Annotated in this window: 62 protein-coding genes and 3 tRNA genes (1 of these 65 cut by a window edge); 60 read left to right on the top strand and 5 right to left on the bottom strand. The window is 68.4% G+C overall.

From position 1 onward, the window contains the following. Positions 1-46: 46 nt before the first annotated feature. A complete protein-coding gene (locus HUT19_RS17315; RefSeq protein ID WP_254885622.1) occupies positions 47-502 on the top strand; it encodes a DUF3574 domain-containing protein in 456 nt (151 codons plus the stop codon). A gap of 31 nt (positions 503-533) precedes the next feature. Here HUT19_RS17315 and HUT19_RS17310 read toward each other — a convergent pair whose 3' ends face one another. Further along, positions 534-1199, bottom strand: a complete 666-nt coding sequence (locus HUT19_RS17310; protein WP_176181349.1) for an NAD(P)H-binding protein — start codon at positions 1197-1199, stop codon at positions 534-536. A 168-nt stretch (positions 1200-1367) separates the two neighbouring features. Continuing rightward, on the bottom strand, positions 1368-2678 hold the full coding sequence (locus tag HUT19_RS17305; protein ID WP_176181348.1) for a hydrolase: 1311 nt from the start codon (positions 2676-2678) through the stop codon (positions 1368-1370). A 216-nt stretch (positions 2679-2894) separates the two neighbouring features. Between HUT19_RS17305 and HUT19_RS17300 the strand changes: the two genes are divergently transcribed. The 6 genes from HUT19_RS17300 to HUT19_RS17275 all read left to right on the top strand — a co-directional run bounded on the left by HUT19_RS17300 (position 2895) and on the right by HUT19_RS17275 (position 5520). Continuing rightward, a tRNA-Thr gene (locus HUT19_RS17300) sits at positions 2895-2967 on the top strand. A 55-nt stretch (positions 2968-3022) separates the two neighbouring features. Continuing rightward, positions 3023-3095: transfer RNA gene (locus tag HUT19_RS17295), tRNA-Met, on the top strand. An 83-nt stretch (positions 3096-3178) separates the two neighbouring features. After that, positions 3179-3343 (top strand): 50S ribosomal protein L33, encoded by a 165-nt coding sequence (gene rpmG, locus HUT19_RS17290; RefSeq protein WP_009715907.1) that lies wholly within the window; start codon positions 3179-3181, stop codon positions 3341-3343. Between the two features lie 85 nt (positions 3344-3428). Next, positions 3429-3893: a MaoC family dehydratase N-terminal domain-containing protein gene (locus HUT19_RS17285; RefSeq protein ID WP_176181347.1), complete on the top strand. Its 465-nt coding sequence runs from the start codon at positions 3429-3431 to the stop codon at positions 3891-3893. Continuing rightward, positions 3890-4324, top strand: a complete 435-nt coding sequence (locus tag HUT19_RS17280; RefSeq protein ID WP_176181346.1) for a MaoC family dehydratase — start codon at positions 3890-3892, stop codon at positions 4322-4324. The genes HUT19_RS17285 and HUT19_RS17280 overlap by 4 nt, the downstream gene beginning before the upstream one ends. A gap of 140 nt (positions 4325-4464) precedes the next feature. Further along, positions 4465-5520 (top strand): UDP-N-acetylmuramate dehydrogenase, encoded by a 1056-nt coding sequence (locus HUT19_RS17275; protein ID WP_176181345.1) that lies wholly within the window; start codon positions 4465-4467, stop codon positions 5518-5520. Positions 5521-6104: 584 nt separating this feature from the next. On the opposite strand, the gene HUT19_RS17270 is transcribed toward HUT19_RS17275, so the two are convergent. Together HUT19_RS17270 and HUT19_RS17265 are read right to left on the bottom strand one after the other, a co-directional pair. Continuing rightward, positions 6105-7118 carry an adenosine deaminase gene (locus tag HUT19_RS17270; protein ID WP_176181344.1) on the bottom strand — a complete coding sequence of 338 codons (1014 nt, stop codon included), beginning with the start codon at positions 7116-7118 and terminating at the stop codon, positions 6105-6107. A gap of 214 nt (positions 7119-7332) precedes the next feature. After that, positions 7333-8571 (bottom strand): pyridoxal phosphate-dependent aminotransferase, encoded by a 1239-nt coding sequence (locus HUT19_RS17265; RefSeq protein WP_176181343.1) that lies wholly within the window; start codon positions 8569-8571, stop codon positions 7333-7335. Between the two features lie 237 nt (positions 8572-8808). Between HUT19_RS17265 and HUT19_RS17260 the strand changes: the two genes are divergently transcribed. The 17 genes from HUT19_RS17260 (at position 8809) to HUT19_RS17180 (ending at position 30537) form a co-directional block, all read left to right on the top strand. Further along, positions 8809-8881, top strand: a tRNA-Trp gene (locus HUT19_RS17260). A gap of 109 nt (positions 8882-8990) precedes the next feature. Next, positions 8991-9281, top strand: coding sequence for a preprotein translocase subunit SecE (secE, locus tag HUT19_RS17255; RefSeq protein WP_176181342.1), 291 nt, complete (start codon positions 8991-8993; stop codon positions 9279-9281). A gap of 79 nt (positions 9282-9360) precedes the next feature. Further along, entirely contained in the window at positions 9361-10203 is an 843-nt protein-coding gene (gene nusG, locus HUT19_RS17250; protein ID WP_176181341.1) for a transcription termination/antitermination protein NusG, read from the top strand. Positions 10204-10378: 175 nt separating this feature from the next. Continuing rightward, positions 10379-10813, top strand: a complete 435-nt coding sequence (gene rplK / locus HUT19_RS17245) for a 50S ribosomal protein L11 (RefSeq protein ID WP_009715899.1) — start codon at positions 10379-10381, stop codon at positions 10811-10813. A 78-nt stretch (positions 10814-10891) separates the two neighbouring features. After that, entirely contained in the window at positions 10892-11611 is a 720-nt protein-coding gene (gene rplA / locus HUT19_RS17240) for a 50S ribosomal protein L1 (RefSeq protein WP_176181340.1), read from the top strand. Between the two features lie 189 nt (positions 11612-11800). Beyond that, on the top strand, positions 11801-12625 hold the full coding sequence (locus HUT19_RS17235; protein ID WP_176181339.1) for a hypothetical protein: 825 nt from the start codon (positions 11801-11803) through the stop codon (positions 12623-12625). Positions 12626-12915: 290 nt separating this feature from the next. Next, positions 12916-13479 (top strand): 50S ribosomal protein L10, encoded by a 564-nt coding sequence (gene rplJ, locus HUT19_RS17230; RefSeq protein ID WP_176181338.1) that lies wholly within the window; start codon positions 12916-12918, stop codon positions 13477-13479. A gap of 78 nt (positions 13480-13557) precedes the next feature. Then, a complete protein-coding gene (gene rplL / locus HUT19_RS17225; protein WP_176186981.1) occupies positions 13558-13950 on the top strand; it encodes a 50S ribosomal protein L7/L12 in 393 nt (130 codons plus the stop codon). Positions 13951-14532: 582 nt separating this feature from the next. Then, complete coding sequence (gene rpoB / locus HUT19_RS17220) at positions 14533-18015, top strand: DNA-directed RNA polymerase subunit beta (RefSeq protein ID WP_176181337.1); 3483 nt, start codon at positions 14533-14535, stop codon at positions 18013-18015. Positions 18016-18114: 99 nt separating this feature from the next. Continuing rightward, entirely contained in the window at positions 18115-22029 is a 3915-nt protein-coding gene (locus HUT19_RS17215; RefSeq protein ID WP_176181336.1) for a DNA-directed RNA polymerase subunit beta', read from the top strand. A 334-nt stretch (positions 22030-22363) separates the two neighbouring features. Next, positions 22364-22735 carry a 30S ribosomal protein S12 gene (rpsL, locus tag HUT19_RS17210; RefSeq protein WP_014054153.1) on the top strand — a complete coding sequence of 124 codons (372 nt, stop codon included), beginning with the start codon at positions 22364-22366 and terminating at the stop codon, positions 22733-22735. Between the two features lie 2 nt (positions 22736-22737). Beyond that, entirely contained in the window at positions 22738-23208 is a 471-nt protein-coding gene (rpsG, locus tag HUT19_RS17205; RefSeq protein ID WP_137979061.1) for a 30S ribosomal protein S7, read from the top strand. A 38-nt stretch (positions 23209-23246) separates the two neighbouring features. Beyond that, positions 23247-25367, top strand: coding sequence for an elongation factor G (gene fusA, locus HUT19_RS17200; RefSeq protein WP_176181335.1), 2121 nt, complete (start codon positions 23247-23249; stop codon positions 25365-25367). A gap of 228 nt (positions 25368-25595) precedes the next feature. Then, on the top strand, positions 25596-26789 hold the full coding sequence (gene tuf, locus HUT19_RS17195) for an elongation factor Tu (protein WP_176181334.1): 1194 nt from the start codon (positions 25596-25598) through the stop codon (positions 26787-26789). Between the two features lie 659 nt (positions 26790-27448). Then, positions 27449-28699, top strand: coding sequence for a group II intron reverse transcriptase/maturase (gene ltrA / locus HUT19_RS17190; RefSeq protein ID WP_217712253.1), 1251 nt, complete (start codon positions 27449-27451; stop codon positions 28697-28699). Between the two features lie 145 nt (positions 28700-28844). Next, a complete protein-coding gene (locus HUT19_RS17185; RefSeq protein ID WP_176181333.1) occupies positions 28845-29435 on the top strand; it encodes a hypothetical protein in 591 nt (196 codons plus the stop codon). After that, positions 29428-30537: an SRPBCC family protein gene (locus HUT19_RS17180; protein WP_176181332.1), complete on the top strand. Its 1110-nt coding sequence runs from the start codon at positions 29428-29430 to the stop codon at positions 30535-30537. Before HUT19_RS17185 ends, HUT19_RS17180 begins: the two co-directional genes overlap by 8 nt. A gap of 75 nt (positions 30538-30612) precedes the next feature. Here the strand turns inward: HUT19_RS17180 and HUT19_RS17175 are convergent, their stop codons facing one another. Beyond that, complete coding sequence (locus HUT19_RS17175; RefSeq protein WP_254885621.1) at positions 30613-32751, bottom strand: PIG-L family deacetylase; 2139 nt, start codon at positions 32749-32751, stop codon at positions 30613-30615. A 238-nt stretch (positions 32752-32989) separates the two neighbouring features. Between HUT19_RS17175 and HUT19_RS17170 the strand changes: the two genes are divergently transcribed. The 36 genes from HUT19_RS17170 to HUT19_RS16995 all read left to right on the top strand — a co-directional run. Continuing rightward, positions 32990-33409, top strand: coding sequence for a type VII secretion target (locus HUT19_RS17170; RefSeq protein ID WP_176181331.1), 420 nt, complete (start codon positions 32990-32992; stop codon positions 33407-33409). Continuing rightward, the gene (locus tag HUT19_RS17165; protein WP_176181330.1) at positions 33406-35694 is read left to right on the top strand and encodes a hypothetical protein; all 2289 of its coding nucleotides are present in this window, start codon (positions 33406-33408) and stop codon (positions 35692-35694) included. Before HUT19_RS17170 ends, HUT19_RS17165 begins: the two co-directional genes overlap by 4 nt. Positions 35695-35728: 34 nt before the next feature. Further along, on the top strand, positions 35729-36517 hold the full coding sequence (locus tag HUT19_RS17160) for a hypothetical protein (RefSeq protein WP_176181329.1): 789 nt from the start codon (positions 35729-35731) through the stop codon (positions 36515-36517). A 347-nt stretch (positions 36518-36864) separates the two neighbouring features. After that, positions 36865-37173 (top strand): 30S ribosomal protein S10, encoded by a 309-nt coding sequence (gene rpsJ / locus HUT19_RS17155; protein WP_003948644.1) that lies wholly within the window; start codon positions 36865-36867, stop codon positions 37171-37173. A gap of 13 nt (positions 37174-37186) precedes the next feature. Further along, the gene (gene rplC, locus HUT19_RS17150) at positions 37187-37831 is read left to right on the top strand and encodes a 50S ribosomal protein L3 (protein ID WP_176181328.1); all 645 of its coding nucleotides are present in this window, start codon (positions 37187-37189) and stop codon (positions 37829-37831) included. 9 nt (positions 37832-37840) lie between these two features. After that, positions 37841-38503, top strand: coding sequence for a 50S ribosomal protein L4 (gene rplD, locus HUT19_RS17145; protein ID WP_176181327.1), 663 nt, complete (start codon positions 37841-37843; stop codon positions 38501-38503). After that, entirely contained in the window at positions 38503-38829 is a 327-nt protein-coding gene (rplW, locus tag HUT19_RS17140) for a 50S ribosomal protein L23 (protein WP_176181326.1), read from the top strand. Before rplD ends, rplW begins: the two co-directional genes overlap by 1 nt. Positions 38830-38876: 47 nt before the next feature. Next, positions 38877-39713: a 50S ribosomal protein L2 gene (gene rplB, locus HUT19_RS17135; protein WP_176181325.1), complete on the top strand. Its 837-nt coding sequence runs from the start codon at positions 38877-38879 to the stop codon at positions 39711-39713. A 12-nt stretch (positions 39714-39725) separates the two neighbouring features. Further along, a complete protein-coding gene (rpsS, locus tag HUT19_RS17130; RefSeq protein ID WP_014054167.1) occupies positions 39726-40007 on the top strand; it encodes a 30S ribosomal protein S19 in 282 nt (93 codons plus the stop codon). Positions 40008-40050: 43 nt separating this feature from the next. Next, entirely contained in the window at positions 40051-40398 is a 348-nt protein-coding gene (gene rplV / locus HUT19_RS17125; protein ID WP_014054168.1) for a 50S ribosomal protein L22, read from the top strand. Beyond that, on the top strand, positions 40398-41228 hold the full coding sequence (gene rpsC / locus HUT19_RS17120; RefSeq protein ID WP_176181324.1) for a 30S ribosomal protein S3: 831 nt from the start codon (positions 40398-40400) through the stop codon (positions 41226-41228). The genes rplV and rpsC overlap by 1 nt, the downstream gene beginning before the upstream one ends. Before the next feature lie 5 nt (positions 41229-41233). Beyond that, a complete protein-coding gene (rplP, locus tag HUT19_RS17115) occupies positions 41234-41653 on the top strand; it encodes a 50S ribosomal protein L16 (protein WP_009715875.1) in 420 nt (139 codons plus the stop codon). Then, complete coding sequence (gene rpmC / locus HUT19_RS17110) at positions 41653-41877, top strand: 50S ribosomal protein L29 (protein WP_065963002.1); 225 nt, start codon at positions 41653-41655, stop codon at positions 41875-41877. Before rplP ends, rpmC begins: the two co-directional genes overlap by 1 nt. Then, complete coding sequence (rpsQ, locus tag HUT19_RS17105; RefSeq protein WP_176181323.1) at positions 41877-42164, top strand: 30S ribosomal protein S17; 288 nt, start codon at positions 41877-41879, stop codon at positions 42162-42164. The genes rpmC and rpsQ overlap by 1 nt, the downstream gene beginning before the upstream one ends. Before the next feature lie 100 nt (positions 42165-42264). After that, positions 42265-42633: a 50S ribosomal protein L14 gene (gene rplN / locus HUT19_RS17100; RefSeq protein WP_003998823.1), complete on the top strand. Its 369-nt coding sequence runs from the start codon at positions 42265-42267 to the stop codon at positions 42631-42633. 3 nt (positions 42634-42636) lie between these two features. Further along, the gene (gene rplX, locus HUT19_RS17095; RefSeq protein ID WP_014054173.1) at positions 42637-42960 is read left to right on the top strand and encodes a 50S ribosomal protein L24; all 324 of its coding nucleotides are present in this window, start codon (positions 42637-42639) and stop codon (positions 42958-42960) included. After that, positions 42960-43520: a 50S ribosomal protein L5 gene (gene rplE, locus HUT19_RS17090; protein ID WP_176181322.1), complete on the top strand. Its 561-nt coding sequence runs from the start codon at positions 42960-42962 to the stop codon at positions 43518-43520. The genes rplX and rplE overlap by 1 nt, the downstream gene beginning before the upstream one ends. 3 nt (positions 43521-43523) lie before the next feature. Next, positions 43524-43709 carry a type Z 30S ribosomal protein S14 gene (locus HUT19_RS17085; protein WP_003948630.1) on the top strand — a complete coding sequence of 62 codons (186 nt, stop codon included), beginning with the start codon at positions 43524-43526 and terminating at the stop codon, positions 43707-43709. Positions 43710-43971: 262 nt separating this feature from the next. After that, entirely contained in the window at positions 43972-44370 is a 399-nt protein-coding gene (rpsH, locus tag HUT19_RS17080; protein ID WP_055556099.1) for a 30S ribosomal protein S8, read from the top strand. Between the two features lie 23 nt (positions 44371-44393). Continuing rightward, positions 44394-44933, top strand: coding sequence for a 50S ribosomal protein L6 (gene rplF / locus HUT19_RS17075; RefSeq protein ID WP_176181321.1), 540 nt, complete (start codon positions 44394-44396; stop codon positions 44931-44933). A 4-nt stretch (positions 44934-44937) separates the two neighbouring features. After that, positions 44938-45321: a 50S ribosomal protein L18 gene (gene rplR / locus HUT19_RS17070; RefSeq protein ID WP_176181320.1), complete on the top strand. Its 384-nt coding sequence runs from the start codon at positions 44938-44940 to the stop codon at positions 45319-45321. 43 nt (positions 45322-45364) lie between these two features. Beyond that, positions 45365-45970 carry a 30S ribosomal protein S5 gene (gene rpsE / locus HUT19_RS17065; protein ID WP_030835127.1) on the top strand — a complete coding sequence of 202 codons (606 nt, stop codon included), beginning with the start codon at positions 45365-45367 and terminating at the stop codon, positions 45968-45970. 2 nt (positions 45971-45972) lie between these two features. Further along, complete coding sequence (rpmD, locus tag HUT19_RS17060) at positions 45973-46155, top strand: 50S ribosomal protein L30 (protein WP_037952898.1); 183 nt, start codon at positions 45973-45975, stop codon at positions 46153-46155. A 1-nt stretch (position 46156) separates the two neighbouring features. Continuing rightward, positions 46157-46612, top strand: a complete 456-nt coding sequence (gene rplO / locus HUT19_RS17055; RefSeq protein WP_176181319.1) for a 50S ribosomal protein L15 — start codon at positions 46157-46159, stop codon at positions 46610-46612. A gap of 204 nt (positions 46613-46816) precedes the next feature. Continuing rightward, positions 46817-48130, top strand: coding sequence for a preprotein translocase subunit SecY (secY, locus tag HUT19_RS17050; protein ID WP_176181318.1), 1314 nt, complete (start codon positions 46817-46819; stop codon positions 48128-48130). After that, positions 48130-48786: an adenylate kinase gene (locus tag HUT19_RS17045; protein WP_176181317.1), complete on the top strand. Its 657-nt coding sequence runs from the start codon at positions 48130-48132 to the stop codon at positions 48784-48786. Before secY ends, HUT19_RS17045 begins: the two co-directional genes overlap by 1 nt. Positions 48787-48875: 89 nt before the next feature. Then, entirely contained in the window at positions 48876-49712 is an 837-nt protein-coding gene (map, locus tag HUT19_RS17040) for a type I methionyl aminopeptidase (RefSeq protein ID WP_176181316.1), read from the top strand. 178 nt (positions 49713-49890) lie between these two features. Further along, positions 49891-50112 carry a translation initiation factor IF-1 gene (gene infA, locus HUT19_RS17035; protein ID WP_003956442.1) on the top strand — a complete coding sequence of 74 codons (222 nt, stop codon included), beginning with the start codon at positions 49891-49893 and terminating at the stop codon, positions 50110-50112. A 29-nt stretch (positions 50113-50141) separates the two neighbouring features. Further along, positions 50142-50255 carry a 50S ribosomal protein L36 gene (rpmJ, locus tag HUT19_RS17030; RefSeq protein WP_003956441.1) on the top strand — a complete coding sequence of 38 codons (114 nt, stop codon included), beginning with the start codon at positions 50142-50144 and terminating at the stop codon, positions 50253-50255. A gap of 187 nt (positions 50256-50442) precedes the next feature. Further along, positions 50443-50823: a 30S ribosomal protein S13 gene (gene rpsM, locus HUT19_RS17025; protein ID WP_014054183.1), complete on the top strand. Its 381-nt coding sequence runs from the start codon at positions 50443-50445 to the stop codon at positions 50821-50823. Positions 50824-50889: 66 nt separating this feature from the next. Further along, entirely contained in the window at positions 50890-51294 is a 405-nt protein-coding gene (gene rpsK / locus HUT19_RS17020; RefSeq protein WP_009715860.1) for a 30S ribosomal protein S11, read from the top strand. A gap of 27 nt (positions 51295-51321) precedes the next feature. Beyond that, positions 51322-51948, top strand: a complete 627-nt coding sequence (rpsD, locus tag HUT19_RS17015; RefSeq protein ID WP_176181315.1) for a 30S ribosomal protein S4 — start codon at positions 51322-51324, stop codon at positions 51946-51948. Between the two features lie 129 nt (positions 51949-52077). Then, complete coding sequence (locus tag HUT19_RS17010) at positions 52078-53100, top strand: DNA-directed RNA polymerase subunit alpha (RefSeq protein WP_009715858.1); 1023 nt, start codon at positions 52078-52080, stop codon at positions 53098-53100. A 130-nt stretch (positions 53101-53230) separates the two neighbouring features. Next, positions 53231-53749 carry a 50S ribosomal protein L17 gene (gene rplQ / locus HUT19_RS17005; protein ID WP_176181314.1) on the top strand — a complete coding sequence of 173 codons (519 nt, stop codon included), beginning with the start codon at positions 53231-53233 and terminating at the stop codon, positions 53747-53749. A gap of 89 nt (positions 53750-53838) precedes the next feature. Then, positions 53839-54714, top strand: coding sequence for a tRNA pseudouridine(38-40) synthase TruA (gene truA / locus HUT19_RS17000; RefSeq protein ID WP_176181313.1), 876 nt, complete (start codon positions 53839-53841; stop codon positions 54712-54714). A gap of 203 nt (positions 54715-54917) precedes the next feature. Further along, on the top strand, positions 54918-55435 hold the 5' portion of the coding sequence (locus tag HUT19_RS16995) for an STAS domain-containing protein (protein WP_176181312.1). 364 nt of this gene lie beyond the right edge of the window; only the first 518 of its 882 coding nucleotides appear in the window; the start codon lies at positions 54918-54920; its stop codon lies beyond the right edge, outside the window.

The raw sequence follows: 55435 nt of genomic DNA, 5'->3' as shown, positions 1-55435 counted from the left end.
GCGGCGGTCTTCCGGTGCGCCTCCGAGGGCCGGGAGCATGCCGGGCATGACCCCGCGCACCCGGATCGCCGCCGTCGGGGCGGCCGTCGTGTTCGCCGCCGCCACGCCCGTCGCCGCGTACGCCGCGCTCGACACCGGGCCGGAAACCGTCGCCGCCGTCCCGGCCAGGGGCGCGGCGTATGTCGAGACCCGGCTCTTCTTCGGGACCGGGCGGCCCGACGGCGGGCCGCCCGTCACCGAGAAGCAGTTCCTGGCCTTCGTGGACCGGACCATCACCCCGCGCTTCCCGGCCGGGCTGACGATCCGGGACGGCCGGGGGCAGTGGAGGGACCGGAGCGGGGCGATCGAGCGCGAGCGCTCGTACGAGGTGGTGCTGCTCTACCCGGTGTCCGAGGCCCGCGCCCACGACCCGCAGATCGAGCGCATCCGGACGGTCTACGAACGGAAGTACGCCCAGGAGTCCGTGGCCCGCGCCGACGCGGCGGCCCGGGTGGACTTCTGACACCCCATCGGCACCGCCCCGCGACCAGGGCCTAGCCCTGCTCGACGATCGCCCGCACCGCATCCGCCGCCGGTGTCGGGCCGTTGACCAGCTCCAGGGTGCGTCGCGCCGTACGGGGCTCGTCGAGGAGGGCCGCCAGGACCACGGCCACGTCGTCGCGGGTCACCTCGCTCCGCCCGGTGTGCTCGGCGAGGTTCACCAGGCCCGTCCCCGGGTCGTCCGTGAGCCGGCCCGGCCGCAGCACGGTCCAGTCCAGCCCCTCCCGGGCCCGTACGTCGTCGTCCGCCGCGCCCTTCGCGCGCAGATAGGCCGCGAAGCCCGGATCCGTACCGGGCGGGGGTTCGCGGTCCGCGCCCATCGAGGACACGATGACGTACCGCCGGACCCCGGCCCGTTCGGCCGCGTCCGCGAAGAGCGCCGCGGCCGCGTAGTCGACCGTCTGCTTCCGTTCGACGCCGCTGCCGGGGCCCGCACCGGCCGCGAAGACGGCCGCGTCCGCGCTCTCCAGATACTTCGCCACATCCTCCACGGAGGCCGACTCCAGGTCGCAGACGACCGGTTCGGCCCCCGCCGCCAGCAGGTCACCCGCCTGTTCGGGCCGGCGGATGATGCCCGCCACTTCGTCTCCGCGCGCGGTGAGCAGCCGCTCCAGCCGCATCGCGATCTGTCCGTGTCCACCAGCGATGACAATGCGCATGATCCCGACCGTACGCCGTGCGTCCCCGGGCCGCTCGCCCGGAACCGGCGCGTCCGCCATGTCGCCCGCGCCCTGCGCCGCCTGAGTCCCGGGCCGTCCGCGCCCTGCGCCGCCTGAGTCCCGGGCCGTCCGCGCCCTGCGCCGCCTGAGTCCCGGGCCGTCCGCGCCCTACGCCTGCTCGCCGCCCTGGTCCTGCGCGCGTGTCTGCCGCGGCAGGTCCAGCGCGACCGCCGCGGCCGAGTCGCAGTACTCCCGCACCGCGCTGGTCCGGGCCACCACCCGCCCCTGGTGCACCACCACCCGGCTGTACGCCAGCGAGAGCACACCCGCGAGCCCCTCCCCGCGCACCGCGAGCAGCTCGGCCGGGAACCCGGCCTCCACCCGCACCTCGGGCAGCCCCAGCGCCGCCCGGGCCCGTCCGCACACCGCCTCGTACGCCTCAGCGGGGTCCAGGCCCTCCCGGGACGCCAGCAGGAAGGCGGCCTCCAAGGGGTCGCCGCGGCCCACCGGGTTGACGGTGTCCCGGAGCGCACCGCTGCCCGCGGCCACCCGCACACCCGCCGCCCGCAGCAGCCGCACCGGCGCACAGCCGGGGGCGGACGGGCCCGCCGGGCCGGAACGGCCGGACGCGCCGCGCGCGCCCCGGTCCTCCAGCCCGCCGCAGTCGCCCTGCGGCAGACAGACCACGGTGACATCGGCCGCCGCCAGCCGGTCCGCCAGCCGCGCCGCCACCTCCCGCGGCAGCCGGGCGAGCCCCGCACACGGGCCGATGGTCACGCCCGGCCGCAGCCCACCGGCCATCGCCGCGAACCGGGCGAGCCGCGCCGGGTCGTCACCGTCGGTGTGCAGATCGACCGCGCAGCCGTGGCGCGCGGCGAGGTCGAGCACGGCCTCCGCGTGACCGGTGGGGTCGGGGTCGAGATCGGGACAGCCGCCGACGACGGCCGCGCCCATCTTCACCGCGTCCCGCAGCATCGCCAGCCCGTCCGCCCCGGCCGCGCCGGTCAGCACCCTCGGCACCGCCACCGCGCCGAGGTCGGTGAGTCCGCGCAGGGTGTGGCCCGCCTGGAGGACGGCCTCCAGGGAACGCAGCCCGTGCACCCCGCCGACCCCTACATGGGTGCGCAGCGCCGTCGCCCCGTGGCCGAGGTGCAGCAGGGCGGCCTCGGTGGTGCGCCGCCGGACGTCCTCGGGGGCGTACGGGACCGGGCCCGCGATCTCGGCGGTGAGGGCGGTGTCGCAGTGGGCGTGCGGCTCGGCGGGGGCGGGCAGCAGCAGATAGCCGGTGAGGTCCAGCCGGGGGCCGGGGACAAGACTGCCCGCCGTGCCGACCGCCTCGATACGCCCGCCGCTGAGCCGGACGTCCACCGCGCGGCCGTCGGCGAGCCGGGCACCGCCGAGCACCAGCGCGCCGCCGGGCCCGGGTACCGTGTCGTTCCTGGGGGGCTGCTGAGGCTGCTGCGGCTGGCTGTCGGGCATCGCACTCCGCGGGGCGTGTGAGGGGCGCAAAGAGGGCGCCTGACGGGCGCATGAGCAGCCAAGATCACTCGGCCTGGATCCGAGCCTAGGACGCGGTGGGGGCGGCTTCGCGGAGGAGCCGAATAGTCGTACCGGTGTGGTGCCCGAGGACCCTGCGACCGTGGGCCGATACGGATTTCACCTTCGGCGGCCGAGCGTGTAATGTCTTCATCGCTCGCCCCAATAGCTCAGTCGGCAGAGCGTCTCCATGGTAAGGAGAAGGTCTACGGTTCGATTCCGTATTGGGGCTCTGATGTGTCAGGTTCCCGTTCGATTCCCATCGGACGGGGTACCCATCACATCGCAGCGGTGTAGCTCAGTCGGTAGAGCAAGCGGCTCATAATCGCTGTGTCACCGGTTCAAGTCCGGTCACCGCTACTGACAGTAGCCGATTGTGGGCTCGGTCCTTCGATCGGCTACTCTTTCTGCGTTAATCCATCCGTTCGTCAAGGAGCACTCACGTGGCTGCCACCGACGTCCGCCCGAAGATCACGCTGGCCTGCGTGGAGTGCAAGGAGCGGAACTACATCACCAAGAAGAACCGGCGCAACGACCCGGATCGTCTTGAGATCAAGAAGCACTGCCCGCGGTGCAACGCCCACACTGCGCACCGCGAGACGCGCTGAGCAATAAGCTTTCCCGACGAGGCCGCCCCCACATGCGGGGGGCGGCCTCGTTTCGTTGGTAATCAATCGCAGGAGGTGCGAGCCGATGGCGCTCGACCAGTCCTTCGTCGGGCGGAGCTATCCGCCCACCGCACCGTACGAGGTCGGCCGGGAGAAGATCCGGGAATTCGCCGAGGCCATCGGCGACAGCAATCCGGTCTACACCGACCCCGAGGCGGCCAGGGCACTCGGCCACCCCGATGTGATCGCCCCGCCCACCTTTGTGTTCGCGATCACCTTCAAGGCGGCGGGGCACCAGGTCGTCGAGGACCCGGCGCTGGGGCTGGACTACAGCCGGGTCGTCCACGGCGACCAGCAGTTCGCGTACACCCGCCCGGTCCGGGCCGGTGACCGGCTGCGGGTCACCTCGACCATCGACTCGATCAAGTCGCTGGCGGGCAACGACGTGCTGTCCGTGCGCGGCGAAGTCCATGACGAGGCGGGCGAGCACGTCGTGACCTCGTTCACGACCCTGGTGGCCCGCGCAGCCGAGGCGGAGGAGAGCAGATGACGGCCAAGGTCCGTTACGACGACGTGGCGGTCGGCACCGAGGTGCCGCTGCGCGAGTTCCGTGTCAACCGCGCCGACCTGGTCCGGTACGCGGGGGCGTCGGGCGACTTCAACCCCATCCACTGGAACGAGAAGTTCGCCAAGGACGTCGGTCTGCCGGACGTCATCGCCCACGGCATGTTCACCATGGCCGAGGCGGCGCGCGTGGTGACCGACTGGACCGGCGACCCCGGGGCCCTCGTCGAGTACGGCGTGCGCTTCACCAAGCCGGTCGTGGTCCCCAACGACGACAAGGGTGCGCTCATCGAGATCGCCGCCAAGGTGGCCGCCAAGCTGGACGACGAGGCCCGTACGGTGCGCCTGGACATCACGGCGACCAGTGGTGGACAGAAGGTGCTGGGCCGGGCCCGCGCCGTGGTCCGGCTCGCCTGAGCCGCCGGGCACCTCGCTTTCCGGTACCGCGGCGCTGGGTCCTCGAGGCGCCGCGCCGCTGAGCCCCCGCCGGCCCCCGGTCCCCGTGCCGGGGGCGGCCGCCACGAGGCCCCCGCGGGCGCCCCCGTACTCTGGAGCGCGTGCAGGAACTCCACGACGCCCCCCTCGCCCCGCTGACCACGTTCCGCCTGGGCGGACCGGCGACCCGGCTGATCACGGCCACCACGGACGACGAGGTGATCGCCGCGGTCCGCGAGGCCGACGCGACCGGTACCCCGCTGCTGCTGATCGGCGGCGGCAGCAATCTGGTCATCTCCGACAAGGGCTTCGACGGCACCGCCCTGCGCATCGCCACCCCCGGCTTCACCCTCGACGGCACCCGCCTGGAGCTGGCCGCGGGCGAGAACTGGTCCGACGCGGTCGCCAGCACCGTCGAGGCGGGGCTGGCCGGAATCGAGTGCCTGGCCGGAATTCCTGGTTCCGCCGGTGCCACACCGATCCAGAACGTCGGGGCGTACGGCCAGGATGTCTCGGCCACCATCACCGAGGTGATCGCCTATGACCGGCGCGCCGACGAGGTGGTGACCATCCCGAACGCCGACTGCGCCTTCTCCTACCGCCACAGCCGCTTCAAGAGCGACCCCGACCGCCATGTGGTGCTGCGGGTCCGCTTCGAGCTGGAGGACGCGGACGGGCTGTCCGCGCCGGTCCGCTACGCGGAGACCGCGCGGGTGCTGGGCGTCGAGGTCGGGGACCGGGTGCCCGCCGCCATCGCCCGCGAGACCGTCCTCGGGCTGCGCGCGGGCAAGGGGATGGTGCTCGACGCCGGGGACCACGACACCTGGTCCGCCGGGTCGTTCTTCACCAACCCGGTGCTGGACGAGGCCGCCTACGCCGCCTTCCTCACCCGCGTCGCCGAACGCCTCGGCCCGGACACCGCGCCGCCGGCCTTCCCGGCGGGCGACGGCCACGTCAAGACCTCCGCCGCCTGGCTGATCGACAAGGCGGGCTTCACCAAGGGGTACGGCAGCGGCCCGGCCCGGATCTCCACCAAGCACACCCTCGCCCTCACCAACCGCGGCGACGCCACCACCGAAGACCTGCTGGCCCTCGCCCGCGAAGTGGTGACCGGAGTCGACACCGCGTTCGGCATCCGCCTGGTCAACGAGCCGGTGACGGTGGGCGTCAGCCTCTGAGCGCCCCGCGGCGGCCCGCCGGACCTCGACACCCCTGACGCGCATCGGGCCCGGCGCCCACCGACCGCGGCGGTGCCATGCCCGCCGCCCTGGGGCCGCCCGCCGGGGTGCCGGCATGTGCCGTCCCGCCTGGCCGCCGCCGGGGCCGCAGGGGCGTGACGGCTTGGCTGCGGCCGGGTGTGGCTTCGCCCGTGCCCGTGGCCTGGGCCTGGCCGGGTCGCGGCGGCTGTTGCGAGCCGGGCGTGGGGCTCGCTGGCCGCTGCGCTGCCGTGGGCCGCCCGCCGGGGGCATCGGCATGTGCCGTCCCGCCCGCCGTTGCGGGCCGCGGGGGGCCGACGGCCTGGACGCGGGTGGGCGAACGGGCCGCCGTGGTTGTGCTGCTGGGCCCGCCTGGGGTTGCCGGGCACGGGCATGTGCCGCCCGGCACCCTGAGGTCGGCCGTGCCCTGGTGCCGCCGTGTCCGACGGTGCCCGGCACCCTGCGCGGGCCGCGGGCGGGCCTGACGCCTCGAAGCGCGTGGGCCCGGCACCCGCCGGGGCTCGGCGCGTGCCTCCTCACCGTGAGGAGGCTGACCGGTGGCCGGATCAGGTCGCCAGCCAGGCGTCGATGCCCGCCAGCAGGCGGGTCCGCTCCGGCTCCGGGGCGGCGGAGCCGCGGATCGACTGGCGGGCCAGTTCGGCGAGTTCGGAGTCGGTGAAGCCGTGGCGGTCGCGGACCAGTTCGTACTGGGCCGCCAGCCGGGAGCCGAAGAGCAGGGGGTCGTCGGCGCCCAGCGCCATCGGCACACCGGCGTCGAAGAGCGTGCGCAGCGGGACGTCCTCCGGCTTCTCGTAGACCCCGAGCGCCACGTTGGACCACGGGCACACCTCGCAGGTCACATCGCGCTCGGCCAGCCGGGCCAGCAGCCGCGGGTCCTCCGCGGCGCGCACCCCGTGGCCCACCCGGCCCGCCCCGAGGTCGTCCAGGCAGTCGCGGACGCTGCCGGGGCCGGAGAGCTCACCGCCGTGCGGCGCGGCCAGCAGCCCGCCGTCCCGGGCGATGGCGAAGGCGCGGTCGAAGTCCCGGGCGAAGCCGCGCCGCTCGTCGTTGGAGAGGCCGAAGCCGACAACGCCGCGGTCGGCGTAGCGGACCGCGAGCCGGGCCAGGGTGCGGGCCTCCAGCGGATGCTTCGTACGGTTGGCGGCGACCAGCACCCGGATCCCGAGCCCGGTGTCCCGGGAGGCGGTCTCGACCGCGTCCAGGATGACCTCCAGCGCCGGGATCAGCCCGCCGAGCCGCGGGGCGTACGACGTGGGGTCGACCTGGATCTCCAGCCATCCGGCCCCGTCCCGCACATCCTCCTCGGCCGCCTCGCGCACCAGCCGTTGGATGTCCTCCGGCGTCCGCAGACAGGACCGCGCGATGTCGTACAGCCGCTGGAAGCGGAACCAGCCGCGCTCATCGGTCGCGCGCAGCTTCGGCGGCTCGCCGCCGCTCAGCGCCTCGGGCAGGTGGACGCCGTACTTGTCGGCGAGTTCCAGCAGGGTGGAGGGGCGCATGGAGCCGGTGAAGTGGAGATGCAGATGCGCCTTGGGGAGCAGATGTACATCACGTGCCATCTGGTGATCCTGCCGCACGGCGATGGCCATCGGTACCGCTTTCACCGAACGGGGAGTGACCGAACAGAGGTGTCCGACCTGCGAGCCCGCCCCCGACCGCGGCCCGCGGGGGCGGGACCGAAGCCCGCGGGCGCGGCCGCGCCCAGCACAACGGCCCCCGTCCGCCGCCGAAGCGGAGGACGGGGGCCGGCGGTGACCGAGCGGCCGGGCGGGATCAGGCCCGCGCCTCGCCCAGCAGCTTCTGGAGCCGCGAGATGCCCTCGACGAGGTCCTCGTCGCCCAGGGCGTAGGACAGCCGCAGATAGCCCGGGGTGCCGAACGCCTCACCCGGCACCACCGCGACCTCGGCCTCCTCCAGGATCAGCCCGGCCAGCTCGACGGTGTTCTGCGGCCGCTTGCCGCGGATCTCCTTGCCGACCAGCCCCTTCACCGACGGGTAGGCGTAGAACGCGCCCTCCGGCTCCGGGCACTCCACCCCGTCGATCTCGTTCAGCATCCGCACGATGGTGCGGCGACGGCGGTCGAACGCCTCGCGCATCGCGGCGACGGCGTCGAGGTCGGCCGAGACGGCGGTCAGCGCGGCGACCTGAGCGACATTGCTCACATTCGAGGTGGCGTGCGACTGGAGGTTGGTCGCGGCCTTCACCACGTCCTTGGGGCCGATGACCCAGCCCACCCGCCAGCCGGTCATCGCGTACGTCTTGGCGACACCGTTGACCACGACGCACTTGTCGCGCAGCTCGGGCACCACCACCGGCAGCGAGTGGAACTCGGCGTCGCCGTAGACCAGGTGCTCGTAGATCTCGTCGGTGAGCACCCACAGCCCGTGCTCGGCGGCCCAGCGGCCGATCTCCTCGATCTGCTCACGGCTGTAGACCGCGCCGGTCGGGTTGGACGGCGAGACGAAGAGCAGCACCTTGGTGTGCTCGGTCCGGGCCGCCTCCAGCTGCTCGACGGAGACGCGGTAGCCGGTCGTCTCGTCCGCGACGACGTCCACCGGGACACCGCCGGCCAGCCGGATCGACTCCGGGTAGGTGGTCCAGTACGGGGCGGGCACGATGACCTCGTCGCCCGGGTCCAGGATCGCGGCGAACGCCTCGTAGATCGCCTGCTTACCGCCATTGGTCACCAGGACCTGGGCCGCCTCGACCTCGTAACCGCTGTCGCGCAGCGTCTTCGCGGCGATCGCGGCCTTGAGCTCGGGCAGGCCGCCGGCCGGGGTGTAGCGGTGGTACTTGGGGTCGCGGCAGGCGGCGACGGCCGCCTCGACGATGTAGTCGGGCGTCGGGAAATCCGGCTCGCCCGCGCCGAAGCCGATCACCGGGCGCCCGGCGGCCTTGAGGGCCTTCGCCTTGGCGTCGACGGCGAGCGTGGCCGACTCGGAGATGGAGCCGACGCGGGCTGACACCCGCCGGTCGGTCGGGGACTGTACTGGGGGAGTAGCAGCGGTCATACCTGCATCGTCGCAGACCCGCGCCCGGGGCGGCACGGGGGTTTACGGGCCGTTCCGCGCGCCCCCCGTTCACGGCCCGAAGGAGGCGGCGCGCGGCCGGGACACCCCCTGGGCGGCTTCTCGTTCGACGCCCGGGCGTCAAGCACGTACACTCATGCGTCGTTGGCCGCTCAACCGCCGTTCCGCCCCGCACACTCCGTGCAGCCGGGTGGATGCGGTAGGTTGGGAGTGCCGCAAAGGGTCGTAGCTCAATTGGTAGAGCACTGGTCTCCAAAACCAGCGGTTGGGGGTTCAAGTCCCTCCGGCCCTGCTACACGCACTTCGATGACGGTGCGTGCATGCGTACGCAAGGACAAAGCACCGCTGTGCGGCCGGGCCGGACGCGGCACGGCCACGACCCGGATTCAGGTGAGGACGTAGTGACGGAAGCCCTTGGCTCCACCGCGACGCCTGAGAGCGGTCGTCCCGAGGACGAGGTGGCGACCAAGAAGGGCCGCCGCGGTGGCAAGCGCGGGAAGAAGGGGCCCCTCGGCCGCCTCGCGCTGTTCTACCGCCAGATCGTCGCTGAGCTGCGCAAGGTCGTATGGCCCACCCGCAGTCAGCTGTCGACGTACACCTCTGTGGTGATCGTCTTTGTTGTCATCATGATCGGCATCGTTACCGTGATTGACTATGGGTTCAACAACGCCATCAAGTACGTCTTCGGCTGAGACCCGCGGAAGGCGACCGCTGTCCCGGCGTCGTCTCTCCGCACGTTCCACACCTTGAAGCCAGGAAGAAGCAGCCACCGTGTCTGACCCGAACCTGAACGACGCCGCCGAGCCCGTCGAGTCCCGTGAGGACGAGCTCGACATCGTCGAGGCGGCGGATTCCGACCAGGCTGAAGCAGCCGACGCCGCGGTCGGCGAGCCGGCCGAGCAGGCAGCGCTCCACATCGAGGACGAGGCGGCGGCCGAGGCCACCGAGACCGATGAGGACGAGGCCACCGAGGGCGAGACGACCGAGGAAGAGGCGGTCGACCCGGTCGAGGCCCTGCGTGAGGAACTGCGCACCCTCCCTGGTGAGTGGTACGTGATCCACACCTACGCGGGCTACGAGAACCGCGTGAAGACCAACCTCGAGCAGCGGGCCGTCTCGCTGAACGTGGAGGACTACATCTTCCAGGCCGAGGTGCCGCAGGAAGAGGTCGTCCAGATCAAGAACGGCGACCGCCGCACCGTCCGCCAGAACAAGCTCCCCGGCTATGTGCTGGTGCGCATGGACCTGACGAACGAGTCGTGGGGCGTCGTCCGCAACACCCCGGGCGTCACCGGCTTCGTGGGCAACGCCTACGACCCGTACCCGCTGACCCTGGACGAGATCGTCAAGATGCTCGCCCCGGAGGCCGAGGAGAAGGCCGCCAAGGCCGCCGCCGAGGAGGGCGGTCTGCCGACGCCCAGCCGCAAGGTCGAGGTCCAGGTGCTGGACTTCGAGGTGGGCGACTCGGTCACGGTCACCGACGGCCCGTTCGCGACCCTCCAGGCCACGATCAACGAGATCAACGCCGACTCGAAGAAGGTCAAGGGCCTGGTCGAGATCTTCGGCCGGGAGACCCCGGTCGAGCTGAGCTTCGACCAGATCCAGAAGAACTGACACCGGCGCACACCGGCGTCACCCGCTTCCGAACAGGTCAGACGGGCCCCTGCGGCCGGTCTGACCTGCTCGGTTTTAAGGCGCACAGCTATACCCGTTATCGTTGTGCGGTATGCCTCCATCCGGATGATCCGGTTCGGAGGCGAACTACCTCTCACTAAGACCCGGAGAGAGCATGCCTCCCAAGAAGAAGAAGGTCACGGGGCTGATCAAGCTCCAGATCCAGGCCGGCGCCGCGAACCCGGCCCCGCCGGTCGGCCCCGCGCTGGGTCAGCACGGCGTCAACATCATGGAGTTCTGCAAGGCCTACAACGCCGCGACCGAGTCGCAGCGTGGCATGGTCGTGCCGGTGGAGATCACGGTCTATGAGGACCGTTCCTTCACCTTCATCACCAAGACTCCGCCGGCCGCCAAGCTGATCCTGAAGGCCGCGGGGGTGGAGAAGGGCTCCGGCGAGCCGCACAAGACCAAGGTCGCCAAGATCACCCGCGACCAGGTCCGTGACATCGCCACCACCAAGATGCCCGACCTGAACGCCAACGACCTGGACGCCGCCGAGAAGATCATCGCCGGCACCGCCCGTTCCATGGGCATCACGGTCGAGGGCTGACACACCCCGTAGCACCACCGTGGCAGGGCCAAGCGCTGGTCCGGACCACGACTCCGAACGCAGACATCAGGAGCAGCAGTGAGCAAGCGCAGCAAGACCCTCCGCGCTGCGGACGCCAAGATCGACCGGGAGCGCGCCTACGCCCCGCTCGAGGCCGTCCGTCTCGCCAAGGACACCGCCAGCACCAAGTTCGACGCGACCGTCGAGGTCGCCATGCGCCTGGGCGTCGACCCGCGCAAGGCCGACCAGATGGTCCGCGGCACCGTGAACCTGCCGCACGGCACCGGTAAGACCGCCCGGGTCCTGGTCTTCGCGACCGGTGACCGTGCCGCAGCCGCGGAGGCCGCCGGCGCCGACATCGTCGGCTCCGACGAGCTCATCGACGAGGTGTCCAAGGGGCGTCTGGACTTCGACGCCGTCGTCGCCACCCCGGACCTCATGGGCAAGGTCGGCCGCCTCGGCCGGGTGCTCGGTCCGCGTGGTCTGATGCCGAACCCGAAGACCGGCACCGTCACCCCGGACGTGGCCAAGGCCGTCACGGACATCAAGGGCGGCAAGATCGAGTTCCGCGTCGACAAGCACGCCAACCTGCACTTCATCATCGGCAAGGTGTCGTTCGGTGAGGCGCAGCTGGTGGAGAACTACGCCGCGGCGCTCGAGGAGATCAACCGTCTCAAGCCGTCCGCCGCGAAGGGCCGCTACATCAAGAAGGCGACCCTGACCACCACGATGGGCCCCGGCATCCCGCTGGACGCCAACCGCACCCGCAACCTGCTGGTCGAGGACGAGGCCGTCTGAGCCGGCACGTCCCGTGCAACCGCCGGGCCCCCGCATCACGTCACAGATGCGGGGGCCCGGCGGCATGTGGTGTCGGTTCCCTGAGCTAAAGTTCTCAGCCAGTCATAAGAGTTGGTTAAAGAGGGGGACCCTGTGCGCGGGACTCAGTTTGCTACGCGAGCCGTGATAGCTGCCGGGAGCGTCGTCCTGATGGTCGGGCTCACCGCGTGCGGGAGCGAGAAGTCCGACGAGGGCGGCAAGAAGTCGGGCGACACGGCCCGGGAGCAGGCCAGCAGCCCGCTGGCGGCGCTGAAGAAGGCTTCTCAGCGCACCGACCAGCAGCACTCGGCCAAGGTCGAGGGCACCACCAAGATGGGCGAGTCCAACTCGACCATGAACGGTGAGATGGACTGGGCCGACGGTATGCGGGCCAATATGACCATCACGCAGAACGGTGGCGCCGCGGCCTCCTCGCCGCTGGCCGGCAAGCCGATGCCCGCCCGCTACACGCCCGACGCGATGTTCATGAACCTGGGCGACCAGTTCGCCGCGCAGGCGGGCGGCGGCAAGCACTGGGTCAAGTACGACTACGACGTGCTGGCCAAGAAGGCGGGCCCGTCCGGCGCCTTCCTGAAGGACCAGATGCAGAACACCGACCCGGCGCGCTCGGTGCAGCTGCTGATCGCCACCGGCAAGGTCAAGAGCGTCGGCTCGGAGGACGTGAAGGGCACCAAGGCCACCCACTACACGGGCACGGTCAAGGTCTCCGAGCTGGCCAAGATGCAGTCCAAGGACCTCAGCGAGTCCGACCTCACGGCGCTCCAGAAGCAGCTCGAGCAGTCCGGTATGGAGACCGAGACCATCGACCTGTGGATCGACGGCGACGACCTGCTGGTCAAGAAGCGTGAGCAGGCCGACAGCAACAACGGCGGCTACGACTCCACCGTCTACTACTCGGACTACGGCACCGAGGTCACGGTCGACGAGCCGGCCTCCTCGGACACCGTGAACTTCGAGGACATCAGCGGCCAGTAAGGCCGCCGCGGAGCTGATTTGCCTGGCCGCGGCCCGTTCGCGTAGTCTGCTTCAGAAGCCAAAGACCGCTGGTTGTCGCTGTGCCTCCGCAAGGGGGACACGGTGGCTGAAGGATCCGCTAGCTGCGGACGACCTGCGCAGGTGACTGTGGTTGAAACTCCCGGACGGGCCCGCTGGGTCCGCGAGGTCGAGTCACGCCCCGAGCGCCTGCGCCGGGGCGTTTTCGTGTTGTTCAGTCTCCTTCCTTCAGACCGAAGCGGTCCTCATCACCCGGAAGGAGGCCGAAGCTCATGGCGAGTCCTGACAAGGTCGAAGCCGTTGAGGAGATGCGGGAGAAGTTCCGCAACTCCCACGCTGCCGTCGTGACCGCGTACACCGGTCTCACCGTTGCCCAGCTCAAGGAGCTGCGCCGTTCGCTCGGTGAGAACGCCCAGTACCGTGTGGTGAAGAACACGCTGACCAAGATCGCGGCCAATGAGGTCGGGATCAACCAGCTCGACGACCTGTTCGTGGGTTCGTCGGCCGTCGCCTTTGTGACCGGTGACCCGGTCGTGGCGGCGAAGGGTCTCCGTGACTTCGCCAAGGAAAACCCCGCTCTCGTCATCAAGGGCGGCGTGCTCGACGGCAAGGCGCTGTCTGCCGACGAGATCAAGAAGCTCGCGGACCTCGAGTCCCGTGAGGTGCTGCTCGCCAAGCTGGCGGGTGCGATGAAGGCCAAGCAGTCCCAGGCTGCGGCGCTCTTCCAGGCCCCGCTGTCGAAGTTCGTCCGCACCGCGGAGGCGCTCCGGCAGAAGCAGGCCGAGCAGGGCGGTGCCGACACCCCGGCTCCCGCCGAGGCCGAGGCCGCCGAGTAATCAGGCCCCGGTCGCAGCGGGCCCGTAAGCCCGCCGACATGTACATCCGGCACCTGCCGACTTAGTGGAAGGACCGCCATCATGGCGAAGCTCAGCCAGGAAGAGCTCCTCGAGCAGTTCGAGAGCCTGACCCTCATCGAGCTCTCCGAGTTCGTGAAGGCCTTCGAGGAGAAGTTCGACGTCACCGCCGCCGCCCCGGCCGCCGTGGTCGCCGCCGCCCCGGGTGCCCCGGGCGCGGGCGCCGAGGCCCCGGAGGAGAAGGACGAGTTCGACGTCATCCTCACCGGCGCCGGCGACAAGAAGATCCAGGTCATCAAGGTCGTGCGTGAGCTGACCTCGCTGGGTCTGAAGGAGGCCAAGGACCTCGTCGACGGCACCCCGAAGCCGGTCCTCGAGAAGGTCAACAAGGAGCAGGCCGACAAGGCCGCCGAGTCCCTCAAGGGCGCCGGCGCCTCCGTCGAGGTCAAGTGACCTGTCGGCCCGCCGCCACGCGTCTGTGACGCACGGCGGTGAGGCCGGGCTCCGCAAGGGCGATCACCCGTTCGGGTGGTCGCCCTTCGGCGTACCCGTGACGGCTACGTTGTCTTGTGGGTTGCGACAGGTATGGTGATCTTCGTTGCCCGTCGCCACGCCCTGTGACGATCTCGCCGGAGTGGGGGGCCTTGACGAACGGCACGCAGCGCGCAATTCTCAGGACGCGACGTCACAGCGATCCAAACTCCGAGGCATGGATCGTCGGCGAAGCGGGCAGTATCGATATGCGCTCCCGGCGGGTGGCCGCCGGCCAGGGCTGTGAAGACAACGAGGGGCGAGCCCCTCACCGGAGGGAGAGATTGGCACTGCCGGTCTCACAAACTCGGCGCTGGACATCAGTGTGCCAAGTGGCTACACTGACCCTTTGCGCTGCCTGTTAGCTGCTCCCTGCCCGTCACCAGGGGCATACCCACCTTCGAGCACAGCCGATGAATACGCCCTGACCAGGGATTTCATCCATGGGCTCTCGGTGGGACCGGTACGCGCGTAGTGAGTCCGAGCCCTCGGAAGGACCCCCTCTTGGCCGCCTCGCGCAACGCCTCGACTGCCAATACGAACAATGGCGCCAGCACCGCCCCGCTGCGCATCTCCTTTGCGAAGATCAAGGAGCCTCTCGAGGTTCCGAACCTCCTTGCACTGCAGACCGAGAGCTTCGATTGGCTGCTCGGCAATGCCGCCTGGAAGGCTCGCGTCGAGGCTGCGCTGGACAGCGGTCAGGACGTCCCCACCAAGTCCGGTCTGGAAGAGATCTTCGAGGAGATCTCCCCGATCGAGGACTTCTCCGGGTCGATGTCCCTGACCTTCCGTGATCACCGCTTCGAGCCGCCGAAGAACTCGATCGACGAGTGCAAGGAGCGCGACTTCACCTACGCCGCGCCGCTCTTCGTCACCGCCGAGTTCACCAATAACGAGACCGGTGAGATCAAGTCCCAGACGGTCTTCATGGGCGACTTCCCGCTCATGACCCCGAAGGGCACCTTCTGCATCAACGGCACCGAGCGTGTCGTTGTCTCGCAGCTGGTCCGTTCGCCCGGTGTCTACTTCGACTCCTCGATCGACAAGACATCCGACAAGGACATCTTCTCCGCCAAGATCATCCCGTCCCGGGGTGCCTGGCTGGAGATGGAGATCGACAAGCGCGACATGGTCGGTGTCCGTATCGACCGCAAGCGCAAGCAGTCCGTCACCGTCCTGCTCAAGGCGCTCGGCTGGACCACCGAGCAGATCCTCGAGGAGTTCGGCGAGTACGAGTCCATGCGCGCCACCCTGGAGAAGGACCACACCCAGGGCCAGGACGACGCGCTGCTCGACATCTACCGCAAGCTGCGTCCGGGCGAGCCCCCGACCCGTGAGGCCGCGCAGACGCTGCTGGAGAACCTCTACTTCAACCCCAAGCGCTACGACCTGGCCAAGGTCGGCCGCTACAAGGTCAACAAGAAGCTCGGCGCGGACGCCCCGCTCGACGCCGGTGTGCTGACCACCGATGACGTCATCGCGACGATCAAGTACCTGGTCAAGCTGCACGCGGGCGAGACCGAGACGGCCGGCGAGAGCGGCACCACGATCGTCGTCGAGACCGACGACATCGACCACTTCGGCAACCGCCGTCTGCGCAACGTCGGCGAGCTCATCCAGAACCAGGTCCGCACCGGTCTGGCCCGGATGGAGCGCGTCGTGCGCGAGCGCATGACCACCCAGGACGTCGAGGCGATCACGCCGCAGACCCTGATCAACATCCGGCCGGTCGTCGCCTCCATCAAGGAGTTCTTCGGCACCAGCCAGCTGTCCCAGTTCATGGACCAGACCAACCCGCTGTCGGGTCTGACCCACAAGCGCCGTCTGTCGGCGCTGGGCCCGGGTGGTCTGAGCCGTGAGCGGGCCGGCTTCGAGGTCCGTGACGTGCACCCCTCGCACTACGGCCGGATGTGCCCGATCGAGACGCCGGAAGGCCCGAACATCGGTCTGATCGGCTCGCTGGCCTCCTACGGCCGGGTCAATGCCTTCGGTTTCGTCGAGACCCCGTACCGCAAGGTCACCGACGGTGTGGTCACCGACGGCGTGGACTTCCTCACCGCCGATGAGGAAGACCGCTTCGTCATCGCCCAGGCCAACGCGCCGCTGGCCGACGACAACCGCTTCGCCGAGGCCCGGGTCCTGGTCCGCCGCCGTGGCGGTGAGGTCGACTACGTCCCCGGCTCCGAGGTCGACTACATGGACGTCTCGCCGCGCCAGATGGTGTCGGTCGCGACCGCCATGATCCCCTTCCTCGAGCACGACGACGCCAACCGCGCGCTCATGGGGTCGAACATGATGCGCCAGGCCGTGCCGCTGATCAAGGCGGAGTCCCCGCTGGTCGGCACCGGTATGGAGTACCGCTGCGCGGTCGACGCCGGTGATGTCATCAAGGCCGAGAAGGACGGTGTCGTCCAGGAGGTCTCCGCCGACTACGTCACGGTGGCCAACGACGACGGCACCTACACCACCTACCGGGTGGCCAAGTTCTCCCGCTCCAACCAGGGCACCTCCTTCAACCAGAAGGTGGTCGTGGACGAGGGCGCCCGCGTCATCACCGGTCAGGTGCTGGCCGACGGCCCGTCCACCGAGGACGGCGAGATGGCGCTGGGCAAGAACCTGCTCGTGGCGTTCATGCCGTGGGAGGGCCACAACTACGAGGACGCGATCATCCTCAGCCAGCGCCTGGTGCAGGACGACGTCCTCTCCTCGATCCACATCGAGGAGCACGAGGTCGACGCCCGTGACACCAAGCTGGGCCCCGAGGAGATCACCCGGGACATCCCGAACGTCTCCGAGGAGGTCCTGGCCGACCTCGACGAGCGCGGCATCATCCGCATCGGCGCCGAGGTCATCGCCGGGGACATCCTGGTCGGCAAGGTCACCCCGAAGGGTGAGACCGAGCTGACCCCGGAGGAGCGCCTGCTGCGCGCGATCTTCGGTGAGAAGGCCCGTGAGGTCCGTGACACCTCGCTGAAGGTGCCGCACGGCGAGACCGGCAAGGTCATCGGCGTCCGCGTCTTCGACCGCGAGGAGGGCGACGAGCTGCCCCCGGGCGTGAACCAGCTGGTCCGCGTCTACGTGGCGCAGAAGCGCAAGATCACCGACGGTGACAAGCTGGCCGGCCGGCACGGCAACAAGGGCGTCATCTCCAAGATCCTGCCGGTCGAGGACATGCCGTTCCTGGAGGACGGCACCCCGGTCGACATCATCCTCAACCCGCTGGGTGTCCCGTCCCGAATGAACCCGGGACAGGTCCTGGAGATCCACCTCGGCTGGCTGGCCTCCCGGGGCTGGAAGGTCGAGGGCTCCGAGGAGTGGATGCAGCGGCTCCAGGCGATCGGCGCGGACGAGGTCCAGCCCGGCACCAACGTCGCGACCCCGGTCTTCGACGGCGCCCGCGAGGACGAGATCGCCGGTCTCTTCGACTCGACGATCCCGAACCGCGACGGCGACCGCCTGGTCCAGTCGTCCGGTAAGGCCCGGCTCTTCGACGGCCGCTCCGGCGAGCCGTTCCCGGACCCGATCTCCGTCGGCTTCATGTACATCCTGAAGCTGCACCACCTGGTGGACGACAAGCTGCACGCCCGGTCCACCGGTCCGTACTCGATGATCACCCAGCAGCCGCTGGGCGGTAAGGCTCAGTTCGGTGGCCAGCGCTTCGGTGAGATGGAGGTGTGGGCGCTGGAGGCATACGGCGCCGCATACGCCCTCCAGGAGCTGCTGACCATCAAGTCCGACGACGTCACCGGCCGCGTGAAGGTCTACGAGGCCATCGTCAAGGGCGAGAACATTCCCGAGCCCGGCATCCCCGAGTCCTTCAAGGTGCTCATCAAGGAGATGCAGTCCCTGTGCCTCAACGTGGAGGTGCTGTCCTCGGACGGCATGTCCATCGAGATGCGCGACACCGACGAGGACGTCTTCCGCGCTGCGGAGGAGCTCGGTATCGACCTGTCCCGGCGCGAGCCGAGCAGCGTCGAAGAGGTCTGACGGGTCTGGCCGGGGCGGCTGTCCCACCTCCGCCCCGGCCTCTCCCCGGACCCCCAGTCAGACCCGAAGACACGACCCTGAAAGAGGGATTGACGACAAGTGCTCGACGTCAACTTCTTCGACGAGCTGCGGATCGGCCTCGCCACTGCTGACGACATCCGTCAGTGGTCCCACGGTGAGGTCAAGAAGCCGGAGACCATCAACTACCGCACCCTCAAGCCCGAAAAGGACGGACTCTTCTGCGAGAAGATCTTCGGTCCGACCCGGGACTGGGAGTGCTACTGCGGCAAGTACAAGCGCGTCCGCTTCAAGGGCATCATCTGTGAGCGCTGCGGTGTCGAGGTCACCCGCGCCAAGGTGCGCCGTGAGCGGATGGGCCACATCGAGCTGGCCGCTCCCGTCACCCACATCTGGTACTTCAAGGGCGTGCCCAGCCGTCTGGGCTACCTGCTCGACCTCGCCCCGAAGGACCTCGAGAAGGTCATCTACTTCGCCGCCTACATGATCACGTGGGTGGACGAGGAGCGCCGCACGCGCGACCTGCCCTCGCTGGAGGCCCACGTCTCCGTCGAGCGTCAGCAGATCGAGCAGCGCCGCGACGCCGACCTGGAGGCCCGCGCCAAGAAGCTCGAGGCGGACCTCGCCGAGCTGGAGGCCGAGGGCGCCAAGGCCGATGTGCGCCGCAAGGTGCGTGAGGGCGCCGAGCGTGAGATGAAGCAGCTGCGCGACCGTGCGCAGCGCGAGATCGACCGTCTCGACGAGGTGTGGAACCGCTTCAAGAACCTCAAGGTCCAGGACCTGGAGGGCGACGAGCTGCTCTACCGCGAGCTGCGTGACCGCTTCGGCACGTACTTCATGGGCGGTATGGGCGCCGCGGCGCTCCAGAAGCGCCTGGAGTCCTTCGACCTCGACGAGGAGGCCGAGAAGCTCCGCGAGATCATCCGGACCGGCAAGGGCCAGAAGAAGACCCGTGCGCTCAAGCGCCTCAAGGTCGTCTCCGCCTTCCTGCAGACCCGCAACAGCCCCAACGGCATGGTGCTGGACTGCATCCCGGTGATCCCGCCGGACCTGCGTCCGATGGTGCAGCTGGACGGTGGCCGTTTCGCGACCTCCGACCTGAACGACCTGTACCGCCGTGTGATCAACCGGAACAACCGCCTCAAGCGTCTCCTTGACCTCGGTGCGCCCGAGATCATCGTGAACAACGAGAAGCGGATGCTCCAGGAGGCCGTCGACGCGCTGTTCGACAACGGCCGCCGCGGCCGCCCGGTCACCGGTCCCGGTAACCGCCCGCTGAAGTCCCTCAGCGACATGCTGAAGGGCAAGCAGGGCCGGTTCCGTCAGAACCTGCTCGGTAAGCGAGTCGACTACTCGGCCCGTTCGGTCATCGTCGTCGGCCCGCAGCTCAAGCTGCACCAGTGCGGTCTGCCCAAGGCCATGGCGCTGGAGCTCTTCAAGCCGTTCGTGATGAAGCGCCTGGTGGACCTGAACCACGCGCAGAACATCAAGTCGGCCAAGCGCATGGTCGAGCGCGGCCGCACGGTCGTGTACGACGTGCTCGAAGAGGTCATCGCCGAGCACCCGGTGCTGCTGAACCGTGCGCCGACCCTGCACCGCCTCGGTATCCAGGCGTTCGAGCCGCAGCTGGTCGAGGGCAAGGCCATTCAGATCCACCCGCTCGTCTGCACCGCGTTCAACGCGGACTTCGACGGTGACCAGATGGCCGTGCACCTGCCGCTGTCCGCGGAGGCGCAGGCCGAGGCCCGCATCCTGATGCTGTCCTCGAACAACATCCTCAAGCCGGCCGACGGCCGGCCGGTGACCATGCCCACCCAGGACATGGTGCTGGGCCTGTTCTTCCTCACCACCGACGAGGAGGAGCGGGAGGTCAAGGGCGAGGGCCGGTCCTTCGGTTCGGTCGCCGAGGCGATCATGGCGTTCGACGCCCGGGAGCTCTCGCTCCAGGCGAAGATCGACATCCGCTTCCCGATCGGCACCGTACCGCCCCGCGGCTGGACCCCGCCCACCCCCGAGGAAGGGGACGACGGCGTCGGGGGAGGTGTCTGGCAGCAGGGCGACAGCTTCCGGCTGCGCACCACCCTGGGCCGCGCGCTCTTCAATGAGCTGCTGCCCGAGGACTACCCGTTCGTCGACTACTCGGTGGGCAAGAAGCAGCTCTCCGAGATCGTCAACGACCTCGCCGAGCGCTACCCCAAGGTCATCGTCGCGGCGACGCTGGACAACCTGAAGGCGGCCGGTTTCCACTGGGCCACCCGCTCCGGTGTCACCGTCGCCATCTCCGACGTGGTCGTGCCCGAGGCCAAGAAGGCCATCATCACGGGCTACGAGGCGCAGGACGAGAAGGTCCAGAAGCAGTACGAGCGCGGTCTGATCACCAAGGACGAGCGCACCCAGGAGCTGATCGCGATCTGGACCAAGGCGACCAACGAGGTTGCCGAGGCGATGAACGCGAACTTCCCGAAGACCAACCCGATCTTCATGATGGTCGACTCGGGCGCGCGCGGAAACATGATGCAGATGCGTCAGATCGCCGGTATGCGTGGTCTGGTGTCCAACGCGAAGAACGAGACCATCCCGCGGCCGATCAAGGCGTCGTTCCGTGAGGGTCTCTCCGTGCTGGAGTACTTCATCTCCACCCACGGTGCCCGTAAGGGTCTCGCGGACACCGCGCTGCGGACCGCCGACTCGGGTTACCTGACCCGTCGTCTGGTGGACGTCTCGCAGGACGTGATCATCCGCGAGGAGGACTGCGGCACCGACCGCGGTCTGAAGCTGGAGATCGCCTCCCGGGGTGCCGACGGTGTGCTGCGCAAGGCCGAGGACGTCGAGACCAGCGTGTACGCGCGCTGCCTCGCCGAGGACATCGTCGTGGACGGGAAGGTGCTGGCCCCGGCCGGTACCGACCTGGGCGATGTGCTCATCGACGAGCTGGTCCGGCACGGCGTGGAGACGGTCAAGACCCGCTCGGTGCTCACCTGCGAGTCCGCCGTCGGCACCTGCGCCATGTGCTACGGCCGCTCGCTGGCGACCGGCAAGCTGGTGGACATCGGTGAGGCGGTCGGCATCATCGCCGCCCAGTCCATCGGTGAGCCCGGCACCCAGCTGACGATGCGTACCTTCCACACCGGTGGTGTGGCCGGTGACGACATCACCCAGGGTCTGCCGCGTGTTGTCGAGCTCTTCGAGGCCCGTACGCCCAAGGGTGTGGCCCCGATCTCGGAGGCGGCCGGCCGCGTCCGGATCGAGGAGACCGAGAAGACCAAGAAGCTCGTTGTCACCCCCGACGACGGCTCCGACGAGACCGCCTACGGCGTCTCGAAGCGGTCCCGTCTGCTGGTGGGCGAGGGCGACCACGTCGACGTCGGCCAGCCGCTGACCGTCGGTGCGGTCAACCCGCACGACGTGCTGCGCATCCTCGGCCAGCGCGCCGTCCAGGTGCACCTGGTCGGCGAGGTTCAGAAGGTCTACAACTCGCAGGGTGTGTCGATCCACGACAAGCACATCGAGATCATCATCCGGCAGATGCTGCGCCGTGTGACGATCATCGAGTCCGGCGACGCTGAGCTGCTGCCGGGCGAGCTCGTGGAGCGCTCGCGCTTCGAGGGCGAGAACCGTCGTGTGGTCCAGGAAGGCGGCCACCCGGCCTCCGGCCGTCCGCAGCTGATGGGTATCACCAAGGCATCGCTGGCGACCGAGTCCTGGCTGTCGGCGGCGTCCTTCCAGGAGACGACCCGGGTGCTCACCGACGCGGCGATCAACGCCAAGTCGGACTCCCTGATCGGCCTCAAGGAGAACGTGATCATCGGTAAGCTCATCCCGGCCGGTACGGGTCTGTCCCGCTACCGCAACATCCGGGTCGAGCCGACCGAGGAGGCGAAGGCCGCGATGTACTCGGCCGTCGGTTACGACGACATCGACTACTCGCCCTTCGGCACGGGCTCCGGCCAGGCGGTCCCGCTGGAGGACTACGACTACGGTCCGTACAACCAGTAGGACCGGTCCGACGGCCGGCAAGCGTTCGCAGGGCGGTCACCCCATGGCGGGGGTGGCCGCCCTGCGGCTATGCTCCGGGTTGGTGTGTCCAGCGCGTGTGCATTTGTTTTGACCGGAGCCGATGCGGTAGGTACGCTCTGACCTTGTGCCTGGGGTGTCCCTGGGCTCCCGTGCGCGCTTCAAGACCGCTTCGGGGGCCCGAGGTGTCGACACCAACAATTCGCACTCTCCTGACATTCTCAGGGGACTGCGGTGCGCGACACACCCGACCGCGTGGGTCGGAGAAATCCCAGGTTAGCTTTACCGAGACTGGCACACAGAAACCGGAGAAACGGTGCCTACGATCCAGCAGCTGGTCCGCAAGGGCCGCCAGGACAAGGTCGAGAAGAACAAGACCCCCGCCCTCGCGGGGTCGCCGCAGCGCCGTGGTACATGCACCCGCGTGTTCACCACGACGCCGAAGAAGCCGAACTCGGCGCTCCGCAAGGTCGCGCGTGTCCGGCTGAGCAGTGGGATCGAGGTCACCGCCTACGTCCCGGGTGAGGGACACAACCTGCAGGAGCACTCCATCGTGCTCGTGCGTGGCGGTCGTGTGAAGGACCTGCCGGGTGTTCGTTACAAGATCATCCGCGGCTCCCTCGACACGCAGGGCGTCAAGAACCGCAAGCAGGCTCGCAGCCGCTACGGCGCCAAGAAGGAGAAGTAAGAATGCCTCGTAAGGGCCCCGCCCCGAAGCGCCCGGTCATCATCGACCCGGTCTACAACTCTCCTCTGGTGACCTCCCTCATCAACAAGGTGCTGCTGAACGGCAAGCGCTCCACCGCTGAGCGCATCGTCTACGGCGCCATGGAGGGCCTGCGCGACAAGACCGGCAACGACCCGGTCATCACGCTGAAGCGCGCGCTGGAGAACGTGAAGCCGACCCTCGAGGTCCGCTCCCGCCGTGTCGGTGGCGCCACCTACCAGGTTCCGGTCGAGGTCCGTCCCGGCCGTTCCTCCACCCTCGCGCTGCGCTGGCTCGTGGGCTACTCGCGCGCCCGTCGTGAGAAGACCATGACCGAGCGGCTGATGAACGAGCTGCTGGACGCCAGCAATGGTCTGGGCGCCTCCGTCAAGCGTCGCGAGGACACCCACAAGATGGCCGAGTCCAACAAGGCCTTCGCGCACTACCGCTGGTAGTCGCTACCCCATCGAGAACCGAGAGAAGACTGAGCCATATGGCCACCACTTCACTTGACCTGGCCAAGGTCCGCAATATTGGGATCATGGCCCACATCGACGCGGGCAAGACGACCACCACCGAGCGGATCCTGTTCTACACCGGCGTGAGCTACAAGATCGGTGAAGTTCACGATGGCGCTGCCACCATGGACTGGATGGAGCAGGAGCAGGAGCGCGGCATCACCATCACGTCGGCCGCGACGACCTGTCACTGGCCGCTTGAGAACGTCGATCACACCATCAACATCATCGACACCCCGGGCCACGTCGACTTCACGGTCGAGGTGGAGCGCTCGCTGCGCGTCCTCGACGGTGCCGTCACGGTGTTCGATGGTGTCGCCGGTGTGGAGCCGCAGTCCGAGACGGTGTGGCGTCAGGCGGACCGCTACGGTGTTCCGCGTATCTGCTTCGTCAACAAGCTGGACCGCACCGGTGCCGAGTTCCACCGCTGCGTCGACATGATCACGGACCGCCTGGGCGCGGTGCCGCTGGTCATGCAGCTGCCGATCGGCACCGAGGCCGACTTCAAGGGCGTGGTCGACCTCGTCCGTATGAAGGCGCTGGTCTGGTCGGCCGAGGCGACCAAGGGCGAGATGTACGACACCGTCGACATCCCGGACACCCACATCGAGGCCGCCGACGAGTGGCGCGGCAAGCTGCTCGAGGGCGTCGCCGAGAACGACGAAGAGATGATGGAGCTGTACCTCGAGGGCCAGGAGCCCACCGAGGAGCAGCTGTACGCGGCGATCCGCCGTATCACCATCGCCTCCGGCAAGGGCGGCGGCACCACCGTCACCCCGGTGTTCTGTGGCACCGCGTTCAAGAACAAGGGCGTGCAGCCCCTGCTCGACGCCGTGGTCCGGTACCTCCCGTCGCCGATCGACATCGAGGCGATCGAGGGGCACTCGGTCAAGGACCCCGATGAGGTCATCAAGCGCCGTCCGTCCGAGGAGGAGCCCCTCTCGGCCCTGGCGTTCAAGATCGCGAGCGACCCGCACCTCGGCAAGCTCACCTTCATCCGTGTGTACTCCGGCCGCATGGACGCCGGCACCCAGGTGCTGAACTCCGTGAAGGGCAAGAAGGAGCGCATCGGCAAGATCTACCGGATGCACGCGAACAAGCGTGAGGAGATCGACTCGGTGGGTGCCGGCGACATCGTCGCCGTCATGGGTCTGAAGCAGACCACCACCGGTGAGACCCTCTCCGACGCGTCGAACCCGGTGATTCTGGAGTCCATGGACTTCCCGGCCCCGGTCATCGAGGTGGCCATCGAGCCGAAGTCCAAGGGCGACCAGGAGAAGCTGGCCGTCGCGATCCAGCGGCTTGCCGAGGAGGACCCGTCCTTCCGCGTCAAGACCGACGAGGAGACCGGCCAGACGATCATCTCCGGTATGGGCGAGCTGCACCTGGACGTGCTGGTCGACCGTATGCGCCGGGAGTTCAAGGTCGAGGCCAACGTCGGTAAGCCGCAGGTGGCCTACCGCGAGACGCTGCGCAAGGCGGTCGAGCGGTACGACTACACCCACAAGAAGCAGACGGGTGGGTCCGGCCAGTTCGCGAAGGTGCAGATCGCGCTCGCGCCGCTCGAGGGCGATGGCTACGAGTTCGAGAACAAGGTCACCGGTGGCCGTATCCCGCGGGAGTACATCCCGTCCGTGGACGCGGGCTGCCAGGAGGCGATGGAGTTCGGCGTGCTCGCCGGCTACCCGCTGACCGGCGTCAAGGTCACCCTCCTCGACGGTGGGTACCACGAGGTCGACTCGTCCGAGATGGCCTTCAAGATCGCCGGCTCGATGGCCTTCAAGGAGGCCGCCCGCAAGGCCGGCCCGGCCCTGCTCGAGCCGATGATGAAGGTCGAGGTCACCACGCCCGAGGACTACATGGGCGATGTGATCGGCGACATCAACTCCCGCCGTGGACAGATCCAGTCCATGGAGGACCGGAGCGGCGCCAAGCTGGTCACCGGCCTGGTCCCGCTGTCGGAGATGTTCGGCTACGTGGGCGACCTGCGCAGCAAGACCTCTGGCCGCGCCAGCTACTCCATGCAGTTCGACTCCTACGCCGAGGTTCCGAAGAACGTCGCCGAGGAGATCATCGCGAAGGCCAAGGGCGAGTAAGGCGGGTTCATCCGCATTCCTCACCCTTTAGGCTGGAGCAAAAGGCATCGGGGCATTCCGTCATAGACCGTCCGTTCCGGGCGGTCCATGGCGGGGCCCCGGCCGCCGGCCCCCCATACGAATACGGCGAAGGGCATCCCCCTCGGGGTCCTGGCCGGTTCGGTAAGACCACCTGAACCCATCCGCAAAGTGTGGATGCGTACAGAACCACTCCACAGGAGGACCCCAGTGGCGAAGGCGAAGTTCGAGCGGACTAAGCCGCACGTCAACATCGGCACCATCGGTCACATCGACCACGGTAAGACGACCCTTACCGCGGCGATCACCAAGGTGCTGCACGACGCGTACCCGGACCTGAACGAGGCCTCGGCCTTCGACCAGATCGACAAGGCTCCTGAGGAGCGCCAGCGCGGTATCACCATCTCCATCGCGCACGTCGAGTACCAGACCGAGTCGCGTCACTACGCGCACGTTGACTGCCCCGGTCACGCGGACTACATCAAGAACATGATCACCGGTGCCGCGCAGATGGACGGCGCCATCCTCGTGGTCGCCGCCACCGACGGCCCGATGCCGCAGACCAAGGAGCACGTGCTCCTGGCCCGCCAGGTCGGCGTGCCGTACATCGTTGTCGCCCTGAACAAGGCCGACATGGTGGACGACGAGGAGATCCTGGAGCTCGTCGAGCTCGAGGTCCGTGAGCTGCTCTCCGAGTACGAGTTCCCGGGCGACGAGGTTCCGGTCGTCAAGGTCTCGGCGCTCAAGGCGCTCGAGGGCGACGCCGAGTGGGGCAAGTCCGTCCTCGACCTGATGAAGGCCGTCGACGAGTCGATCCCGCAGCCGGAGCGCGACGTCGACAAGCCGTTCCTGATGCCGATCGAGGACGTCTTCACCATCACCGGCCGCGGTACGGTCGTCACCGGCCGTATCGAGCGCGGTGTGCTGAAGGTCAACGAGAACGTCGACATCATCGGCATCAAGCAGGAGAAGACCTCGACCACCGTCACCGGTATCGAGATGTTCCGCAAGCTGCTCGACGAGGGCCAGGCCGGTGAGAACGTCGGTCTGCTGCTCCGCGGCATCAAGCGCGAGGACGTCGAGCGCGGCCAGGTCATCATCAAGCCGGGCTCGGTCACCCCGCACACCGAGTTCGAGGCCCAGGCCTACATCCTGTCCAAGGACGAGGGTGGCCGCCACACGCCGTTCTTCAACAACTACCGTCCGCAGTTCTACTTCCGTACCACGGACGTGACGGGCGTTGTGACCCTCCCCGAGGGCACCGAGATGGTCATGCCGGGCGACAACACCGAGATGTCGGTCCAGCTGATCCAGCCGGTCGCCATGGAGGAGGGCCTGAAGTTCGCCATCCGTGAGGGTGGCCGGACCGTCGGCGCCGGTCAGGTCACCAAGATCAACAAGTGACCTGACGCTCCCCGGAGCATTCGGAGCCCCACCTGCCGGAGACGGCGGGTGGGGCTCCGTCGGTATGCCCGGCATGGGCGATTGCTTGGGGGTGGAAGTCCCCTGGGGGAAGAGGTGGTGCTAACCCCGAGCCGGAGGCAACGGCGTCATCGTGAGGTGGGGTCGGGAGGAAGCCCGAGGCGAGACCTGGGCACTGAGGAACACGAACCGTGTATGAGGCGTGCTGGTCGGGTGAGCCCGCCGACGAGGGTGAAGCCCGTCACTGCCAAGAAGGCCAGTGCGTAAACGCGGCAGCGGTCCAGGGACAGTGATCGTTCTTATCCGGGGAGGTCTGTCCGGGTGTCGGTTGTGCTGAGGTGCCGCCGCGCCGACGGTCCGCACTGGAAGGTGCGGGCTGACCGGGCAGAAGTCAGCAGAGGTCGTAGTACCAGCCGGGGTGGCCGTGAGTGCGGCGGGCTGGGAAGGGCCGAACATCGAGTGGAACGGGTGATGTGATGTCTGCTCGTGCCGGGCACGATGACCGCAGCAAGTCCGCGTCAGTGGTGCCGTCCGGGGAGGGACCGGTGCATTCCGGCGATGTCCTGGCGGAGCGTAGTGTCCGGTCGGCGCGTCTCACGGAAGACGTTCACCGCGAACAGGAACCCGCCTTGTGGGAGTTGATGCTCTCGAAGGAGAACCTGCTCGCGGCGCTCAACCGCGTCGAAGCGAACCGGGGGGCTCCCGGGGTGGACGGGATGACCACGGCGGAGCTTCGTCCGTGGTTGCTGGTGCACTGGCCCGTTGTCCGGGCTGAGCTCGATGCGGGCACTTACCGGCCGGCGCCGGTCCGTCAGGTGATCATCCCGAAGCCTGGCGGCGGTGAGCGGATGCTGGGGGTGCCGCGGGTGCTGGACCGCTTGATCCAGCAGGCTATCGCGCAAGTGCTCGTGCCCGTTTTCGACCCGCAGTTTTCGGGGTCGTCCTTCGGGTTCCGTCCCGGCCGGTCCGCTCATCAGGCGGTCAGGGTCGCGAGGCGGGCGATCGAGGACGGCCACCGGTGGGTCGTGGACCTTGATCTGGACCGGTTCTTCGACCGGGTTCAGCACGATGTCCTGATGGCGCGGGTCGCGCGGAAAGTCAGTGACCGCAGGGTCTTGAAGTTGATCCGCAGGTACCTGGAAGCCGGGATCATGGTGGACGGCGTGAAGATGCCGAGTGCGGAGGGAACCCCGCAGGGGTCGCCGCTTTCGCCCGTCTTGTCGAACGTCATGCTCGACGACCTGGACCGGGAGCTGTTCAGGCGCGGTCACCGGTTCGTGCGTTACGCCGACGATGTGCGCGTCTTCGTGCGGAGCGAACGGGCCGCCCACAGGGTGCTTGCCTCGGTCACGGCCGTGGTCGAGCAGCGGTTGAAACTGAAGGTCAACCGGGAGAAGTCAAGAGTTGTCCGAGCGTCCGCCGCCATGCTGCTGGGGTTCGGCTTCTACTTCACCCGGAACGGGGTCAGGATCCGGATTGACCCGAAGGCGCTGGCGCGCTGGAAGGCGAAGATCCGGGAGCTGACCTCACGCCGGTGGAGCATCGCGATGGACGAACGGATCGCGAAGATCGACCGGTTCATGACCGGGTGGATGGGCTACTTCCGGATCTCGGATGCCTCCAGGGCGTTCCGGGACCTGGACGAGTGGTTCCGCCGCAGGATGCGGCAGATCCGCTGGAAGGAATGGAAGCGTCCCAGGACGCGCCAGGCCATGCTGCGAAAGCTCGGCATCAGCGAGCGGCTCTCCCGTGAATGGGGAGGCACCAGCAAGGGCTACTGGCGGGTCGCGGGGTCTCCCGTCCTTGCGCGGGCACTGCCCAATGCCTACTGGGACGATCTTGGTCTGCGCACGCTCAAGCCGACCTGGCAACGGTTGAGATCAGCTGGATGAACCGCCGGATGCGTGGCCCGCATGTCCGGTGGTGTGAGAGGAGGGACGGGCGACCCGTCCCTCCTACTCGATTATGTGGGGCTCGGCCGTATGTGGGTACCCGGGACCCACATCGAAGCTGAGTTCGACCCTCGGGAGCGAACAGATGACGACCAATAGCAAGATCGCTGTAGCGGTCGCGGGAGGCTATCTCCTCGGGCGTACGAAGAAGGCGAAGCTGGCCTTCGGGCTCGGAATGATGCTGGCCGGGAAGAAGATCAGTCTCGATCCGCAGCAGCTGGCGAAGGCCCTCGCCGACTCCCCGCTGCTCAGCGGATTGAACGCACAGGCGCGCAAGGAGCTGGTCGACGCCGCCAAGGCGGCCGCGACCAAGGCCGTGACCAACCGGGCCAACGATCTCGCCGACTCCCTCCACGACCGCACCCTCAGCCTGCGCGGCGAGCGGGAGGAGGAACCCGCCGAGGACGAGGACGGTGCCGAGGCGGAGGGCGAGACCGAGGACGAGGGCGGGGAGGAGGCCGAGGAGGAGCGCGAGCGGGCCCCGAAGGCGCGCCGCACGGCCCCCGCCAAGAAGGCGGCCAAGGCACCGGCCAAGAAGACCACGTCACAGGCGGCGTCGAAGGCTCCGGCGAAGAACGCGAAGACAGCGGCCAAGGCTCCCGCCCGCCGGACCCGGAAGACCGCTTCCTCCTCCGCCGCCAGGACGCAGAAGACCTCGGGAGGCCGCCGTGGCTGACACGCTGGGCAAGCTGAAGGACGACATCACCAGGAACCCGGCCACCGACCGCCTCAAGGACGAGCTCCAGAGCTATCTCCGGGCCCGGGCCACCCATGCGCTCACCGGTCTGAGCGGCGGGCTGAGCGGCGGTCTGGCCAAGGGCACCGAGGCGCTGGCGCAGGGGAAGTCACCGGGCCAGGCCGTGCTGAAGGCCGGCACCGCACAGCTCAAGGACACCCTCAAGGAGAAGGTCAAGGGGATCTTCGGCAAGGGCCGCGGCAAGAGCGGTGGCGGCAAGTCGAAGAGCGTGACGATCGTCGAGGACATCGACGTCGGGGTGCCGGTCCGCGAGGCGTACGACCAGTGGACCCAGTTCCAGGAGTTCAGCACCTTCGCCAAGGGCGTCGTCAGCGTCGAGCAGAGCGACGAGCTGAACAGCAACTGGAAGGTGAAGGTCGCCAAGTCCACCCGCAGCTGGCGGGCGAACGTCACCGAGCAGGTGCCCGACGAACGGATCACCTGGACCACCGAGGGCGCCAAGGGCACCGTCAAGGGCGTGGTCACCTTCCACGCGCTCGGCGACAACCTCACCAGGGTGCTGCTGGTCCTGGAGTACTTCCCGAAGGGGCTCTTCGAGAAGACCGGCAACATCTGGCGCGCCCAGGGCCGTCGGGCCCGGCTCGACCTCAAGCTCTACCGCAAGTTCATCATGATGCGCGGCGAGGCCACGGACGGCTGGCGCGGCGAGATCCGGGACGGTGAGGTGGTCACGGACCACGAGACCGCCATGGAGGAGGAAGAGCGCGCGGAGGCCGGGGGAGAGGCCGATGAGCCGGAGGACGCGTACGAGGACGAGCCCCTCGACGAGGACGAGGACGAGGCGGAGGGCGAGTACGAGGACGAGCCCGCCGAGGAGGAGGACGGGTACGAGGAGGAGCTCGAACCCGGCGAGGAAGACGAGGACGAACACACCGAGCCCCTCGACGAGGACGAACACACCGAGCCCCTCGACGAGGACGAACACACCGAGCCCCTCGACGAGGACGAAGACGCCGAGCCCGGCTACGACGACGAGCAGGCCGAGGCGGAGGCCGAGGAACGGGAGCCCGCCCGCCGCTGATCCCGCGCTCTCCCCGGGGCCGCCCCGCGCGGGCCCCGGGGAGCGCTTGTGTCCGCGGCCACGGCGGCTACGGCGCTACGCCCGCGATGTCGGGCGCGGACGCCAGATCCACGGAGTGGCGTCGGGCGCCATCCCGACCACGGCCACTCCCTTGCGCCCCTCCGGCAGCAGCGCCGGGGTGCCCACCGGTATCAGCCGCCCGGGCGCCCGCAGCGGCCGGGCGCGCGGCCCCGTGCCGTACTGGATCTGGACCTCGCCGTCGAGGTCGCGGCCGAGCAGCACCGTCGTCCTGGCCTTGCGGCGGCCGACGGGTGCGGCCACGGTGTGTGCGGCGACCGGTCCGTAGCCCGCGAAGTGCCGCACGGTGACCCCGGGCCCGCCGCCGAGGCGGTGCACGCCGGGTGCGGTGGCCGTGGGGGTGCGGTAGACCAGCGAGAGCGAGCCGTCCGGGGCCACCGCGGCGCCCGGCTGGTCGCCGGGGCGCGGCAGTCCGCTCGGCGGCAGCAGGGTCACCGGACCGTCGGCGCGCTGCTGGCCCCAGTGGTGAACGGTGTCGCGGCCCGCGGCGACGACGTGGACGCGTCCCTCGCCGTCCAGGGCGGCGGTCAGCCCGTCCTGGATCTCACCGCCGCCGAGCCGCTGCCAGGGACCCCAGCGGCCCACCACGTCCCGTACCCGGGTGGCCAGGCCCTTCTCCGCGGTCCGTACGAACAGGTGGATCCGTCCGTCCGGGGCGGCGACCGCCACCGGGCAGCCGGTGCGGCGCCCGCGCTCGGGGTCCGAGTCGGGGGTGCCGAGCCCGGTCCAGGCGCGGAACGGCCCGTCGGGGCGGCGCTGCTCCAGCACCACGATCTCCCGCAGCCCGGTCGAGCCCTGGCCGCCCAGCGACGCGAACCGCAGCGCGATCAGCAGCTGCCGCCCCCGGGCGTCGCGCACCGCGCACAGCGCGGGCGCCAGCGGACCGCCGCCGAGCCCCTGCGGCGCGCCGAACCGCCCGCTCCCGGCCGAGGTCTCGCGCCAGCGCACGGCCTGGGTGCCCAGGACGCCGTAGGCGACGAGCCGGCCCTCGCGGTCGGTGGTGGGGGTGGGCAGGGCGCCGGAGTAGCGGTGGTGGGTGGAGCGGATCCAGCCCTTGCGGTTCCTCAGCGGGCGCTTTCCGCCCTGGCTGTAGTCACCGCAGCCCGCCGTGTTGCCGCACTCCCACTCCGGGGAGCCGCCGTAGGACTTGATCACACGGGCCTTGTCGGCCAGGACGGCGGGCGGCAGATTGTGCGGCCAGCGCTGGCTGTAGTAGCCGCGGAACGCGATGGTGGTGAAGCGCGGCGCGTGCTTGTCGCGGCGGGTGCTGTCCGCGACCCACTGGGTGATCGCCTTCCAGGTGAACAGGGCCACCGGGGTGTGGTCGCGGTGGTCGGAGCAGCCCGGCTGGTCGTTGTCCTTGGGGTGCAGCGCGTCATGCGCCTGGAAGTCGGGGTCCGGGTCGAGGGTGTGGATCAGCGTGGGCCGGTAGCGGTGCATGATCTCTGCGAGCACGTCGACCAGCGTCTGGTGGACGTAGGAGCTGGGGTGCGTCACGCGTGAGCCGGTGGCCAGCAGGGTGCGCATCACGGTGCCCGGGGTGTTCCACAGGGCGGGGATCCGTACTCCGCCCTCCGAGAGCATGGCGATGTTGAGGAAGATCAGCCGGACGCTGCGGGCGCCGTTGGTGAGGACGTTGGTCTCGGCGGTGACCCCGCCGGGCAGCCGCAGCACCGAGCGCTTCCACTCGGCGAACTGGCGCAGCCCCAGCATCTGCGCGTACGCCTGGCGCAGCCCCTGGTGGCGGGCGGCGGAGTAGTCGGCCTTGTCCGGTGCCGGAACGGGCCGCCCGGCCACGTAGTTGATGCCGCGCGCCTCGCCCGCGGTGACGTAGACGCTGACCACGGGGACTGCGGAGCTCAGCGCATGCTCGGCGTCCGGGTTCATGAAGTACAGGTCGTCATCGGGGTGGGCCAGGACCTGGAGCAGCAGCGCGCCCTTGTCGCCCGAGGCCGAGGTGAACGGCTCGGCCGCGCCTGGCTTGGTCGGGCGGGCCGGTACGGCGGGCTCTGCGGAGGGCCGGCCGGACCGGGCGACGCACCCGGCGGCGCCGACGGCGGTGGCGGCGGTCAGGGCCGCCAGCGAGGCCAGTGCCTGCCTGCGCGTGCTGCCGGACGGAATCCATGGACTGTTCAATTTGGTGACCCTGTCACTTGGGCAGCCCGTTATCCGCGGCTGCTCTCACGTAGAAGGGGACGGTTTGCGATCTTCAGAGGTTGACCGCTGACCGGAAGGTCTTGGTCACAGAACGGACAACACCCCGGACTCCGGCGTTCAGTTGCCGCCTCCGCCGCCTTCATCTCGCGTTCGTTTCCGCGGATTACGTTCTTGGCGCCTCATACGGGGGGCTCGTCGTGGACACACTGGGGGACAGATGACGTTCGAGGAGGAGTGGGCGCAGCTCAAGGCGGCCGCGCACGCATCGCCGGCATCCACGGGGACACGGCTGAACTCGTCCGGGGGCGGCTGCGGGCCGGGGGCCCGGCCGAAGCTCCATGTGACGGCCTCCGTACTGCGCAAGCGCGCGGGCAAGGCCGAGACGGTACGGGGACAGTTCCTCACCGCGGACGACGAGGTCATGACCGAGACCGGCCAGGTCAGCGGCAGCCTCACGGGCTTCGCCACCGACAAGGCCATCGACACCTTCCTGGAGCGCTGGAAGGACCAGATGGCCTATGTGAAGGGGCAGTTCAGCAGCACCGCGTCCGCTCTGCGCACCGCCGCCGACGCCTTCACCCACGAGGACAGCAAGCAGGCCCAGGGCTACCGCGTGGACCGGGGGAAGCAATCGTGAGCGAGCAGCTCGGCTACACCGATGTGAAGAACGCGAACCTCACCCCGCTCCGCGAGGCCGTCACCAAGTGGAGCCAGGCGCCGGGGAAGTTCCAGCAGATCGACACCAACTTCGGCACCGATGTCACCAAGGGGCTGGCCCACTCCGACTGGCAGGGCGAGGCGGCCGACGCGGCCTGGCGCACGCTGCGCGCGGTGCGGCGGCAGATCCTGGCGGCGGCCGAGGAGGCCCGCCGGGTGCACAACGTGATGAAGCAGGGGCTGGAGAAGTTCACCTCGGCCAAGAGCACTCTGGACGCCATCGAGAAGGAACTCGAGGGCCACGAGTATCTGAAGCTCAACAAGCACGACGGCTCGGTCTACCTCGATCTGCCCGACGACCAGGAGAAGAACCGCGCCGCGATGACCAAGTCCTACCAGGACACCTTCGCCGGCTACCGCGAGCGCACCCGCAAGGCGCTGGAGCTGGCGGGGGAGGCGGACAGCGCCCTGGTCCAGGCCCTGACCGCGGATGTCAACGGCGAGAAGCGCGGCTTCAACGACCACGCCTACAACAGCCTGGACCAGGCCCGTGAGGCGACCGCGAAGGACCTGAAGAAGGCCATCGAGCTGGCCGGTACCGAGAACGGCCGGCTGTCGTCCACCCAGCTGGCCCAGCTGTCGGTGCTGATGGCCCGGCACAGCCAGGCCCCCGAGTTCGCCGAGCGGTTCGCCACCAAGCTGAAGGCGGATGGCACCCTCAAGCTCTGGTACAACGCGACGCATCCGCACAACCCGCTGTACCCCGATACCGACATCGACGACAAGGCGTGGTGGAAGTCGGCGAAGAGCCTCCAGCGGAGCCTGGGAATGACCCTGGCCACCGCCTCCCACGTGGACACCCCCGCCATGGCGGCGTGGAAGGACGAGATGATCCGCCTGGGCCCGTCGCGGCTGGATGACTCCGGCGGGCGCACCCACCCCTTCGGCTTCCAGATCATGAGCAATCTGATGCGCACCGGGACGTACGACAAGGACTTCCTGAACGCGTACGGCGGCAAGCTGGTGGCCTGGGACAAGAAGAACAACACCGAGAAGGGCTTCCCCTACTGGACGCTCACGGGTGAGAACGACACGCTGAATGTGATCGGCCGCCACGGCGACACCGGCATGGACGCGATGACCGGCTTCCTGGAAGGGCTCGGCCACAACCCGGAGGCGTCCACCGAGTTCTTCCGAAAGCCCGAGGACGGCGGGCTCAATCCCCGCTTCGAGTACCTCACCCAGGACCGCAACTGGATCTTCGACGGCAACACCAGGGGCGGCCCCCGCGACCTCCCGGGCCATGAGGCCCTCGGCCACGCCCTGACCGCGGCGACGACCGGCTACTCCTGGGACGCGGAGGAGGTCACGGGCAAGGACCCGGAGATCTTCCGGCACGGCGGCGACCGGCGCACCGCGTCTACGGCGGATGTGATGGAGCAGGTCGTCGCCGTCTACGGGGGCAAGGAGGGTCCCCGGCTGCTGCACGACCAGCCGGCGATGGCGGCGAGCCTGGGGCGTATGGGCGGGGCGTACGTGGACGACCTGAACTACTACATGTCGGGTGTGGGGGAGGACGGGAGGGACGGCAAGACCTTCCCCCCGGCCTATGAGGGGCGTGCCGACTTCAAACGCGAGGGGTCCCTGAACTTCCTCAGCGTGCTCGGCCACAACAAGACGTCCCATGGCCTGATGAACCAGGCCGAGCATCTCTACACGCTCAGCCAGATCGCCGCGCACCCACCGGCCGACGGGGCCGGGAACTACACCCGCGGCAGCAACGCGCTCCTGACCGAGGCCGAGGTCCGAGGCGTCCTCGACCAGTCCCGCGCCGCGCAGATCGAGGCGACGTACGCACATGACAGCGCGGAGGCGCAGAAGGCGTTCCAGGAGTCCTCGAACTGGACCAGGGTCGGGTACAGCGCCAGCGCGCCGGCGGTGAGCCAGGGGATCGTCAGCGTGGTGGGCAAGGCAGGCCCCTGGGGGCTGATCGTGCCCGTCGCGATGGGCGCGGGCCAGGAGTTCGCGAAGGTCTTCCACAATGATGCCGTCTTCGGTGGCCCGGACGCGCCGAAGCCCCCGGATTCATCCGGATTCTTCAAAACCGGTGAGAACCAGTTGGGGAAGACCATGGGCACCTACTTTGGAGGGCATGGACCCAGCGGGGAATCGGACCGGCTGCTGGGCAATGAAATCAAGGAGAACTACTACGGAAGCGGCGCGGGCGCGGGGCAGTACCGGGGTCTGAAGCCGTATACGGGGTGAGGCGTTGCGCGATCATCGGAGAGTTCTGCCGGGGGTGGCGCTGTGCGCGGCGCTGACGCTGACCTCCTGCACCGGCGAAGGGAAGGGGCCGGAGGAGAAGGAGCGGACTGACAGCGTCCCCGTCGCCAAGCTGTGCGCATCATCTCTGGATGTGGGTGCACGACAGGCACTCGACGTCCTGAGCCGTGACAACACATTCAAAAACCTCCAGGAATCCACCTTCCGGAAAGCGGCTTCGCTTATTTCCCGCGAAAAGAAAATGGTCTACGAGCCCCTGTGCCGTGTCTATAGCCCGAACAGCTCTGTGGCCTTTCCCCTCTTTCAGGTCAAATTCGTCAAGTACGATACGCCAAGGGAGTGGCCTGACCGGCTCAGTCCGGAGGGGAACTATTACCGGGTGGGCGCCTACGGTGCGTCATCCAGGCTGGGCGCAGAGATCACCTTCCGCTGCACCGGAGGCATCCGTCAGAAGGGCGGGTCCCCCTTTGTGGTGGGTGACCTGCTGATGTCGCCCACCGAAGCCCACGCGGACCTGCCGGGCGCCAAGAAGGGACAAGCGGGCATGGCCATTCTCATGTCCGTGACCCGGGTCATGGCCGAGGAGCTGGGCTGCCTGAAGGAGGCCGGTATCCCGGCGGGACCCGCGCACCCCCTGCCCCCGACCGAGTACCGGAGGCCGCCCCATTCCCGGAAGGACTGGCGCTGGTGGTGGCGGAACGACGGCCAGTCCGCGATCGGCGCCGCCGCCGTGGCGCACGACACGCGGGGGCGCTCGGCCGGGTTTGAGCGCTCCCGCGCGGGGGGTATGCTTCCGCGCTCCTGATTGGCGTCCGGAGCAGCCGCTATGGCACACTAGCCAGGTTGCTCGGTTGCGTGCCGATGCTGCGCGCCTCCCGCCGGGAGGACTGGAAGCGAGTCCCGCAGTACTCGTCGTCCCTGCTCAGGGGCGGAAGTACGGGAATCTTCCGGGAAGTGTCAGCGGGGCCCCAGCCAGGCGCCCGGTGGGTGACTTTCTCCCCCAGCAAACCCCTTCATGAGGGATCTCTCCTGTGGAGATCTACAAGAGGGGGCGCGACACGCCCGACCGCGTGGGTCGGGAGTGGGGTGGGAGGGAGCCGTGTACGCCACCGGGTCCCAGAGCGTTACGAGAGACAGGACTACGAAGTAGCCATGGCGGGACAGAAGATCCGCATCCGGCTCAAGGCCTACGACCACGAGGTCATCGACTCCTCGGCGAAGAAGATCGTCGAGACGGTGACCCGCACTGGTGCGTCGGTCGCGGGCCCGGTGCCGCTGCCCACAGAGAAGAACGTGTACTGCGTCATCAAGTCGCCGCACAAGTACAAGGACTCGCGCGAGCACTTCGAGATGCGTACGCACAAGCGCCTCATCGACATCCTCGACCCCACGCCGAAGACCGTCGACTCGCTCATGCGTCTCGACCTGCCGGCTGGCGTCGACATCGAGATCAAGCTCTGAGGTGACGCGCGAGATGGCTAAGCAGATCAAGGGCGTCCTGGGCGAGAAGCTCGGCATGACGCAGGTGTGGGACGAGAACAACCGCGTCGTCCCGGTCACCGTCGTCAAGGCCGGTCCCTGCGTCGTGACCCAGGTCCGTACCGACGACGCGGACGGCTACAACGCCGTCCAGATCGCCTTCGGCGAGATCGACCCGCGCAAGGTGAACAAGCCCCTCAAGGGCCACTTCGCCAAGGCCGACGTCACCCCGCGCCGCCACCTGGTGGAGCTGCGTACCGCTGACGCCGGCGAGTACACGCTCGGCCAGGAGGTCACCGCCGAGGTGTTCGAGTCCGGTGTGAAGGTCGATGTGACCGGCACCAGCAAGGGCAAGGGCACCGCCGGTGTCATGAAGCGCCACGGCTTCGCCGGCCTCGGCGCCGGCCACGGCACCCAGCGCAAGCACCGCTCGCCGGGCTCCATCGGTGGCTGCGCCACCCCGGGCCGCGTGTTCAAGGGCCTGCGCATGGCCGGCCGCATGGGCAACGAGCGGGTCACCACCCAGAACCTGACCGTCCACGCCGTTGACGCGGAGAAGGGCCTGCTCCTGATCAAGGGAGCGGTTCCTGGTCCGAACGGCGGCCTCGTCCTGGTCCGTACCGCGGCCAAGGGGGCCTGAGGTAAGCCGATGAGTACTCCAAGCAGCATTGACATCCTTTCGCCGGCCGGCGACAAGACCGGGACCGTCGAGCTCCCCGCGGAGATCTTCGACGCGCAGGTCAGCATTCCGCTGATCCACCAGGTCGTCGTCGCGCAGCTGGCCGCTGCCCGCCAGGGCACGCACAAGACCAAGACCCGCGGCGAGGTCCGTGGCGGTGGCAAGAAGCCGTACCGCCAGAAGGGCACCGGCCGCGCCCGCCAGGGCTCGACCCGCGCGCCGCAGTTCGCCGGCGGTGGCGTCGTGCACGGCCCCGTGCCGCGCGACTACAGCCAGCGCACCCCGAAGAAGATGAAGGCCGCCGCCCTGCGCGGTGCCCTCTCCGACCGGGCGCGCCACAGCCGCATCCACGTGGTGAGCGGTGTGGTCGACGGCGACATCTCCACCAAGGCCGCGAAGACCCTGCTGGGCAAGATCAGCGAGCGCAAGAACGTGCTCCTGGTCGCCGAGCGGAGCGACGAGGCCGCGTGGCTGTCCGCCCGCAACCTGCCCCAGGTGCACCTCCTGGAGCCGGGCCAGCTGAACACGTACGACGTGCTCGTCTCCGATGACGTGGTCTTCACCAAGGCCGCCTTCGAGTCCTTCGTGGCTGGTCCCAAGGCCGCTGAGAAGACCGAAGGGAGCGCCGCCTGATGAGTGAGGCGACCGCTGTCACCAGCAAGACCTTCACGGACCCCCGCGACGTTCTCGTCAAGCCGGTGGTCTCGGAGAAGAGCTACGCGCTGCTCGACGAGAACAAGTACACGTTCATCGTCGCGCCCGGCGCCAACAAGACCCAGATCAAGCAGGCCGTCGAGGCGGTCTTCTCGGTCAAGGTCACCGGGGTCAACACGATCAACCGGCAGGGCAAGCGCAAGCGCACCCGCACCGGCTACGGCAAGCGCAAGGACACCAAGCGCGCCATCGTGACCCTCGCCGAGGGCGACCGCATCGACATCTTCGGCGGTCCGGTCTCCTGACGGAGATCGGAACGTCCAGAAGTCCGGAATCTTCCGAGGACTGAGAAATGGGTATCCGCAAGTACAAGCCGACGACCCCGGGCCGTCGTGGCTCCAGCGTCGCCGACTTCGTCGAGATCACGCGGTCCACGCCGGAGAAGTCGCTGGTCCGCCCGCTGCACAGCAAGGGTGGTCGTAACAACGCCGGCCGCATCACGGTCCGCCACCAGGGTGGCGGTCACAAGCGTGCGTACCGCGTGATCGACTTCCGCCGTCATGACAAGGACGGCGTCCCGGCGAAGGTCGCACACATCGAATACGACCCCAACCGCACCGCGCGTATCGCGCTGCTGCACTACGCCGACGGCGAGAAGCGCTACATCCTCGCGCCGCGCGGCCTGTCGCAGGGCGCCCGGATCGAGAACGGCCCCGGTGCCGACATCAAGCCCGGCAACAACCTGGCGCTGCGCAACATCCCGGTCGGTACCACGATCCACGCCATCGAGCTGCGGCCCGGCGGCGGCGCGAAGTTCGCCCGCTCCGCGGGTGCCTCCGTGCAGCTGCTGGCGAAGGAGGGCTCCATGGCCCACCTTCGTATGCCGTCCGGTGAGATCCGCCTGGTCGACGTCCGCTGCCGCGCCACCGTCGGCGAGGTCGGCAACGCCGAGCAGTCGAACATCAACTGGGGCAAGGCCGGCCGCATGCGCTGGAAGGGCGTCCGCCCGACCGTTCGTGGTGTGGTCATGAACCCCGTCGACCACCCGCACGGCGGTGGTGAGGGCAAGACCTCCGGTGGTCGCCACCCGGTCTCGCCCTGGGGTCAGAAGGAGGGCCGTACGCGCTCGCCGAAGAAGGCCAGCAACAAGTACATCGTCCGCCGCCGCAAGACGAACAAGAAGCGCTAGGAGCGGGTTTAGATGCCGCGCAGTCTCAAGAAGGGGCCCTTCGTCGACGACCACCTGAGCAAGAAGGTGGATGTCCAGAACGAAGCCGGCACCAAGAACGTCATCAAGACCTGGTCCCGCCGCTCGATGATCGTCCCGGCCATGCTCGGCCACACGATCGCGGTGCACGACGGCCGCAAGCACGTCCCGGTGTTCGTCACCGAGTCGATGGTCGGCCACAAGCTCGGCGAGTTCGCGCCGACCCGCACCTTCCGCGGCCATGAGAAGGACGACCGCAAGTCGCGTCGTCGCTGATCAGCGGAGAGCGAAGACTATGACTGACACCGAAGGGACAACCATGGAAGCCAGGGCCCAGGCGCGGTACATCCGCGTCACGCCCATGAAGGCCCGCCGCGTGGTGGACCTCATCCGTGGCATGAGCGCCACGGAGGCTCAGGCGGTCCTGCGTTTCGCCCCGCAGGCCGCGAGCGTGCCGGTCGGCAAGGTGCTGGACAGCGCCATCGCCAACGCCGCGCACAACTACGACCACACCGACGCCGACAGCCTCGTCATCTCCGAGGCCTATGTCGACGAGGGCCCGACCCTGAAGCGGTTCCGTCCGCGCGCCCAGGGCCGCGCCTACCGGATCCGCAAGCGGACCAGCCACATCACCGTGGTCGTCAGCAGCAAGGAAGGAACCCGGTAATGGGCCAGAAGGTTAACCCGCACGGGTTCCGGCTCGGCATCACCACGGACTTCAAGTCCCGGTGGTACGCCGACAAGCTGTACAAGGACTACGTCAAGGAAGACGTCGCCATCCGCCGGATGATGACGAAGGGCATGGAGCGCGCCGGTATCTCCAAGGTGGAGATCGAGCGCACCCGTGACCGCGTCCGCGTCGACATCCACACCGCCCGGCCGGGCATCGTCATCGGCCGCCGCGGCGCGGAGGCCGACCGTATCCGCGGCGAGCTGGAGAAGCTCACCGGCAAGCAGGTGCAGCTGAACATCCTCGAGGTCAAGAACCCCGAGGTGGACGCTCAGCTGGTGGCCCAGGCCGTCGCCGAGCAGCTCTCCTCCCGCGTCTCCTTCCGTCGTGCGATGCGCAAGTCGATGCAGAGCTCGATGAAGGCCGGTGCCAAGGGCATCAAGATCCAGTGCGGTGGCCGTCTCGGCGGCGCCGAGATGTCCCGCTCGGAGTTCTACCGCGAGGGCCGGGTGCCCCTGCACACGCTCCGCGCGAACGTCGACTACGGCTTCTTCGAGGCCAAGACCACCTTCGGCCGCATCGGCGTCAAGGTGTGGATCTACAAGGGCGACGTGAAGAACATCGCCGAGGTCCGCGCCGAGAACGCCGCCGCCCGCGCCGGCAACCGCCCGTCGCGCGGTGGCAGCGACCGCCCGCAGCGCCGCGGTGGCGAGCGCGGTGGCCGCGGCCGCAAGCCGCAGCAGCAGCAGAGCGCCCCCGCAGCCGAGGCCCCCAAGGCCGAGGCCGCTGCCGCTCCGGCTGCTGAGAGCACCGGAACGGAGGCCTGACCGACATGCTGATCCCTCGCAGGGTCAAGCACCGCAAGCAGCACCACCCCAAGCGGTCCGGCATGGCCAAGGGCGGTACGGAGCTGGCGTTCGGCGAGTACGGCATCCAGGCCGTCACCCCGGCGTACGTCACCAACCGTCAGATCGAGGCCGCTCGTATCGCGATGACCCGCCACATCAAGCGTGGCGGCAAGGTCTGGATCAACATCTACCCGGACCGTCCGCTGACGAAGAAGCCTGCTGAGACCCGCATGGGTTCCGGTAAGGGTTCGCCGGAGTGGTGGGTCGCGAACGTCAAGCCCGGTCGGGTGATGTTCGAGCTGTCCTACCCGAACGAGAAGACTGCGCGTGAGGCGCTCACCCGCGCTGCTCACAAGCTCCCGATGAAGTGCCGGATCGTGCGGCGCGAGGCAGGTGAGTCGTGATGGCGGCCGGTACCAAGGCGTCCGAGCTGCGTGAGCTGAACAACGAGGACCTCGTTGCCAAGCTGCGTGAGGCCAAGGAAGAGCTGTTCAACCTCCGCTTCCAGGCGGCGACCGGACAGCTCGAGAACCACGGCCGGCTGAAGGCCGTCCGCAAGGACATCGCCCGGATCTACACCCTGATGCGGGAGCGCGAGCTCGGCATCGAGACGGTGGAGAGCGCCTGATGAGCGAGACGAATGTGACTGAGAAGGCAACGCAGAACCGCGGCTTCCGCAAGACGCGTGAGGGTCTGGTCGTCAGCGACAAGATGGACAAGACCGTCGTCGTCGCTGTTGAGGACCGCGTCAAGCACGCGCTGTACGGCAAGGTCATCCGCCGTACCAACAAGCTCAAGGCGCACGACGAGCAGAACGCCGCGGGTGTCGGCGACCGCGTCCTCCTGATGGAGACCCGGCCGCTGTCCGCGACCAAGCGCTGGCGCGTCGTCGAGATCCTCGAGAAGGCCAAGTAATTCCTGAAGGCAGCAGCCTTCTGGACAGTTCCGCCAGGCTCGGCAGGGGCTCGACCTATCGAGCCCCCGCCGGGAACCGGCAGACGATCAGGAGATAGACGTGATCCAGCAGGAGTCGCGACTGCGCGTCGCCGACAACACGGGCGCGAAGGAAATCCTTTGCATCCGTGTTCTCGGTGGCTCCGGTCGCCGCTACGCGGGCATCGGTGACGTCATCGTCGCCACCGTCAAGGACGCGATCCCCGGTGGCAACGTGAAGAAGGGTGACGTCGTCAAGGCGGTCATCGTGCGCACCGTCAAGGAGCGCCGCCGCCCGGACGGTTCGTACATCCGTTTCGACGAGAACGCGGCCGTCATCCTCAAGAACGATGGCGACCCCCGCGGCACCCGTATCTTCGGCCCCGTGGGCCGTGAGCTGCGCGAGAAGAAGTTCATGAAGATCATCTCGCTCGCGCCGGAGGTGCTGTAACCGATGAAGATCAAGAAGGGCGACCTGGTCCAGGTCATCACCGGTAAGGACAAGGGCAAGCAGGGCAAGGTCATCGCGGCCTTCCCCCGCGAGGACCGTGTTCTGGTCGAGGGTGTCAACCGGGTCAAGAAGCACACCAAGGCCGGACAGACCGCTCGTGGTTCGAAGACCGGCGGCATCGTGACGACCGAGGCCCCGATCCACGTGAGCAATGTGCAGCTCGTGGTGGAGAAGGACGGCAACAAGGTCGTCACCCGCGTCGGATACCGCTTCGACGACGAGGGCAACAAGATCCGCGTTGCCAAGCGGACCGGTGAGGACATCTGATGACTGCCACCACCACTGCACCGCGTCTCAAGACGCGCTACCGCGAAGAGATCCAGGGCAAGCTGCGCGAGCAGTTCTCCTACGAGAACGTCATGCAGATCCCGGGTCTCACCAAGGTCGTGGTCAACATGGGTGTGGGCGACGCCGCCCGCGACTCCAAGCTGATCGAGGGCGCCATCCGCGACCTCACCACGATCACCGGCCAGAAGCCCGCCGTCACCAAGGCCCGTAAGTCCATCGCGCAGTTCAAGCTGCGTGAGGGCCAGCCGATCGGTGCCCACGTCACCCTCCGCGGTGACCGCATGTGGGAGTTCCTGGACCGCCTGGTCTCGCTCGCGCTGCCGCGCATCCGCGACTTCCGTGGTCTGTCGCCGAAGCAGTTCGACGGCCGGGGCAACTACACCTTCGGTCTCACGGAGCAGGTCATGTTCCACGAGATCGACCAGGACAAGATCGACCGCGTCCGGGGTATGGACATCACCGTGGTGACCACGGCGACCAACGACGAAGAGGGCCGGGCCCTGCTGCGTCACCTCGGCTTCCCGTTCAAGGAGGCGTGAGCCGTGGCGAAGAAGGCTCTTATTGCCAAGGCCGCCCGCAAGCCCAAGTTCGGCGTGCGTGGGTACACCCGCTGCCAGCGCTGCGGCCGTCCGCACTCCGTGTACCGCAAGTTCGGCCTGTGCCGCGTGTGCCTTCGTGAGATGGCTCACCGCGGAGAGCTGCCGGGCGTGACCAAGAGCTCCTGGTAACAGCCCACCCGTCTCCCACCACCGCCCTCAACGGGCGCCCTGGCGGGCGACAGGTTTGCATTCTGGGCTGGTACCGGACTCTCGGTAAGCAATAAGGATGGCGGGCCCCGCTCTTTCACTCCCGTAGAGTGGAAGGGTTGGGCGCCCGCCGCCCTGAATCCTTACTACGCCGTAGGTCCCCGCGCCGCACCCGTGCCCACCGTGAGTGGGTGAGAGGGATGGCGCAGATAGGAAACCCCGGCGAGAGAGGCCGAAGGCCATCATGACCATGACCGATCCGATCGCAGACATGCTGACGCGTCTGCGAAACGCGAACTCGGCGTACCACGACTCCGTCGTGATGCCGCACAGCAAGATCAAGTCGCACATCGCGGAGATCCTCCAGCAGGAGGGCTACATCACCGGCTGGAAGGTCGAGGACGCCGAGGTCGGCAAGAACCTCACCCTCGAGCTGAAGTTCGGTCCGAACCGCGAGCGCTCGATCGCCGGCATCAAGCGGATTTCGAAGCCGGGCCTGCGGGTCTACGCAAAGTCCACCAACCTGCCGAAGGTGCTCGGCGGCCTGGGCGTGGCGATCATCTCCACGTCGCACGGGCTCCTCACCGACAAGCAGGCCGGCAAGAAGGGCGTGGGTGGGGAAGTCCTCGCCTACGTCTGGTAACAGGGAACGGAGGAAAGAAGTCAATGTCGCGCATTGGCAAGCTGCCCATCCAGGTTCCCGCTGGTGTGGACGTCACCATCGATGGCCGCACGGTCGCCGTGAAGGGTCCCAAGGGCTCTCTCTCGCACACCGTCGCCGCGCCGATCGAGGTCGCCCGGGGTGAGGACAACAACCTCGTTGTCACCCGCCCGAACGACGAGCGTCAGAACAAGGCCCTGCACGGCCTGTCCCGCACGCTGGTGGCGAACATGATCATCGGCGTGACCCAGGGCTACAGCAAGGCGCTCGAGATCAGTGGTGTCGGCTACCGCGTCCAGGCGAAGGGCTCCAACCTGGAGTTCGCGCTGGGCTACAGCCACCCGATCCTGGTCGAGGCCCCGGAGGGCATCACCTTCAAGGTGGAGTCCCCGACCAAGCTGAGCGTCGAGGGCATCGACAAGCAGAAGGTCGGCGAGGTCGCCGCGAACATCCGCAAGCTGCGCCGCCCGGACCCGTACAAGGCCAAGGGCGTCAAGTACGCGGGCGAGGTCATCCGCCGCAAGGTCGGAAAGGCTGGTAAGTAAAGCCATGGCATACGGTGTGAAGATCGCCAAGGGCAACGCCCGCAAGGCTGCCGCCGTCAAGCGCCGCCACATCCGCGTCCGCAAGCGGATCTCCGGTACGCCGGAGCGTCCCCGCCTGGTCGTGACGCGGTCCAACCGCCACATGGTGGCGCAGGTCATCGACGACATCGCGGGCCACACGCTGGCCTCGGCGTCGACCCTGGACACCTCCATCCGTGGTGGCGAGGGCGACAAGAGCGCGCAGGCGAAGCAGGTCGGCGCCCTGGTCGCCGAGCGGGCGAAGGCCGCGGGCGTCGAGGCCGTTGTATTCGACCGCGGTGGCAACCAGTACGCCGGGCGGATCGCCGCTCTGGCGGACGCCGCCCGCGAGGCCGGGCTGAAGTTCTGAGCCCCGGTTCCAACGCAAAGCGGAAACGAGAGAGGTAAATCCAATGGCTGGACCCCAGCGCCGCGGTGGCGGCGCCGGTGGCGGCGAGCGGCGGGACCGGAAGGACCGGCGGGACGGTGGCGCTGCCGCCGAGAAGACCGCTTACGTCGAGCGTGTTGTCGCGATCAACCGCGTCGCCAAGGTTGTGAAGGGTGGTCGTCGCTTCAGCTTCACCGCGCTGGTCGTGGTGGGCGACGGTGACGGCACCGTGGGTGTCGGTTACGGCAAGGCCAAGGAGGTGCCGGCCGCGATCGCCAAGGGCGTGGAGGAGGCCAAGAAGCACTTCTTCAAGGTCCCCCGGATCGCCGGCACCATTCCCCACCCGATCCAGGGTGAGGAGGCCGCGGGTGTGGTGCTGCTCAAGCCGGCGTCGCCCGGTACCGGTGTGATCGCCGGTGGCCCGGTGCGTGCCGTGCTGGAGTGCGCGGGCATCCACGACGTGCTGAGCAAGTCGCTCGGCTCCTCGAACCCGATCAACATCGTGCACGCCACGGTGGCCGCTCTGCAGGGCCTTCAGCGCCCCGAGGAGATCGCCGCCCGCCGTGGTCTGCCCCTCGAGGACGTCGCCCCCGCCGCTCTGCTGCGGGCGCGTGCCGGGGTGGGTGTGTGAGCATGGCCCGCCTGAAGATCACGCAGACGAAGTCGTACATCGGCAGCAAGCAGAACCACCGCGACACGCTGCGTTCGCTCGGGCTGAAGAAGCTCGGCGACGTGGTTGTCAAGGAGGACCGCCCCGAGTTCCGCGGCATGGCGCAGACCGTGCGGCACCTCGTGACGGTCGAGGAGGTCGACTGAGATGGCGGAGAACAACCCGCTGAAGGTCCACAACCTCCGGCCCGCCCCGGGCGCCAAGACCGCCAAGACCCGTGTCGGTCGTGGTGAGGCGTCCAAGGGTAAGACCGCTGGTCGTGGCACCAAGGGCACCAAGGCCCGCTACCAGGTTCCGGAGCGCTTCGAGGGCGGGCAGATGCCCCTCCACATGCGTCTCCCGAAGCTCAAGGGCTTCAAGAACCCCTTCCGCACCGAGTACCAGGTCGTGAACCTGGACAAGCTGGCCGCGCTCTACCCGCAGGGTGGCGAGGTCACGGTGGCCGACCTGGTCGCCAAGGGTGCGGTTCGCAAGAACCAGCTCGTCAAGGTGCTGGGCACCGGTGAGCTCTCGGTGGCGCTCCAGGTGACGGTCGACGCCGTCTCCGGTTCCGCCAAGGAGAAGATCACCGCTGCCGGCGGCACTGTCACCGAGCTCGTCTGAGCACGGTGCACAACTGGCCGGGGATGCCCCAGATCTGGGGCATCCCCGGTTGGTCGTTCCAAGGGGAGCCAGGTCGCCGGTAAGGTGGCGTGCGTTGTTACCTTCCGCGCGGTACGTCTCCGTGCGGGTCCTGGCTGATAAGTATTCGTCGATCCTCAAGACCGTCACCTCTCGCGCATGCACGCGGGGGGCGCAGGAGGCACCGTGCTCACCGCGTTCGCCCGAGCGTTCAAGACGCCCGACCTGCGCAAGAAGCTGCTGTTCACGCTGGGCATCATCGTGCTCTTCCGGCTCGGACAACATGTCCCACTGCCGGGCATCGAATACAAGAACGTCCAGACGTGTATGGATCTGGCCAAGGGCCAGCAGGGTCTCTTCGGCCTGGTCAACATGCTCAGCGGCGGCGCGCTGCTTCAGATCACCATCTTCGCACTAGGGATCATGCCGTACATCACGGCGAGCATCATCCTTCAGCTGCTGACGGTGGTGATCCCGCGTCTCGAGGCCCTGAAGAAGGAGGGCCAGGCCGGCCAGGCGAAGATCACGCAGTACACCCGGTATCTGACCGTGGCCCTCGCCGTCCTCCAGGGCACCGGCCTGGTGGCCACCGCCCGCAGCGGCCAGCTCTTCCAGAGCTGCCCGGTCGGCAACCAGATCGTCCGTGACGACACGATCTTCACCACCGCCGTGATGGTCATCACGATGACCGCCGGTACCGCGCTGATCATGTGGCTCGGTGAGCTGATCACCGACCGCGGCATCGGCAACGGCATGTCGATCCTGATGTTCATCTCGATCGCCGCCGCCTTCCCCGGCTCCATGTGGAGCATCAAGCAGCAGGGCAAGATCCTCGACGGCTGGCTGGAGTTCGGCCTGGTCATCGCCTGTGGTCTGGCCATGGTCGGCCTGGTGGTCTTCGTCGAGCAGGCACAGCGCCGGATCCCGGTGCAGTACGCCAAGCGCATGATCGGCCGTCGCTCGTACGGCGGTACGTCCACCTACATTCCGGTGAAGGTCAACCAGGCGGGTGTGGTCCCCGTGATCTTTGCCTCATCGCTGCTCTACATCCCGGCGCTTATTGTTCAGTTCAGTCAGTCAAAATCGGGCTGGGCGAACTGGATCTCGCAGAACTTCGTCAAGGGCGACCACCCCATCTACATCGCCACGTACTTCCTGCTGATCGTCTTCTTCGCCTTCTTCTACGTCGCCATCAGCTTCAACCCCGAAGAAGTTGCCGACAACATGAAGAAGTATGGTGGGTTCATCCCGGGTATTCGGGCTGGTCGTCCCACTGCGGAGTATCTGAGCTACGTGCTGAATCGCATCACGTGGCCCGGCGCGCTCTACCTGGGGTTGATCGCCCTTGTGCCCACGGTGGCACTGGTGACGCTCAAGGCCAATCAGAACTTCCCGTTCGGTGGCACGAGCATCCTGATCATCGTGGGTGTCGGCCTGGAGACCGTGAAGCAGATCGAGAGCCAGCTTCAGCAGCGACACTACGAAGGGTTCCTCCGCTGATGCGAATCGTCCTCGTCGGGCCTCCTGGAGCCGGCAAGGGTACGCAGGCCGCGTACCTGGCCGAGAACCTGTCGATCCCGCACATCTCCACGGGCGACCTGTTCCGTGCCAACATCAGCCAGGGCACACCGCTCGGCAAGCAGGCACAGGAGTACATGCGGGCCGGCCAGCTGGTCCCGGACGAGGTCACCATCGGCATGGCCGAGGACCGGATGGGTCAGCAGGACGCCGCGGGCGGCTTCCTGCTCGACGGCTTCCCCCGGAACCTGGCCCAGGCCGAGGCCCTGGACGGCTATCTGCGGGAGCACGACCTCTCGGTGGACGCCGTGCTGGACCTGGAGGTCCCCGAGGCCGAGGTGGTCAAGCGCATCGCCGGTCGCCGTACCTGCCGCAACGACAGCGCGCACACCTTCCATGTGGAGTACAAGCAGCCCGAGGCCGAGGGTGTGTGCGACGAGTGCGGCGGTGAGCTGTACCAGCGCGAGGACGACAGCGAGGAGACCGTCCGCAAGCGGCTGGAGGTCTACCACCGCGAGACGGAGCCGATCATCGACTACTACAAGGCCAAGGGCCTGGTCGTGACGATCTCGGCGCTCGGCAAGGTCAACGAGGTCACCCAGCGGGCCATGGACGCCCTGGCCGCCAAGGCGGCCTGAAGCAAGACGTGCCGGTCACGGCCGCGATGCCCATCAGGGCGTCGCGGCCGTACTGTTGCAAAGACGACGGAAACGCGGAAGGTATGACGATGGTGGAGATCAAGACCCCCGAGCAGATCGCGAAGATGCGCGAGGCGGGACTTGTTGTCGCCGCCGTCCACCAGGCGACGCGGGAGGCCGCCGTCCCGGGCGCCTCCACCAAGGACCTCGACGACGTCGCCCGCAAGGTGATCGCCGACCACGGCGCCAAGTCGAACTTCCTGGGCTACGGCGGATTCCCCGCCACCATCTGCACCTCGGTGAACGAGGTTGTGGTGCACGGCATCCCGGACCGGGAGACCGTGCTCAAGGACGGCGACATCATCTCCATTGACGCGGGCGCGATCATCGACGGCTGGCACGGTGACGCCGCGTTCACCGTCTTCGTCGGCGACGGCCACGCTCCGGAGCTGCACGAGCTGAGCCGGGTCACCGAGGAGTCGATGTGGGCCGGGATCGCCGCGGTCCGCAAGGGCAACCGGCTGATCGACATCTCCAGGGCGATCGAGGGCTACATCCGCCGCCAGCCGCGTCCGGCCTCCGGCAAGTACGGGATCATCGAGGACTACGGCGGCCACGGCATCGGCAGCCAGATGCATATGGACCCGCATCTGCTGAACTACGTCTCCCGCAAGCGCGGCAAGGGGCCCAAGCTGGTGCCCGGCTTCTGCATCGCGATCGAGCCCATGGTGAGCCTGGGCACCGCGAAGACCCACGTCCTGGCCGACGACTGGACCGTCAAGACCGACGACGGGACCTGGTCCAGCCACTGGGAGCACTCGGTCGCGCTGACCGAGGAGGGTCCGCTGGTGCTGACCGCCGTGGACGGCGGCAAGGCCAAGCTGGCCGAGCTGGGCGTCGAGACCGCCCCGGACCCGCTGGCGTAAAGCACGCTCCGCTCCGCCCGACCCGTGGGCGTGAACCCTGGCATAAAGATCTCAGGATCCGGGCATGCTGCCCTGAATTCGTGTTTCGGGATGCCCTGACGTAGACTGACACGTCGGCTCACGCATGCCCTCCCGCATGTCGCGAGCCGATCAAGGTAGCCGATCCCGAAAGCAGGACATGGCCAAGAAGCAAGGCGCCATCGAAATCGAGGGCACCGTGATCGAGTCTCTGCCGAACGCGATGTTCAAGGTGGAGCTTCAGAACGGTCACAAGGTCCTCGCGCACATCAGCGGCAAGATGCGCATGCACTACATCCGCATCCTGCCCGATGACCGGGTCGTGGTGGAGCTGTCTCCGTACGACCTCACGCGCGGACGGATCGTCTACCGCTACAAGTAGATCTCACGACCCGGAGAACCTCACATCCCATGAAGGTCAAGCCGAGCGTCAAGAAGATCTGCGACAAGTGCAAGGTGATCCGCCGCCACGGCCGGGTCATGGTCATCTGCGACAACCTGCGCCACAAGCAGCGCCAGGGCTGACGCACGTCCGGCCGCAGACCTGCACTTTCGCAGCATCTTCGCGCGACGCACAACGATATGTACATACGCAGTCACCCGTCCCCCGAACGCCACGGGGACGACACCCCCGGTCGGAGGCCGGGGACCCGGCCGGAGGGCCGGGAGCGGTGCTGCGGAAGACCTCCGACAACCATCTGGAGCCAGATTCATGGCACGCCTCGCAGGCGTTGATCTCCCGCGCGAAAAGCGCGTCGAGGTCGCCCTCACCTACGTCTTCGGCATCGGTCGCACCCTTGCCCAGCAGACGCTCGCCAACACCGGTGTGAACCCGGACACCCGCGTTCGCGACCTGGGCGAAGAGGACCTGGTCAAGATCCGCGAGTACGTGGACAACAACATCAAGACCGAGGGTGACCTCCGTCGCGAGATCCAGGCCGACATCCGTCGCAAGGTCGAGATCGGCTGCTACCAGGGTCTGCGCCACCGCCGCGGACTGCCGGTCCACGGTCAGCGCACCAGCACCAACGCCCGCACCCGCAAGGGCCCGCGTCGCGCCATCGCCGGTAAGAAGAAGCCGGGCAAGAAGTAGTCCACACCGGACGCCGCCAAGCGGTCCGAGTTGTAGGACCGACCACCTCCACGGGAGATTTCAGGAATGCCTCCGAAGAGCCGTACGGCCGGCGCCAAGAAGGTGCGCCGCAAGGAGAAGAAGAACGTCGCCCACGGGCACGCTCACATCAAGAGCACGTTCAACAACACCATCGTCTCGATCACCGACCCGACCGGGAACGTGATCTCTTGGGCCTCGGCCGGCCACGTCGGCTTCAAGGGCTCGCGCAAGTCGACTCCGTTCGCCGCGCAGATGGCCGCCGAGTCGGCCGCCCGCCGCGCCCAGGAGCACGGCATGCGCAAGGTCGACGTGTTCGTCAAGGGTCCGGGCTCCGGCCGTGAGACCGCGATCCGCTCGCTCCAGGCCACCGGCCTGGAGGTGGGCTCGATCCAGGACGTCACCCCGACTCCGCACAACGGATGCCGCCCGCCCAAGCGCCGGCGCGTCTGATCCGTCGAAGCAGGAGATAACTGGACAATGGCGCGATACACCGGGGCCGACTGCAAGCGTTGCCGTCGGGAGAAGCAGAAGCTCTTCCTCAAGGGGAGCAAGTGCGAGAGCGCGAAGTGCCCGATCGAGATCCGTCCTTACCCCCCGGGTGAGCACGGACGCGGGCGCACCAAGGACAGCGAGTACCTCCTTCAGCTCCGTGAGAAGCAGAAGGCGACCCGCATCTACGGTGTCCTCGAGAAGCAGTTCCGTGGCTACTACGCGGAGGCGAACCAGCGGACCGGCAAGACCGGTGAGAACCTGCTGCGCATCCTCGAGTCCCGCCTCGACAACGTGATCTACCGGGCCGGCTTCGCCAAGTCCCGCGATCACGCCCGTCAGCTGGTCCGCCACGGCCACATCAATGTGAACGGCCGCAAGACCGACATCCCGTCGGCCCGCGTGGCCGTGAACGACATCATCGAGGTCCGCAAGGCTTCGCAGGAGCTCACCCCGTTCGTGGTGGCTCGTGCGGAGGCGGGCGAGCGCACCGTCCCGGCGTGGCTGGAGGCCATTCCGTCGAAGATGCGCGTCCTCGTGCACTCGCTGCCCGAGCGCCAGGTGATCGACACCCAGGTGCAGGAACAGCTGATCGTCGAGCTCTACTCCAAGTAGTGGAGCAGCCCGCCGGCGGAGCCGGCTGGTGTGACGGTGGGGCGGTACGGCGCCGTTCGGCACGTACCGCCCGTACCATAGAAGGGTTCGGCGTCAAATAGCGGGCGCCGAAGACTGGAGGCAAAACCCATGCTGATCGCTCAGCGTCCCTCGTTGACCGAAGAGGTCGTCGACGAGTTCCGCTCCCGGTTCGTGATCGAGCCGCTGGAGCCGGGCTTCGGCTACACCCTCGGAAACTCCCTGCGTCGTACGCTCCTCTCCTCGATCCCCGGTGCGGCTGTCACCAGCATCCGGATCGACGGGGTCCTGCACGAGTTCACCACCGTGCCGGGCGTCAAGGAGGACGTCACCGATCTCATCCTCAACATCAAGCAGCTGGTCGTCTCCTCGGAGCACGACGAGCCGGTCGTGATGTACCTGCGCAAGCAGGGCCCCGGCCTGGTCACCGCCGCGGACATCGCCCCGCCGGCCGGTGTCGAGGTGCACAACCCGGACCTGGTCCTGGCCACGCTGAACGGCAAGGGCAAGCTGGAGATGGAGCTGACCGTCGAGCGCGGTCGCGGCTATGTCTCCGCCGTGCAGAACAAGCAGGTCGGCCAGGAGATCGGCCGGATTCCGGTCGACTCGATCTACTCGCCGGTGCTCAAGGTCACGTACAAGGTCGAGGCGACCCGTGTCGAGCAGCGCACCGACTTCGACAAGCTGATCGTCGACGTCGAGACCAAGCAGGCCATGCGCCCGCGCGACGCCATGGCGTCGGCCGGTAAGACCCTGGTCGAGCTGTTCGGCCTGGCCCGCGAGCTGAACGTGGACGCCGAGGGCATCGACATGGGCCCGTCCCCGACGGACGCCGCCCTGGCCGCCGACCTGGCGCTGCCGATCGAGGAGCTGGAGCTGACGGTCCGCTCGTACAACTGCCTCAAGCGCGAGGGCATCCACTCGGTGGGCGAGCTGGTGGCCCGTTCCGAGGCGGACCTGCTGGACATCCGCAACTTCGGCGCCAAGTCGATCGACGAGGTCAAGGCGAAGCTGGCCGGGATGGGTCTGGCGCTCAAGGACAGCCCGCCCGGGTTTGACCCGACCGCCGCCGCCGACGCCTTCGGCGCCGACGACGACGCGGACGCCGGTTTCGTGGAGACCGAGCAGTACTGAGCCACGGGGCTCTGCGCCCGGGGTTCCGAACTCCGGGCGCGGAGCCCTGGCTGTGACTTCCGGCGGGCACTCGCCCGTCGGTAACTGACACCGGTACCTCATACGGCCGGTGCAGACCGAAGGAGAAACAATGCCGAAGCCCACCAAGGGCGCCCGTCTGGGCGGCAGCGCTGCGCACGAGCGGCTCATGCTGGCGAACCTCGCCACCGCGCTGTTCGAGCACGGCCGGATCACCACCACCGAGGCGAAGGCCCGCCGCCTGCGCCCGGTCGCGGAGAAGCTGGTCACCAAGGCGAAGAAGGGCGACCTTCACAACCGCCGTCTGGTGCTCCAGACCATCCGCGACAAGAGCGTCGTGCACACCCTCTTCACCGAGATCGCGCCGCGCTACGAGAACCGGCCGGGTGGCTACACCCGTATCACCAAGATCGGTAACCGCCGTGGCGACAACGCCCCGATGGCGGTCATCGAGCTGGTCGAGGCGCTGACCGTGCAGCAGGAGGCCGTCGGCGAGGCCGAGGCCGCCACCAAGCGCACCGCCAAGGACGCTGCCGGTGACCAGGCTGTCGCGGACCTGAAGAAGGACGAGGCGCCGGCCGCCGAGGCCGAGGCCACCGAGGCTCCGGCCGAGGAGTCCAAGGACGCCTGAGCCGTCTGACGGCCGCGTGGACGGGCCCGCCCCCAGCGACACCGGGGGCGGGCCCGTCCCGCATGTCCCGCGTAGGGAGAGGAACTGTGGTGAGTGACGAGGCGGCGCCCGGCTTCGTACGGGTCCGGCTGGACCTGAGCTACGACGGCGCGGACTTCTCGGGCTGGGCGAAGCAGCGCGAGCGGCGCACCGTACAGGGCGAGCTGGAGACCGCCCTGCGCACGGTCACCCGCTCGTCCGAGACCCATGAGCTGACCGTCGCGGGCCGCACCGACGCCGGAGTGCACGCCCGCGGCCAGGTCGCCCATGTCGATCTGCCGGAGCCGCTGTGGGCCGAGCACCGGGACAAACTGCTGCGCCGCCTCGCGGGCCGGCTGCCGCACGATGTCCGCGTCTGGCGCGTCGGCGAGGTACCCCCCGGCTTCAACGCCCGCTTCTCCGCCATCTGGCGCCGCTACGCCTACCGCGTCACCGACCACCCCGGCGGTGTCGATCCGCTGCTGCGCGGCCATGTGCTCTGGCACGACTGGCCGCTGGACGTCGACGCGATGAACGCCGCCTCCCAGCGGCTGCTGGGCGAACACGACTTCGCGGCCTACTGCAAGCGCCGCGACGGCGCCACCACCATCCGCACCCTCCAGCGGCTGAGCTGGGAGCGCGGCCCGGACGGCGTCATCACCGCCACCGTGCGCGCCGACGCCTTCTGCCACAACATGGTCCGCTCCCTGGTCGGCGCGCTCCTCTTCGTCGGCGACGGACACCGCCCGCCGGACTGGCCCGGCAAGGTGCTGACCGCGGGTGTGCGCGACTCCGCGGTCCATGTCGTCCGCCCGCACGGGCTGACCCTGGAAGAGGTCGGCTACCCCGCCGACGGCCAACTCGCCGCCCGCAACCGCGCCTCCCGCAACAAGCGCACCCTCCCGGGCGCGGCCGGTGCGGGGGACATGAGCGCGGGGTGCTGCTGACTCCCTTTCCACGGCGGGCAGGTGTGAGGTCCGCGGAGGGGGGTACTCGGCGCCGCGCATGGTGTCGGGAGTTGGCCGGTTGCGGCGGAAGGCGGCGGTATGGGGACGGCAGCGGAGCCGGGAATCGTCTTCCGGCACATCTGGAAGATCGATAACATTTGCCGTCCGACAACGGAGCGCAGTCTGGCGCGAAAGGGATGCGCGTGAGTACCAGTGAGGCCGCTGTACGGGAACGCCTGACCAGGGCTCTGCGTGAGCGGGACGCGGAAATCGCCGACCGCTGGGTGGAGTTGCAGCTGGAGCAGGCGCTGCTGGGGACGGACATCAGCGAGGCCGAACTCCGCGAAGAGGCCGATGCGTTGATCGACGCGCTGGTGCCGGGGCTGGAGAGCGGTGCGCCGGTGGACCGCGTGGTGACGTCCAACTCGGGGCTGCACGAAGCGGTGGTGCGGCTGTCGATGCGCCGTGCGCGGGGCGGGGCCACGCCCACGGTGACCTCGCTGGCAGTGCTCGCGCTCAAGGAGGCGCTGCTCAGGGCGGTGCAGCGGGACACCCGGGACGCGGAGGAGCTGTTCGCGTCGGCCGTGTTCATCAACCGGCTGCTGGATGTGGCCGGGGCGCTGTCGTTCGAGACGTATGTCGAGGGCCGCGAGGAGATCATCCGGCGGCAGAGCCAGCAGTTGATGGAGCTGTCGACGCCGGTGGTGCGGCTGTGGCGGCA

It is taken from the genome of Streptomyces sp. NA02950 (assembly GCF_013364155.1).
Taxonomy (GTDB): Bacteria; Actinomycetota; Actinomycetes; order Streptomycetales; family Streptomycetaceae; genus Streptomyces.
This window is presented reverse-complemented; position numbering and strand designations above follow the sequence as displayed.

What these genes read in the sequence shown, in the direction of transcription:
- HUT19_RS17315 (WP_254885622.1), top strand. Translation starts at nt 47, where the DNA reads ATGACCCCGCGCACCCGGATCGCCGCCGTCGGGGCGGCCGTCGTGTTC.
- HUT19_RS17310 (WP_176181349.1), bottom strand. Translation starts at nt 1,199, where the DNA reads ATGCGCATTGTCATCGCTGGTGGACACGGACAGATCGCGATGCGGCTG.
- HUT19_RS17305 (WP_176181348.1), bottom strand. Translation starts at nt 2,678, where the DNA reads ATGCCCGACAGCCAGCCGCAGCAGCCTCAGCAGCCCCCCAGGAACGAC.
- HUT19_RS17285 (WP_176181347.1), top strand. Translation starts at nt 3,429, where the DNA reads ATGGCGCTCGACCAGTCCTTCGTCGGGCGGAGCTATCCGCCCACCGCA.
- HUT19_RS17280 (WP_176181346.1), top strand. Translation starts at nt 3,890, where the DNA reads ATGACGGCCAAGGTCCGTTACGACGACGTGGCGGTCGGCACCGAGGTG.
- HUT19_RS17270 (WP_176181344.1), bottom strand. Translation starts at nt 7,118, where the DNA reads ATGGCACGTGATGTACATCTGCTCCCCAAGGCGCATCTGCATCTCCAC.
- HUT19_RS17265 (WP_176181343.1), bottom strand. Translation starts at nt 8,571, where the DNA reads ATGACCGCTGCTACTCCCCCAGTACAGTCCCCGACCGACCGGCGGGTG.
- rplK (WP_009715899.1), top strand. Translation starts at nt 10,379, where the DNA reads ATGCCTCCCAAGAAGAAGAAGGTCACGGGGCTGATCAAGCTCCAGATC.
- HUT19_RS17235 (WP_176181339.1), top strand. Translation starts at nt 11,801, where the DNA reads ATGGTCGGGCTCACCGCGTGCGGGAGCGAGAAGTCCGACGAGGGCGGC.
- rplJ (WP_176181338.1), top strand. Translation starts at nt 12,916, where the DNA reads ATGGCGAGTCCTGACAAGGTCGAAGCCGTTGAGGAGATGCGGGAGAAG.
- rpsG (WP_137979061.1), top strand. Translation starts at nt 22,738, where the DNA reads ATGCCTCGTAAGGGCCCCGCCCCGAAGCGCCCGGTCATCATCGACCCG.
- fusA (WP_176181335.1), top strand. Translation starts at nt 23,247, where the DNA reads ATGGCCACCACTTCACTTGACCTGGCCAAGGTCCGCAATATTGGGATC.
- ltrA (WP_217712253.1), top strand. Translation starts at nt 27,449, where the DNA reads ATGCTCTCGAAGGAGAACCTGCTCGCGGCGCTCAACCGCGTCGAAGCG.
- HUT19_RS17185 (WP_176181333.1), top strand. Translation starts at nt 28,845, where the DNA reads ATGACGACCAATAGCAAGATCGCTGTAGCGGTCGCGGGAGGCTATCTC.
- HUT19_RS17170 (WP_176181331.1), top strand. Translation starts at nt 32,990, where the DNA reads ATGACGTTCGAGGAGGAGTGGGCGCAGCTCAAGGCGGCCGCGCACGCA.
- rpsJ (WP_003948644.1), top strand. Translation starts at nt 36,865, where the DNA reads ATGGCGGGACAGAAGATCCGCATCCGGCTCAAGGCCTACGACCACGAG.
- rplC (WP_176181328.1), top strand. Translation starts at nt 37,187, where the DNA reads ATGGCTAAGCAGATCAAGGGCGTCCTGGGCGAGAAGCTCGGCATGACG.
- rplD (WP_176181327.1), top strand. Translation starts at nt 37,841, where the DNA reads ATGAGTACTCCAAGCAGCATTGACATCCTTTCGCCGGCCGGCGACAAG.
- rplW (WP_176181326.1), top strand. Translation starts at nt 38,503, where the DNA reads ATGAGTGAGGCGACCGCTGTCACCAGCAAGACCTTCACGGACCCCCGC.
- rplB (WP_176181325.1), top strand. Translation starts at nt 38,877, where the DNA reads ATGGGTATCCGCAAGTACAAGCCGACGACCCCGGGCCGTCGTGGCTCC.
- rpsS (WP_014054167.1), top strand. Translation starts at nt 39,726, where the DNA reads ATGCCGCGCAGTCTCAAGAAGGGGCCCTTCGTCGACGACCACCTGAGC.
- rplV (WP_014054168.1), top strand. Translation starts at nt 40,051, where the DNA reads ATGGAAGCCAGGGCCCAGGCGCGGTACATCCGCGTCACGCCCATGAAG.
- rpsC (WP_176181324.1), top strand. Translation starts at nt 40,398, where the DNA reads ATGGGCCAGAAGGTTAACCCGCACGGGTTCCGGCTCGGCATCACCACG.
- rplP (WP_009715875.1), top strand. Translation starts at nt 41,234, where the DNA reads ATGCTGATCCCTCGCAGGGTCAAGCACCGCAAGCAGCACCACCCCAAG.
- rpmC (WP_065963002.1), top strand. Translation starts at nt 41,653, where the DNA reads ATGGCGGCCGGTACCAAGGCGTCCGAGCTGCGTGAGCTGAACAACGAG.
- rpsQ (WP_176181323.1), top strand. Translation starts at nt 41,877, where the DNA reads ATGAGCGAGACGAATGTGACTGAGAAGGCAACGCAGAACCGCGGCTTC.
- rplX (WP_014054173.1), top strand. Translation starts at nt 42,637, where the DNA reads ATGAAGATCAAGAAGGGCGACCTGGTCCAGGTCATCACCGGTAAGGAC.
- rplE (WP_176181322.1), top strand. Translation starts at nt 42,960, where the DNA reads ATGACTGCCACCACCACTGCACCGCGTCTCAAGACGCGCTACCGCGAA.
- rpsH (WP_055556099.1), top strand. Translation starts at nt 43,972, where the DNA reads ATGACCATGACCGATCCGATCGCAGACATGCTGACGCGTCTGCGAAAC.
- rplF (WP_176181321.1), top strand. Translation starts at nt 44,394, where the DNA reads ATGTCGCGCATTGGCAAGCTGCCCATCCAGGTTCCCGCTGGTGTGGAC.
- rplR (WP_176181320.1), top strand. Translation starts at nt 44,938, where the DNA reads ATGGCATACGGTGTGAAGATCGCCAAGGGCAACGCCCGCAAGGCTGCC.
- rpsE (WP_030835127.1), top strand. Translation starts at nt 45,365, where the DNA reads ATGGCTGGACCCCAGCGCCGCGGTGGCGGCGCCGGTGGCGGCGAGCGG.
- rpmD (WP_037952898.1), top strand. Translation starts at nt 45,973, where the DNA reads ATGGCCCGCCTGAAGATCACGCAGACGAAGTCGTACATCGGCAGCAAG.
- rplO (WP_176181319.1), top strand. Translation starts at nt 46,157, where the DNA reads ATGGCGGAGAACAACCCGCTGAAGGTCCACAACCTCCGGCCCGCCCCG.
- HUT19_RS17045 (WP_176181317.1), top strand. Translation starts at nt 48,130, where the DNA reads ATGCGAATCGTCCTCGTCGGGCCTCCTGGAGCCGGCAAGGGTACGCAG.
- map (WP_176181316.1), top strand. Translation starts at nt 48,876, where the DNA reads ATGGTGGAGATCAAGACCCCCGAGCAGATCGCGAAGATGCGCGAGGCG.
- infA (WP_003956442.1), top strand. Translation starts at nt 49,891, where the DNA reads ATGGCCAAGAAGCAAGGCGCCATCGAAATCGAGGGCACCGTGATCGAG.
- rpmJ (WP_003956441.1), top strand. Translation starts at nt 50,142, where the DNA reads ATGAAGGTCAAGCCGAGCGTCAAGAAGATCTGCGACAAGTGCAAGGTG.
- rpsM (WP_014054183.1), top strand. Translation starts at nt 50,443, where the DNA reads ATGGCACGCCTCGCAGGCGTTGATCTCCCGCGCGAAAAGCGCGTCGAG.
- rpsK (WP_009715860.1), top strand. Translation starts at nt 50,890, where the DNA reads ATGCCTCCGAAGAGCCGTACGGCCGGCGCCAAGAAGGTGCGCCGCAAG.
- rpsD (WP_176181315.1), top strand. Translation starts at nt 51,322, where the DNA reads ATGGCGCGATACACCGGGGCCGACTGCAAGCGTTGCCGTCGGGAGAAG.
- HUT19_RS17010 (WP_009715858.1), top strand. Translation starts at nt 52,078, where the DNA reads ATGCTGATCGCTCAGCGTCCCTCGTTGACCGAAGAGGTCGTCGACGAG.
- rplQ (WP_176181314.1), top strand. Translation starts at nt 53,231, where the DNA reads ATGCCGAAGCCCACCAAGGGCGCCCGTCTGGGCGGCAGCGCTGCGCAC.